Below are 57,671 nucleotides of genomic sequence, written 5' to 3' on the forward strand. Positions count from 1 at the left end.
GTGCTAACGCGATAGTGAGGTAGGCTGTAAGCGGGCACTCGTCAAGACGGACGAGGGCAGGCGAGGAGCTCTGGCCCCCTCCCCGGTGGAACCCAACGCATACGCGCATCCGCGTTGATGGCTGCGAGCCCCACATTTCCATTGAATTCGGCGTCATGACGCCAACTTGCGCGCGCCGCTTCCAAGTCGTCAGTCGTGCTGCCGTCAGCACGAACATAGGGCTGCGCTTCACTTCCCGTCGAAGCCGCGGCAAGCAGCGTCGCCGTCAGCACGCTCCTTTGCAGATGCTTGCCAAAGGTGGACAGTGAGCGCACCTGCGCCGGGCTGTTGGTGCGAACGTAAGACGTCATTGACAACTCCTTTTTGCAAGTCGAGCCCTTCTCCACCTTCGGCCGCCGTCGACGCGAAGAAGTCCGCATCGCGTTGATGACGAGCTGCGAAAAAGAGAAAGATGTGTTTGATGGCTGCGGCCCCAACGGTGCCTTCAGATTTGAGATCACTTCCGCCGCGAGCGGCTGAAGCTCCTCGCAACGTCACAATCGAATCTGCTGCCAAGCCTCCAGGAAAGGAGAGCATTGCTCATCTCGCGCTTGTGCATGCAGTCAACCTTCGATCCGTGTTGCCACATCTCAAGTGCAAATGCCGTGCCAAAGCTCACTGGGTAGTGAACGCATGGCTCTCCCTGAAAACCTCACAAATCCAGCATGGTCAATTGTGCGGAACCCGACATGCGTCTTCTGCCACTGTCAGCTTTCGGACAGGCATGACGCGTTTCGCGCCGACCACCGGTCGATCGGTTTTGGGGCCGGTCTGTTCGCCTCATAAGAGCGCGTCACGTTGCGTAGCGGTTTCCCGAGCGCCGCCACATGACACTGGACCTGCAGGTAGCACCGGCTTCTCATCCAGCCTTGCTTTGGCCCCTTCGCGTATCAAATTCCCGCTGGCGAGCCCTGCTTTCATAGATCGCACCATGCCGGATGTCTGCTCTGGCGCCCGACCCGCTGGCACGATCTCGATCCGGCATAAGGGCGCAGCATCTTTGCAGGCCGTTTCATCCCGGCGTCCTGCTTGGCTGAAAGACCGCACTTGGCGAGCGGTCTCCATGCTCTCTCCAAGGACCATCCCTGCGGCTGGCTTGTCGACCTATGGGCGGGTCCGGCCGCCCGAAACCCTCGCCATCAGCTTTTTTCCCCGCCGCCTGCGGCGGCTTCCTCGCGCCGCTTCGCTCACAAAAAAGCTGCCCGCTCGGATCCTTCGCTGTCGCTGCGGCCCTGTCGGATTCAGGCGGTCCTGACGCGCCCATTACGGTGCGCCATCGCAGGGGATGGTCCCCGGCGAAACCACAAAAGGAGACTTCGAAATGACCGCGATCGGTTACGTCAACAAGCAGGAAAACGGCGCCTACAAGGGCCAGCTCAAGACGCTCAGCGTCCGCGCCGACATCGATATCGTCCCCAACCAGGCCAAGAGCGCCGACAACCATCCCGACTTCCGGGTGCTTACGCAAGGAGTCGAAGTTGGCGCCGGCTGGATCCGCACCGGCGAGACTTCCGGCAAGGATTATGTGAGCCTGTCGATTGCAGCGCCGGAGTTCGGACCGCGCAAGCTCTACGCCAATCTCGGCCGCGCCGCCGGCCAGGACGATCACGACACCTACGCCATCATCTGGAACCCGGCCGACTGACCGGCCGAGATAGAGCCTCGCGCCGCAGCCCCGGCGCGGGGCTCATTCCCAGGAGTTCCACCCAAACCCCGTCCGCCCTAAAGGGCGGCGAAAACTCTCCCCCGACTCTTCGCCCGTCCCCGAGACGATCTCCCTCGCCCATCCTCGCCCTCGCTTGTCCGAAGCGAAACGAGGATCATCATGGACGACGAAAACGAACGCGCGGCCCGCGCGAAAAAGGGCAGCCCGTTTCTCAGCACAGCCCAAGCCGCCTTCTATATCGGGCTCTCCCAGCGCACGCTCGAAAAGATGCGGCTCAAGGGCGGCGGCCCGAAATTCCGCAAGCACGGCCGCTATGTCCGCTATCACATCGACGAACTCGACCATTGGTCGAAAGGACACCCGCAGCACTCCACCGCCGGCGATGGCAAGGCCGGTTCCGGCCAGGGCGGCACGGGAGGCCGTTCATGAGGCGGCGCCCTTCCATCCATCTGATCGGCAGCCGCCTGAGGCGTGTTCGAGCCCGTAAGACGGTCGCCTTGGCCGCGGCCGGTCTCGGTCTTTTGGGCTTCACGGCGCTGGGAAAGCCCACCCCTTGGCTGGTCTGGAACGCCTCGGCCAGCGCGCCGATCGGCCTTTACCGCATCGCTGCGGGAGCGCTGGCGCGTGGCGATCTCGTGCTCGTGCGCCCGCCTGAATACGCGGCGTATCTCGCCGCCGAGCGCAGCTATCTGCCTCGCAATGTGCCGCTGGCAAAACGTCTTGCAGCGCTGCCGGACGATAATGTCTGCGCCTTCAATGACGCCATCATCATCGGCGGCGACATCGTCGCGCGCCGGCTCAAAATCGACGCCGAAGGCCGACCTTTGCCATGGTGGAACGGCTGCCGAGCGCTCGGGGATAACGAGGTTTTCCTGCTCGGCAGCGACAAAAACCGCTCCTTCGACAGCCGCTATTTCGGGCCTGTTCCCACTCAAAATGTCATCGGGAGGCTCGTACCGCTATGGACCGAGTGACCCTCCTCTTGTTGGGCATGATCGCCATTGCGCCATGCGCCTGTTCCGCCTCGACCGGCGCTGAGCCGGTCGCCATCTCCCAAAGTCCGCAGCTGCGAAAGTGGCAGACGTTGGTATCGGAAGCAAGCCGGCGCTTCCATATTCCCCAAGCCTGGATCTATGCCGTCATGGCTGCCGAAAGCGGCGGCAAGACAATGCGCGGCGGCCGCCCCATCACCTCCCCCGCTGGCGCCATGGGCCTCATGCAGGTGATGCCCGGCACCTATGAGGAGATGCGGGTCGAACACGGCCTTGGGCCTAACCCCCACGATCCGCGCGACAATATCCTGGCCGGCACGGCCTATCTCAGCGCCATGTATGACCGCTTCGGATTTCCTGGCCTGTTTGGCGCCTACAATGCCGGTCCCGAGCGCTACGACGAGCATTTGAAGCGTGGCAAACCGCTGCCAGAAGAGACCGTCGAGTACCTCGACCAACTCAAGGCGGCCGGAGTTTCGGCGGCCGACATCGAGGCGTTCGAAAGCCAATCTGTCGCTCCAAAGGCGCAAATCGCTCCTCTCGGACGGTCGCTGTTCTTCATTCATGACGGTGTTCACTCAGGCGTGCGAAACGGCGATCTCTTCGTGCCGCTCGGCAAGGACGGCGCGCAGCCGAAGGAGCCGGTGCGTTAGCCATGGGCGGACGGGGGCGCGTCTGGCGGGGCTGGGCGCGTAAGGCAAGATAAAGGTACCGCCTCCAGGAGGCGGTTAAATCTTTGTCTGCACATCGTTTTTCCAGGAGGCTGCCGCCGGTGCCAAGAGGGTTGGACGTGTAAGTGTCTGATTTTGCTTGATATGTCTGGGAGGCTCGCATGAAGGATGACGAGTTCAGGCCGAAGCTCGGCAAAATCGGGTCGCGCGGCTCGAAGGCAGGCAAACGCTATGCCGGTCAAGTCCGGGCAGCCGTCAACCGAGCCGGCGGCCAGCCCCAGCCCGGCGGTCGCTTCACGGGCAGCCGGACAGGGCGCGGCGGGGCGGCTGCGGCGCTGCTGAAATCGCGCGACCGGTATGCCGCCTTCCGCCAGCGCCGGGTGATCGTCAAGGCGCGGATCGTCAAGCTCGCCGGCAAGGGCGCGGACGGGGCGCGTGCCCATCTACGCTATCTTCAGCGCGACGGCGTCACCCGAGAAGGTGCGCCTGGCGAGCTCTACGGCGCCGACAGCGACCGCGTCGACGGCAAGGCGTTCATCGATCGCGCGGACGGCGACCGCCACCAATTCCGCTTCATCGTCGCTGCCGAAGACGGCATCGAGTATGAAGACCTGAAGGCGCTGACGCGGCGGCTCATGGCGCAGATGCAGGAAGACCTCGGCACGAAGCTCGACTGGGTCGCGGTTGATCATTTCAACACCGGCCACCCGCACAGCCACATCATCGTCCGAGGCAGGGACGACCGTGGCGAGAACCTGGTCATCGCGCGCGAATATATCTCATCTGGCATCCGCGAGCGGGCGGCCGAGCTGGTCAGCCTCGATCTCGGTCCGCGAACCGACCGCGAGATTGAGCTTCGCCTGCGCCGGGAAATGGAGCAGGAACGCTTCACCAGCATCGACCGTCGGCTGCTCAGCATGCGTGATGATGACGGGCTGGTCTCGCCGGGCGGTCCCGACGCCATTCGCCAGACGCTGCACCAGGGACGGCTGCGCAAGCTCGAGCGGATGGGTCTGGCCGCGGAGGTCGGCGCTGGCTCCTGGCGCCTCGACGATGAGCTCGAAGCCACGCTGCGCCGCACCGGCGAACGCGGCGACATCATCAAGACCATCCACCGCGAACTGGCCGGCAAGGGGCTTGCACGCAGTGCCGCCGACTGGGTGATCCACGATCGAGCCGGCGAGCCCGTCCAGTCTCTCGTCGGTCGCGTTGTCGCGCGTGGACTGGCCGACGAGATCAATGACCGCCACTACATGATCGTCGACGCCGTCGACGGTAAGAGCCATTGGATCGACATCGGTAGAGGCGAGGCGATGGAAACGATGCCTAATGGCTGCATCGTGCGTGTCGCGCCAAGGAACACCGAGCCGAGGCGGGTCGATCGTACCATCGCCGAAATCGCCGCCGCGAATGGCGGCCGTTACGACGTCGATATCCACCTGAAGCATGACCCATCCGCCACCGAGAGCTTTGCGCGAACGCATGTGCGGCGGCTGGAGGCGATCCGCCGCGCGACCGGCGGCGTTGAGCGAGAGCCGAACGGCACCTGGCTCATCGCGCCGGACCATCTCGATCGCGTCGCGAATTATGAGGGCCAGCGGGCCAGGGCCGAGCCTTTCGTTGTCGACAAGCTCTCCTCAATGGCGCTGGAGCGACAGGTCAGCTTCAACGGCGCCACCTGGCTCGACCGGGAGCTGGTTGCCGATAGACCCGAGCCTTTGCACGGATCCGGCTTCGGCTGCGACGTGAGAGAGGCGCAAGCTCGCCGGCGGGAGTGGCTGATCGCGCAAGGCCACGCGCATGAAGAACAGGATCGGATCGTCTATCGAGCCAACATGCTTTCGATCCTGCGCCAGCGAGAACTGAACCGTGTTGCTGGCCAACTGTCGGAGGAACTTGGCCTGCCCTATGCCGAAGCGCGATCCGGAGGACGAGTAGAGGGTACGCTCCGCCGCTCCGTCGAGCTTGCCAGCGGAAAATATGCCGTCGTTGAGAAGTCGCGCGAGTTCACGCTGGTGCCATGGCGGCCGGTGCTTGAGCGCCATGTGGGCAAGGAGGTCTCCGGTGTCGTGAGTGGGGAGGGGATTTCATGGACCGTCGGCCGGCAAAGGAGCGGACCTGGTGTTTCGTGAGATGGTGTACAGCTTTTTTAGCCAGCGGCGCGGGCAGCCATGCGAGCCCGCGTAGACCTTATGGCCGCACGCCCGCAATCGGTCGCATGGACCTGCCAGGCGGGGCGGCTTTGGAGCGTTCGGACCCGACACGCTGCGTGAGTGGCCAGACTTCGAGCGCTCGAAGATGCGGACTGTTGTCTGCTGGCCGGCGTTATTCCGGCTGGCCTATGACCGCGGCGCAACAGTTCACCGCTGAAGTTGCCACGGGCGAACATCGACAAGAGAAAAAACACCATTGCGCGATACAAATCGCCGTTGAAAGCGTTTAGGTTGCATGCGCTTCGCCAAGTAAACGGATACCCCAGAAGAGAGCCATGACCACGGCCCGCCATATCGTGACGCTGCTTAAAAGCCACTTTGCCGGCGACGAGGATCGTTTCCTCTCTATCGCGATGCAGCTTGCTGCGCATGAGGCACGTCAAGGCCATGGCAAGCTTGCTCAGGAGCTCAAGGATCTGGTCGACGCAGCCAAGAGCAGGGACGCCCGGATTGCCAAGAGCAGTCGGCCGGTTCCCCTTTTTCAGCCAAAGGGCGAGCTCGCAGGGCTCCTGCATGTGCGCTATCCGGACCTGCGACTGACCGACATGATTTTGCCGGACAGTCTGCGCTCGCGCCTGCACCGCGTGCTGGGAGAGCAGCGCCAACAAGCAAGCTTGCGCGAGCACGGGCTTGTTCCCCGTCGCAAACTGCTTCTGGTCGGCCCGCCAGGATCAGGCAAGACGATGACCGCATCGGCATTGGCCGGGGAGCTTCATCTGCCCCTTTTCACGATCGTCCTCGATGGTTTGATCACCAAGTTCATGGGAGAGACTGCCGGAAAGCTGCGGCTTGTTTTTGATGCAATGCAGGCGACGCGGGGCGTCTACTTCTTTGACGAATTCGATGCCATCGGCGCGCGTCGAGGCGAACGCCAGGATGTTGGCGAGATTCGGCGCGTGCTGAATTCGTTTCTGCAGTTTCTCGAGCAAGACGACAGCCACAGCCTGATTATTGCGGCAACAAATCATCCCGAGCTGCTCGACAGAGCTTTGTTCCGCCGTTTCGACGATGTCATCGAATACGCCGTGCCCGATCGGCCGATTATCGAGGCGCTGCTTCGGGCTCGACTCGACCGCTTCGACACCAGAGGGCTTGCCTGGAACGAGGCGATCTCTCAGGCAGAGAGACTGTCGCAGGCCGAGATCACCCGCGCGGCCGACGACGCTGCAAAAACCATCATATTGCGGGGGGGGGCGGATCACCTCGGAAGCGCTCATCGACGCTCTGAAGGAACGCCGGCAGGCTTCGCTGTCTGAGTAGCGACAGCACAGATCATAATGGCAGACGATTTTCCGCGCGACCGCGCCCATATCCACCTTCGCAACAACGGCATTCGGGAAGCCTATCGGCGGCCCAACCAACTTATACATGCACCGCCGCTGCCGGCGCGTGATCGGGCGTCGCATGCTGCGGCCTTGACGCAATCCATCGAACAAGCGGTCGAAAGTGCACGCCAGCAGATTGCGGCGCGTGACCCCCAGCTGTCGGTCGGCACGCCTGGCTTTTATATCGAGATCGATCTGCCCATGTCCGGACGGGCGGCCCTCGACCAGTTGGCCGATCGTCGCCAGCACATGGAGCTGGTCGCCGTCCATGAGCCAACTCAACCCGGTGCTCCCATCACAGCGTCGGTGTTCCTGCCGCAAAGCGCGCAAGCCTATTATTTGCGGAAAGTCGAGGCGTATCGAGACGTTGACACTGACCGCGGCAGACCGCGCAACGAGCCGCTCGTCTCCCGCATGGAGACAGTCAGGCTGGCGACTGCACGATCGTTGTTTACCGACCACGACGACCTCTTCCCCCAGGCCGCTGACGAGCAGGTGTGGTGGGAAGTCTGGCTGCGCGACGGTCGCCGCGAGAACTTCGAGCACATTGCCGAAGCCCTGAACATCACTTTGCGCACGCATGCGGTCAGGTTTCCGGAGCGGGTGGTCATGCTGGCACTCGCCAGCACGGCAATGCTCGACCGCATGATTGCGCACAGCGATGTCGTCGCCGAGCTGCGGCGCGCGAAGGATACGCCGTCCTTCTTCATGGGCCTTGGCGGCGCGGAGCAAAGGGACTGGAGCGACGAGCTTCTCGGGCGCGTCAGACCGCCTCAACCGATATTGCGGTCTGCATTCTCGACAGCGGCGTGCGTCGCACCCACCCGTTGATCGAACCCGCACTTGCCGTTGAAGACTGGCACACCGTCAAACCGGCATGGGGCAGCGACGACACACCTGCGTGGAGCGGCCACGGGACGCGAATGGCAGGTGTCGGCCTGTACGGTGATCTGGTCCCGCTCCTGGTCGGAGGCGATCCAGTTCCATTGCCCTTTCGGCTGGAGAGTGTTCGTATCCTTCCGCCAGAAGACGAGGCAAACGATCCAGAACTCTATGGCGCGATCACCGCGGAAGCGATCGCCCGCGCCGAGGTGCAGGCGCCGGAGCGCCGCCGCGCGATCGCAATGGCTGTGACAAGCGCCAGTCCGGCGCGTGGAAGGCCCACATCGTGGTCTGCCGCTATCGACCAACTCTGTTTCGAAGAGGAACAGCGACGCTTGATCGTTCTCTCTGCCGGCAACATCGGCGATGACCTCATGCCGGCCGAGCATTTGACGCGCAACGATCTGGAAGCAGTCGATGATCCTTCTCAGGCCTGGAATGCGCTGACGGTCGGCGCTTTCACAGAAAAGGTCGATATCATTGACACCGACTTTGCGGGCTACGCTCCGATCGCGCCGGTCGGCGAGCTCTCGCCGCGCAGTCGCACTTCGGTCGTTTGGGACAGGCAGTGGCCGGTGAAGCCCGAGGTCGTCTTCGAAGGCGGCAATCTCGCCCATGACGGTGTGTTGCCTGGCGAGCCGATCGACGATCTGCAGATATTGACCACTTTCTATCGACCCGAACTGCGCCACTTCACCACCCTCGGAGATACGAGCGCGGCAACGGCCCATGCCGCACGGATGGCGGGACTAATTCTATCAGCGCGCCCCGAGCTGTGGCCTGAAACGGTTCGCGCCCTGATCGTCCACTCGGCCGAATGGACTCCGGCGATGCGCGCACGCATCGATGCGTGCAACGGAGCGAAGGGCGAGATCCAGGCGCTCGTGCGGCGCTATGGTTATGGCGTGCCAGATCTTGGGCGCGCGCTTCTGTCAACGGTGAACGACCTCACGCTTATCGTTGAAGATGAGCTTCAGCCTTTCCAGCGCGAGGGCGGCGCGGCTGCCAAAACGCGTGACATGAAGCTGCATCGCCTGCCTTGGCCGAAGGAGCAGCTCGCGGCGCTCGGCGCTGCCCAGGTCGAGCTCCGCGTCACGCTGTCCTATTTCATCGAACCCAACCCCGGTGAACGCGGATGGACCCGCCGGCATCGTTACGCGTCCCATGGTCTTCGGTTCAGAGTAAAGTCAGCGACCGAGACAGTCGACGAATTCCGAGCCCGCATCAATCAGGCCGCTCGGGACGAGGAGGAAGGGGCGCCTGCTGGAGGCGGAGAAGAGTGGCTGCTCGGCACCTTCCGCGATCGCGGCTCGTTGCACGCCGATTTCTGGTCGGGCAGCGCCGCCGATCTCGCCGAGCGTGACGCGATCGGCGTGTTCCCGGTCGGGGGCTGGTGGAAGGAGAAGCCTTACCTGGAACGCGTCGACGCTCTGGCTCGGTACGCCCTGATTGTGACGATTCGGGCGCCTGGGGTCGATGTTGACATCTTCACACCCGTCGAAGCAGCCCTGACTGTCGAGACGTCGGTCGAGACCTGATGCAGCACTGTCCAAACCGGCCAACAACGGAGGTTTGACCAGCCTCTGGTGCCATGGCGGCTGGTGCTGGATCATCACGTCGGCAAGGAGGTGTCAGGGATCATGCGCGGAGGACGATAGGCGGGCAAAGGAGCGGGCCAAGCGTGTCATAATGGCGCCCATGGTCACGCCCACAAGCCGCGCCCCCTGCGTCCACGGAGAGGTGCGCGTCTGCTTAGGCGGCCGAGACATCGCTTACCTGATCAACGGGCTCGCCGTATTTGCGCCTGTAAGCGGCAATGAAATCGTCGTCGCTACAGATGCAGCGGCCGCTGGAGTCCTTGGCCTTCGGATCGTGCAAGTGAGAGCCAAGGGGGCGCAGAAGATTCACCCGAGTGCTCGTCGTCGGGCTCATGGGAAACCCCGCACTATGTTTGACCAAATCCGCGGCAAGCATAATCCCGGCAAGCACCGACTGAAAGGCCATCGGAACGACAGTTCGAACGCGGCGACTTCCTTCGCTAAGCTGGAACACCAGACCGCCGCAGATAGCCTGCTGATAAAAGGAGCGCAGGGGCTGGCCGACAAACGGGGCTAGCGGTTCAAACGGCACAGCCATCGCTGTAGCCACGCGAACTACAAAGTCGTTGGGAACTCCGGCATTGGTCTGCAGGAGCGTTTTCACCTGCTCGTGTGCTTCCGGTATTCCGAGTTCCTCGGCAATCAGCTGGTGCTCGTCCTTGGATTTTCCGGATGGCAGGTACATGCAACAAAGGCAAGCCTGGCCGTCATCGAAACCATGCCGGGAGATACCGAGATCGTGCTCCTGCGTCCAAGCGTTTGCGATCCATCGCGGCAGTGCACCTTGGACAGCCAGACGGTCGGCGGCGGTGTCAAGCGCCACACCCACTTGGTCGAAGACCCAATTGCCCCGGCGCGCAACATATTCTGCCCACGTCAGAGGGTGCGCCTCGACCTCAAGGGCAGTCGATCTAAGGGCGGTGGCTGCAAGAACCGCCTTGGACATACCAATCTCCGCCTGGCCGGCCAATGCGTAGCGCTGCAGGTTTGAGAGTTCGATCGCTTCGTGATCGATTACATGCAGACGACCCTTGAGATCGGGTTGTCTCGCTAGCGCCCAAAGCGAGCCATGGCCTATCGCACCGAGCCCAACGAGGTGGGTTTCGCCAAGGTCGACTGGAAAGTCGATCGGGCCAGCCTCCCCGGCTTTGGTCTTGTCGTAGCTGCATAGCGAGAGGTCGATGGTTTCGTCCAACTCGGCGCCGGTCAACTGGGCGGCGAAGATAGTTCGAAAGACGTTGGCGGCGCCGAAGCAACTGGCGGCGCCAGCTCCATAAGGCAGCAGACTTGGGCCAGAGCCCACCGGGTCCGTACGCGACAGCTTTGCCGCCCAACCGTCCGATCCCACGAAAAAGATCGGGCACCGGAGTGATGGGCGCGTTACCCCTGCAACGACGCAGACGGTGGCAGACTTGCCGGAACGCCGGATGCCGACTTTTGGATTGATCGACTTTGCCAAGCGCTCCAGCGCTTGGGCTTGAGAGCTCGCCGCGCTGTCCAGCGGGAGTATCGCCAGAACCGGGTAGAGCCTAGCGAGCAATCTCACCGCAAGATCTAATGTCGCCTGGCCTTCGGCGCAGGAAGCGGCCTGATGGTCGAAGGCGACTGCCACGACCTGCTTTTCAAGAGCTGCTTTGAAGTCTCCCAGATGAAAATCGGCCAGGACCTGAGATGCCGCCGTGGCGGCGCGATCGATGAAGTTAGCGAATGCCATTGTTCAACTCGATATCATGATCATTCGCGACAGTGCCGCGGGAGGGAGCGCATTCCATTTGGCCTTTTCGTCAAGCCGATAGGCGGCGACCCGAGCAAAATCGAAAGGCTCGCGGGCGAAATTCGGCACCACCAGCGACAGACACCCAACCGTGGTAGCAACCGCATAAGCGTCGTCCGTCGTCGAATGGTAGGCGCGGCCCGGATGGCTGTGAATCTGGGCCAAGAGTTTCAGGCCGCTTTTGTAGAGCCAGACATTGAGCCGGTGCAGTTCTTCGGCCGCAACGATCACGCAAACGCCATCGTTTGTTCGAATGTGACGCTGCGCCGGGATAACCGTCTCTGTTACGGCAAAGTGCCGGTCTTCCTGAACGCCGACCCAAAGTGCCATCCCCTCATTGCCCTCGCGACCAACTGAGCGCAGATGCCCATGCGTGGTCGAGATGCAGCCGCGCGGGAGAGTCACGATCGTTACATCTCTCAAACCAGTCATTCTTGTATCGCCTGAGGGGATACCACCATTCCTACGATTGTCGGTTGGAGTTGAATCTGCAACTGCTCTATAGGAACGATTCCGTACTTGATGATCTTGTCCAGGATGAAGGCCAAACAGCCTTCGCCAGAACCCCGATGAAGTAGCCATGGATCACCTGAATGGGCTGGATTGTCGTGGTATTCCCGGACGCCCGCCATGCACAGGAATGGTTCGTCCTCGGGACTGTTGGCCTGGATGAAGTCCGTCAGCGGCACGGCGTTCTGCTGGATGAGAGCTCCTATCATCTCCGGCGGCGTTCCGGGCAGCGGCGGACGTCTAAGCATTTTCAGGTATAGATCTTTCCGGGCAATCGGATCACGCGTAAACGGATCGACGAAGACCACGGACGGTGGTCTTAAGTCGTAGTCGGTGAAGTCGACCTCGCTCGCTGCGCTGACCACCCGTGGCTTTAACTTGGGGCTGGCGAAAATGAAGAAAGCGCGCGGAAAAGTCGCCTCGATCAAGAAGCAGCCCTGAGCCCGATAGACATCAGCATATGGCCGGAACCGGCCGATCTCCCGATCAAACTTCGCTCGGGAGACCTCCGGATCCACACTTTGGGGTTTAGGCACCTGCGACGCCCGCCTTCAGGCTGAGGAACAGGGTCACAGTATTCGGGAAACCGAAATCGCCAAGCTTCTTGTCGACGTCGAGCAAGTTGCCGGCCTCATCCTTGAATTCCCAATTCTCGGCTGGTTGGGCGACATTCTGCGTGTTCTCAAGGGCTTTGGTACGAATGACGTGAAGCGGCTGGTTGGGATTGGCTTCGACCTGCGTGGGCTGGCCGTTCACCACCACCGTGATCTCGATCTTGCCCGGTCCGCCGCCGTGATTATCGCCCTTACCCGAATCCTTCGACATTGTCCTACTCCTGTGGCTTGCCAACCGCCCCACGCCCTGGCACCCACCTGCGAGTGAGACCGGCGGTCTTCAATCGTTCACCCGGCGCCACGGCCGCGAGTACGCGAAAGACAGGGGATAAGCTACCGAATCGGTGCTTGCCTTCTTTTATGGGTGACTTGAGCCGCAAGTAAATGGTCTCAAATTGCTCCTCACAACTATAATCGATTAGAGCAATGCGAAAATATTGGCGACACGCCTATTCATCTGCTCTCTCACTCGCCTGCTCCGTGCTCGGCAAGGGGAGCTTTGATCTGCGTCACGCGTCCCCAAGCAGCTGATTGCGCCGGCAGCGCCATAGGAACCGTCGTTCAGAGTCTTCACCACTCAAGCACCCGCATGGATGCATGCCGACGCTCGTCTCCACAAAACAGCGCAAGTGGTGCCTTGTTGGATAAGGTCGCCTCGTACCTGGTGCAGCATCTCTCGGAACGCATGCCGCTGCGAGACCAGGCCTCATCATCGCGTCACATAGGAGCTGAAGCTTTCCGGATCGGGTATCCAATCGGCATCCAGTTGCTCGGCGATATGGTTGAATTCTGCCCTCAGGACAAGAGTGAGTAGAGCAGCCCCGCTACGAAAATCCCATCCTGGTTCGTTTGACGCATCGACTATTCAGATTGATTGGCGTGATACCCGGCGCGGCCGCAACACGCGAGGCCGTCAACCGCTGAGCAGAAAACCAGCCTTCGCCTTCCGCGGCGGCGGACCTCGTCAGCCTCTCGAAAGCTTGCCTGAGTAGGTTGCTCATGTGATCTGTGGAAGTGAGGATAGCGTGCACCCGTACAAACTAGACATTCATCGTGGCAGCTTGGCTGCAGGTGCAGCACGCCGTACCGCACGAGCAAGCGGACAGGCCGGCCAAGCCGGTTTTGAGCAGCACTTGGGCGAACTGCAGGCGGCGGACGAGTTGATGGGTGCGCCAGGCGAGGAGGTCCTCGTCAATGGCTCGCATGGTAAAGGTGAGTTGAGACCAACGAAGAGGCAGAGGATCCAAAGCAATCTGCAGCATGCTGTCACTGAGCGGCAACCAGGTGAGGTTGGCAACTCAGGCGCTCGCGTGATGATGCAACTCCCCACCCATCAGGTGGGTACATCGGAACGGGAGGCGCAACTTGTGATGCAGGGGGACGAGCACGAATACACCCCAGCACCGCATCTCGACGGGTCGATGCCCTCGACAGTGCAGCCGGATCGTCCAATTGTGGTCCCCGACGGTGCCGACAAGCGTCCTGTTTATTCCAACGATGCCACCGCCATCGAAGGGCTGAAGTCAGCACTCCTTGCGGGTAAAGCCAGGCCGGACACGGTCACTCGCAGCACAAATTCTCTTTTCGGCTTTAGTCGTTGGCTCTTTCAAAACAACAAGCCAGGGCTTGCTGCTCGGCTTTACCATCCGTCGCTGAGCCAGGATCTCGAGGAGTACGAGAGTAGGGGTGGTTCCTCCACCGTGGCTGGCGCACTGCGTCAATTGATGAAGTCGATGGGCGGAGCCGGCCCGATTGTGGGTCGCGCTGTCCTGAACCCCCATCCTGACGACGCCGCGCTCACCAGACATTTCAGATCCGCGAGCGGCTACGCAACTGCTCTTAACCATTTCAGTCATTACCTACGTCAAAATGACAAGCTCGGAATTGCGGGTCGCATTTACGATAAATCGCTGGATAAAGATGTTGAGAGCTACAAGGCCGCCTCCTCTAATGGTGGAGCTCCGATCGAATCTGCGCTGGTTTATCTCCGCAAGAACCCGCCGCGCGTTATACTCGGGAATCATCTGGAAAACGCGGTCAGCATGGAGGCTCGTCCCCGTGGCGACGCTGCTCAGCATACCGCACCACAGCAGGGATTCGATTGGCCAGAGGAGCTCCTGCCGGTAGGTTATAAGGAGGGCACCGATCTACCATTGTCTCTCGCCCCAACCGCGCACCAACACCAAGCGCCCGACTTTGGAGAGGCCGTCCCTCACTTGAACTGGCGCCACGGCGACCAGGGCGCCCCGGAGGAGCTGGTAGCTGCACGGGACAGGAGCAGCCCGCTGCCAAGCGAGGCGGTGCCACATAAATCTGGACGGGGACTCGCTACGCAGCCCAGATTGTGGGCGGAGAAATCCGCCTCGCCAGAGCTCTTTCGACGGCGGGCGGAGCAGGCTCTGCCGGCGTCCGCCAGAGGTGTGGAGACATCCTCCGCGGTTGATGAAGCCGCGCAGGCCGCTCGCCAAGCTTTGGCTTGGTTGCAGCAGGAGATGGAGGGGATCGAACCGATGCAGGATCCTCATAAGGTGGCTACACCGGAATGTGAGGCGCAGCTCGTCAGGCAGAGGGATGAGCACGAATCCACCCCAGCACCGCATCCCGGAGGTGGTGGGTCGATGCCCTCGACAGTGCAGCCGGATCGTCCAATTGTAGTCCCCGACGGTGCCGACAAGCGTCCTGTCTATTCCAACGATGCGACCGCTATCGAAGGGCTGAGGGCAGCATTCCACGCGGGTAAGGCCAAAGCGAACACGGTCACTTACAATGTAAATTCTCTTTTCGGCTTTAGTCGGTGGCTCCTTCAAAACAACAAGCCAGGGTTTGCTGCTCGGCTTTACCATTCGTCGCTGGATCAGGATCTCAAGGAGTACGAGAGTACGGGTGGTTCCTCCACCGTGGCTGGCGCACTGCGTTACCTCAAGAAGTCGACAGGCGGAGCCCAGATTATGGCTCGCCCTGTCGTGATCCCCTATCCTGACGATGCCGAGCTCATTAGAAATTACAGAGCCGCTTCGACCAAGGAGTACCTGGCAGCGCCTGCGACCGGACGGAATCCAGATACCGTGGGCGGCTATACAAATTTTCTTAGACATTTTAGTCAGTACCTGCGTCAAAATAACAAGCTTGGGATTGCGGCTCGGATTCACGACAAATCGCTGGATAAAGATGTTGAGAGCTTCAAGGCTGTCTCCTATGGTAATAGGCTAAGTATCAGTTCTGCATTGGCTCACCTCCGGGATATCCTGCCGCGCATTGTGCTCGGGCGCGAAACTGTCCTTTCTGCTCATCCGGCAGACGCAGTCACCAGGCGCGTTGGGGCCGCTGCTGAAGCTGGGCCAGCGGCACCGGCAAGAGCTCCCCAACCCGCCTCGCCAGCAACCGCTAGGCTGCCAGGCACCTACCGCGGCCTTCCACTGGTTGATGTGACCACACTGACTACCAGTTCCTCTGGGGCTCAGATCGGGGCGCTCGATCCGACAGCCCCGTCCAACGTTGCAACGGGGCGGGTGCTCGGCGCCGCCGAATGGCTGAGCGACGCCCATATCCAGAGAGATTACAATTTGCTGGAGGGGCAACTGCAGGGGATCAATCCGGCGCTCGCTGCCCGGACTCGGCTGGTGGATCCTTCCGTATCCCATCTACTGCGACACACGTCGCCGCAAGACGCTCGAGGCATATTGCAGTCCATCTATAATCAAAACAACGCCACAGCCGACTTCCTGTTCTTGCCAGTGAATAATGGCACGGCTACTAGCCCCGGCACCCATTGGTCGCTGCTGCTCGTTGATCGCCGCGACCCGGAAAGGCGGTTCGCCTATCACTACGACTCCCTCCAGCGAGAGGGATATAACGACGTGCCTGCAAAACAGCTCGCAGGACTGCTGAATGCCACCTTGGCGCCAGCCCCCATGGCCAGACAGACGAACCATTATGATTGCGGCGTATTTGTCCTGGAGGGCACGTGGGCGCTGGTTGAACGATTGGTGAAAGGGCAGCGGCCAGACCACGAGCCGCTGCCCCTCGACAACCTCGTTGCCGATCGGCAGGCGCTGCAAGACCGGCTAAGGAGGCGCTTGCCGCACGAGGAAGAGCCGCGGCAGCTGCTGGAGGATGAACCCGCCTCCCCACCGATGATGGCGTTCGAGCCAGGGGAACTGCGGCAACTGTTGGAAGACGAGCCTGCCTCCACTTGGGCACAAATCAATTCGACCCCACATGCGCGAGCGGACGGTGTTCATCAGCCAGCCCAGGCGCCGTGGCTCCCTGAACGCAGAAGATAACTTTGCGGAGGAGCGGTCACGCAACTGTCGGCGGCGCCGGGCCTCAGGGTGAATGGAAAGGATGGAGTGGCGGATGGTGTCGCGTGAAGGCGCAACACGCGTGCTGACCGACCTGATACGTAGGAAGTCGTTCATTGCTCCCAAATCGTATGTGAGGAACATTCCTGTCCCGGCTGCGCCGCGCGATGCTAGGTCGCGTTGTTCAGCGGGCCAAGCCGATGACACCTACGAAGCTACTGATCGGGCAGATCGCCGTTGTGTGCGCAATTGTCATTATCGGCGTATGGACGGCAACCCAATGGTGCGCTCAAATGCTGACCTACCAGACGCCTCTCGGCGCACCATGGTTTCTCTTCGCCGGCTGGCCAATCTACAAGCCGTGGAAGCTGTTTGAATGGTGGTTCCACTTCGATGCTTATGCGCCGGAGGTCTTCGACAAAGCCGGTACGCTTGCAGGCGCCAGCGGATTCCTGGGCTGTGCCGCCGCAATCGCTGGCTCGCTTTTGCGCGCGCGACAGCGCGGGTCGGTTACGACCTATGGGTCTTCACGGTGGGCCACGACTCATGAGGTCGAGACGGCAGGGTTGTTACGGCCGGCGGGCGTTTTCCTCGGTAGGCTGAACGATCGCTATCTGCGCCATGACGGCCCGGAGCACGTCATGGCATTTGCGCCGACGCGTTCGGGCAAGGGCGTGGGGCTGGTTGTTCCAACGCTACTTTCCTGGACCGGGTCTGCCATCATTCATGATATAAAAGGCGAAAATTGGCAGTTGACCTCCGGCTGGCGGTCGAAATTCTCGTACTGCCTTCTGTTCAATCCGACCGACCAGAGATCGGCACGCTACAACCCGCTGCTGGAGGTACGCAAAGGCCCAGATGAGATCCGAGACGTTCAAAACATCGCCGACATCCTCGTCGATCCCGAGGGCGCGCTGGAGCGACGGAACCACTGGGAGAAGACCAGCCATTCACTCCTAGTTGGCGCCATTTTGCACGTGCTCTACGCTGAAGAGGAAAAGACGCTGGCCCGCGTCGCCACCTTCCTGTCGGACCCGCAACGCTCGTTTGCCGCAACGCTACAGCGGATGATGACGACAAACCATCTCGGGACGGGGCATAACCCTCAGGTCCATCCCGTAGTGGCCTCGGCGGCTCGCGAACTCCTGAACAAGTCGGAGAACGAGCGCTCAGGCGTCCTCTCGACCGCCATGTCCTTTCTCGGGCTTTATCGTGATCCAACGGTCGCGACGGCCACTTCGTCCTGCGACTGGCGCATCGCTGACCTAGTGGATGGAGAGCGACCGCTGTCGCTCTATCTGGTCGTGCCGCCTTCGGATATCTCGCGCACCAAGCCTTTGGTGCGACTGATCTTGAACCAGATCGGCAGGCGGTTGACGGAGCGCCTGGAGGGGGACCCGAAGAAGAGCCGTAAGCATCAACTGCTCATGATGCTGGACGAGTTTCCGGCGCTCGGTCGCCTCGACTTCTTCGAGACGGCGCTCGCCTTCATGGCAGGTTATGGCATTCGCTCCTATCTGATCGCACAATCTTTGAACCAGGTTTCAAAGGCCTATGGCGAGAACAATGCTATTCTCGACAATTGCCACGTGCGAATTGCCTTTTCCTCCAATGACGAACGCACGGCCAAGCGCATCTCGGATGCCCTCGGCACCGCAACCGAACTTAGGTCGATGCGCAACTATGCGGGCCATCGGCTTGCGCCCTGGCTTTCGCATGTCATGGTGAGCCGCCAGGAAACCGCGCGCCCGCTCCTGACGCCAGGCGAGGTGATGCAATTGCCGCCGTCAGACGAATTGGTCCTGGTTTCTGGGTTGCCGCCGATCCGCGCCAAGAAGCTGCGCTATTATCAGGATCAGAATTTCACAGACCGGGTGCTGCCTGCGCCGGTGCTGCGCGACGGTCCCTATGCGGACTGCCCTGCATCACGCCCGGACGGCTGGACTGGACAAGTGTGCAGCGTCGATAGCCGACTTGCTGCGGACGACGAAAGCGCCGACGCGCCAGTTGAAGACGAGGGAGGCGTTCAGCAGCAACGCCATCCAAGCCTGCCCGTAGAAGACGTTGTTGTCTCTCAAGAGCCCGATCAGGCCGATCTGTTGAAGCCCGCAGACGATGACAGCGAAGCGCTCGCGGACAAGCGTGTCATGGATCGGATTTCCACTGCGGCCCGCGCCTACGGTATCAACGAGGGCAGGGGCGACGACAAGGATGTCATTCCCGGCTTCTGAAGTCCGCTGAGTTGCAGAGCGCATCTCAGCGTAGATAACGGCCATAAGCAATTTTGAGCGTCTGGCCGATCCTTCTCCCGTCGCCGGCGCAACGCCGGGCCGTCGGAACGAGCCGCATGAAGCCCCACCGCATTCGCCATCAGTTTCTGCTTGAGCCGGAGCTCAGCGAGAAACTGGACAACCTCAGTCGCGATCCGTCAACGACCAAATCAGCGATCGTGGCGAAGGCGGTCGAGGCGTTCATCGAGCGGCGTGGCGAGAACGAGTTCGATCGGCGCTACGGCGTAAGGCTTGACCGGCTCTCCCGCGACCTTGCCCACGTCAGGCGCGATGCCGAGGTGATCCTGGAGAGTCTGGCGCTCTTCATCCGCTTTTCGATCACGCTTCATGCCCACACGCCTGTGCCGGACAGGGCGACCCAGGCGATTGCCCAGGAGCGTTTTGACAAATTCGTTGAGCAGGTCGGCGGCCAGATCGCTTCCGGCAAAAGGTCGCTTAGCAAAGACAATGGTGGGGGAGGGGAAGGATGAGCTCTCATCCCGAGGCCGACCACCGGCGGCGTGTCATGCTGCGCACCGCCCTGGGTCCGGCAATCACCGAAGCCCTTGCCGATCCGTCCGTCATCGAGGTGATGGTCAATCCCGACGGTGCGCTGCGGCTCGACCGGCTGGGCGAGGGCCGAGTCAATACGGGCGTGCATCTGCACCCGTCCGAGGCGGAACGCATCATCCGCCTGGTCGCCTCCCATGTGCGGGTCGAGGCGCACGCGGACAATCCGATTGTCAGTGCCGAACTGCCGTCGGGCGAGCGCTTCGAGGGTCTGCTGCCGCCGGTCGTGCTCGCGCCATGCTTTGCCATCCGTAAACCAGCGGCAAAGCTCTACACGCTGGCCGACTATGTCGCGGACCGGATCATGCTGCCGCTGCAGGTCGATGTGCTCAAGAGGGCAGTCCGCGAGCGGCGCAACATCCTGGTCGCCGGCGGCACGTCTTCGGGCAAGACAACCCTTGCCAATGCGCTGCTGGCGGAGGTCGCAGAATGCGACGAGCGGGTGATCCTCATCGAGGACACGCGCGAACTGCAGTGCGCGGCCAGGGACTGCGTTGCCCTGAGAACGAGGCGGGGCTCGGTCACCCTTGCCGATCTCGTGCGCTCAACGCTGCGGCTCAGGCCCGACCGCATCATCGTCGGCGAAGTAAGAGGTGCGGAAGCACTCGACATGCTGAAGGCATGGAACACCGGGCACCCCGGCGGCATCGCCACGGTTCACGCCAATTCGGCGCGCTCCGCACTCTACCGTATCGAGCAGCTCGCACAGGAAGCAGTCGTCACCGTTCCCCGCCGCCTCATCGCCGATGCCGTCGACCTGCTCGTCTTCATCGCCGGCCGCGGCTCGTCGCGCCACATCGACGCAATCGCCGAGGTCACCGGTCTCGACGGCAGCGGCGATTACGCCGTTGCCCCGCTCACGCTTTCGCAACTCCAGCAGCTTTGAAAGGCCTTCCTCATGCGCAAGAAGCTTCGCTTTCTTTCGTCCACAGCGCTCGCGTTTCTTATCACGGCCCCCGTTTATGCGGCCGGCTCCGGCATGCCGTGGGAGCAGCCGCTGCAGCAGATCCTGGAGTCGGTGCAGGGACCGGTCGCCAAGATCGTTGCGGTGATCATCATTATCACCACCGGCCTGACGCTTGCCTTCGGCGACACCGCCGGTGGTTTTCGGCGCCTGATTCAGATCGTCTTCGGTCTGTCGATCGCCTTCGCGGCATCGAGCTTCTTCCTCTCCTTCTTCTCCTTCGGTGGTGGGGCGCTCGTCTGATGGCCGCCGGGGAGCAGCATATCGAGGGCTTCGCAGTACCGGTCCACCGGGCGCTGACCGAGCCGATCCTGCTCGGCGGGGCTCCGCGCGCGGTGGCGATCCTCAACGGTACAGTGGCCGCGGCCATTGGCTTCGGCTTGCAGCAATGGATTGCTGGTCTGGTGCTTTGGATCGCGGGCCACTCGTTAGCGGTCTTTGCCGCAAGACGCGATCCGGACTTCGCCAGCGTGCTTGTGCGCCACCTTCGTCTGAAGGGGTGGCTTGCATGCTGAACCTTTCGGAATATCGAAGCAAAGCCGACCGGCTTGCCGACCATCTACCCTGGGCTGCCTTGGTGGCGCCCGGCATCGTGCTCAACAAGGACGGCAGCTTTCAGCGGACGTTGCGGTTCCGCGGCCCGGATCTCGAAAGTGCGACGGAGGCTGAACTCGTCGGCATTTGCGGCCGGGCGAACAATGCTCTCAGACGCCTTGGCTCTGGCTGGGCATTGTTCTTTGAGGCCGAGCGCATAGAAGCGCTGGGCTATCCGAACTCGCATTTTCCTGACGCCGCGTCGTGGCTGGTCGACGAAGAACGCCGCGCTGCTTTCGAGGGGAAGGTAGCGCACTACGAGAGCCGCTATCATGTGACCTTAGTGTTTATGCCACCGCCCGACGCCCAGGCGCGCGCGGAAAGCGCGCTCGTCGACTCTCATTATTCCCAAGGAGAAAGAGACTGGCGCCAGGATCTGGCGAGGTTCCGTGACGAGACCAACCGCGTGCTCGATCTCTTCTCGGGCTTCATGCCCGAAGTACGCGTCCTCGATGATGCTCAGACGTTGACCTATCTCCACGGCACGATTTCGCCTCGACGCCATCCTATCATGGTCCCGGAAACGCCGATATATCTGGATGCCATCCTGGTCGATGCGCCGCTTGCCGGTGGCCTGGAGCCGATGCTGGGTGAGCAGCATCTTCGCACACTGACCATCCTCGGCTTTCCGAACCTCACCCGGCCCGGGATTCTCGATGCCCTCAATCATCAGGATTTCGCCTATCGCTGGATGACGCGCTTCATTCCGCTCGAGAAAACGGAAGCCACGAAGACGCTGACGCGGTTGCGCCGGCAGTGGTTTGCCAAGCGCAAATCGATCGTGGCAATCCTACGCGAGGTCATTACCAACGAGCCGGTCCCGCTTGTCGACAGCGATGCCGACAACAAGGCGCTCGATGCCGACGAAGCCCTTCAGGCATTGGGCGGCGATCATGTGAGCTTCGGCTATCTCACCACGACCGTGACGGTGTGGGGCGAGGATCGCCAAGCCGCTGCAGAGAAGCTTCGCGCGGTCGAGCGCATCATCAATGGGATCGGTTTCACCACGATCCGAGAAGGCGTCAATGCGGTCGAGGCTTGGCTCGGCTCATTGCCTGGCCATGTCTACGCTAACGTTCGCCAACCGCTCGTTCATACTTTGAACCTTGCCCATCTCATGCCGCTGTCGTCGGTTTGGGCCGGTCCTGCGACAAACGAGTATCTCGCGAAAGTCACCCAAACCGAAGCGCCACCGCTTCTCGTTGCCGAGACCAGCGGGTCGACACCGTTTCGGCTTTCCACCCACGTCGAAGATGTCGGCCACATGCTGGCTGTTGGTCCGACCGGCGCCGGCAAGTCGGTTCTGCTTGCTCTGATTGCTCTGCAGTTCAGGCGCTATGCCGGCGCCCAGGTTTATGTCTTCGACAAAGGCAATTCGGCCCGTGCTGCAACACTTGCCATGGGTGGAGAACACCACGCGCTAGGAGCGGACGGTTCCCTTGCCTTTCAGCCACTGCGCAGCATCAACGACCAGGCTAGCCGAAGCTGGGCGGCCGAATGGATCGCCAGCCTTATTGCCCACGAGAACGTCACCGTCACGCCGGAGGTGAAGGAGGCTATCTGGTCAGCGCTGGCCAGCCTTGCCACCGCGCCGGCGCAGGAACGCACACTGACCGGCCTTTCGGTCCTGCTTCAATCCAATGCGCTGAAGTCCGCATTGATGCCCTACACGCTCGACGGTCCCTTCGGCCGCCTGCTCGATGCCGATCATGATGGGCTGGCCTTGTCGGATGTGCAGTGTTTCGAGACCGAGGAGCTGATGCACAGCCAAGGCGCTTTGCTGCCGGTGCTTACCTATCTGTTCCAGCGACTTGAGGAACGGTTCGACGGACGGCCCACGCTGATCATGCTCGACGAGGCGTGGGTCTATCTCGACAATCCGCTGTTCGCCGCCCGCATCCGCGAATGGCTGAAGGTGCTGCGAAAGAAGAACGTGTCGGTTGTCTTCGCTACGCAGTCGCTGGCTGATATCGCGGGCTCTGCCATAGCGCCGGCAATCATCGAAAGCTGCCCGCAGCGCATTTTCCTTCCCAATGATCGTGCCGTGGAACCCCAGGCGCGCACAGCCTACGAACGCTTCGGTTTAAGCGAGCGGCAGATCGAATTGATCGCCCGCGCCACGCCGAAGCGTCAGTATTATCTGCAATCGCGCCGCGGCAACCGTCTGTTCGAGCTCGGGCTTGGCCCCATCGCTCTTGCGCTTTGCGGTGCTTCCGATCCGGCCACGCAGACTCTGATCGACAGGATCCTGTCCGAAGACGGGCAAGGCAGCTTTGCCTCGCAGTTCCTGATCGCGCGCGGCCTCGATTGGGCCGGCGAACTTCTCAAGCAATTCCCTCAACCAGACAAGGAGCAATTAGCATGATGCGGCGACGCCTTCTCTCCGGCCTGATCACCGTTTCCCTGATCGCCAAGCCTATGGCCGACTATGTGCAGCCCGCCTACGCCCTTATCGTGTTCGATCCGTCCAATTATGCGCAGAACGTGCTGACGGCCGCGCGCGCCCTGGAGCAGATCAACAACCAGATCCAGTCGCTGCAGAATCAGGCGACCATGCTGCAGAACATGGCGCGCAATCTTCAGCGTCTGGATTTCTCTTCCGTTGGCCAACTCACCGGTTCGCTCCATCGCATCGACGGCTTGATGGACCAGGCGAGTGGCCTCAGCTTTGATCTGGGCAAGCTTCAAGACCAGTGGCGCAGCCAATATCCGGAAAGCTACGACGCCACGATCAAGGTCAGCGATGTGGCGAGTGCTGCGCGCGAGCGTTGGCAAAGCGCCATGCAGGCGTTCCGCCAGACCATGGGGGTCCAGTCGCAAATCGTCGAGAACGTCCGCGCCGACGGCGATCTGCTCGCCGATCTCGTCAACCGCAGCCAAGGGGCGGCCGGTGCGCTTCAGGCAAGCCAGGCCACCAACCAGCTGATAGCGCTTTCGACAAAGCAGCAGATGCAGATCCAGACGCTGCTCGCAACGCAGTTTCGAGCTGAGGCCGAGGATGCCGCCCGCAAGGCCCAGTCAGAGGAAGCCGCCCGCGAGATGACGAAGCGATTCTTGGGTACCGGCTCGGCTTATCCCGGCAATTAATCACGAGTTCATCACGACGAGGAAGGCAGCGGCATGAACGACCTTGGCGTCATCGATCGCTTCATGGAGACCTTCATCCGCTACATCGACAGCGGGTTCGGTCTGCTCTCGGGCGACGTCGCCTTCCTCACTACCATTCTGATCGGCATTGACATCACACTTGCCGGCCTGGCGTGGGCGCTCGGCGAGGAGACCAGCGTTCTCGGCCGGCTTGTCCGCAAGGTGCTCTATGTTGGCGTCTTCGCCTTCATCCTGAACAATTTCAAGAACCTCGCCGATATCATTTATCGTTCTTTTGCCGGTCTCGGGATTAATGCGTCGGCCGGCAATCTGTCGGCAGACAATCTCCTGCGCCCGGGCCGCATTGCCGCGACCGGTTTCGAAGGTGCTTGGCCAATGCTTGACCAAGCCAGTCAGCTCCTGGGCTTCCCGGAAATCTTCGGCAACGCACTGACCATCTTCGTGCTGCTGATGGCCTGGTTCCTGGTCATCATCGCCTTCTTCATCCTTTCCATCCAGCTTTTCATCACCATCCTTGAGTTCAAGCTCACCACGCTGGCAGGTTTTGTTTTAATTCCATTCGCACTTTGGAACCGTTCAGCGTTCCTGGCCGAACGCGTGCTCGGCCATGTTATCTCGTCAGGCATCAAGGTGATGGTGCTCGCCGTCATTGTCGGCATCGGCTCCACGCTCTTCGGGGAGTTCGCTTCCGCATTGCAAGGCAAGGAGCCGGATCTGGCCGCTGCCATGTCCCAGGTACTGGGCGCACTGGCACTGCTTGGCCTTGGCATTTTTGGGCCGGGGATCGCGTCGGGTCTTGTCTCAGGCGCACCGCAGCTTGGCGCGGGCGCCGCCCTCGGCACGACCGCGGCGGCAGCGGGTGTATCACTCGTTGCTGGAGGCACGGCATTTTCTGGCGCGCGTATGGCAACCAGCGGCGGTCTCGCCGCCATCCGCGCCGGCACAACAATGGGATCGGCTGCTTCCACGTCCTGGCAGATCGGGCGCGCAACCTCGCCCGACGTTGGCCTCTCCGGTGTGGCTGCTGGAATGCATGGTGTAACCAGTGCCGCTGGCGGCGCCGCTATACGCGTAGCGCGATCCGCCACTGCAAGTGTTGGGCGCAACGCCGATGCCGGGCGCGATGCCGCGTGGACCGCGACCGGCGGCACGCCGACCGCGTCAATGACCGAGCGCTCTGCCGGTTCGGCCACTGTTTCGGCGCCGACGTGGGCAAGGCGCCTACGTTCTGAACAGACCGCCCGTGCACATCGCCACGCTGCCATGCAAGCTGTCCGAGACGGAGACCGGCCGGGAGGCAGCGCCAACCCCTCTCTCAACGACAAGGATGACTAGATGCTCTTCAAGCGACCCGTGCACCGTTACGGCAAAACACCCGAACCGGTCACGCCGTATCAAAAAGCCGCCCAGCTGTGGGACGAGCGCATCGGCTCATCTCGACTGCAGGCCAGGAACTGGCGGCTCATGGCCCTTGGGTGCCTGGCCTTGGCGACCGGACTTTCCGGCGGACTCGTATGGCAGTCGATGCAAAGCCGTGTCGTGCCTTACGTCGTCGAGGTCGATGGCTTCGGCGAGACGCGCGCCGTCGCGCCGGCAATCCGGAATTATGAGCCCTCGGATGCTCAGATCGCCTGGCATCTCGGCCGCTTCATCCAGAATGTCCGTTCCGTTTCCACCGATCCGGTTTTGGTACGGCAGAACTGGTTCGCAGCTTACGACTTTGCTAGCGATCGCGCAGCGCTCTTCCTCAACGAATACGCCAAGGCGAACGACCCCTTCGGTCAGATCGGAACGCGCAGTGTCTCGGTACAGGTCACCAGCGTGGTCAGGGCCTCCGAAAGTTCATTCCAGGTCAAATGGACCGAGCAGGTGTTTGAGCGCGGAAGCCTTGCCAGCACGATGCGCTGGACTGCGATCCTCACGATCGTGATCCGCTCGCCAAGCAATACGGATCAGCTGCGCAAGAATCCGCTCGGCGTCTTCATCAACGCCATTGACTGGTCACGCGAGCTCGACAGCGCCGTCCCACCCCCCCTTTCTCCGACGGAGTCCACCAATGAAAGATAAAATGTCACCGATTCGTGCCGTGCTGATCCTATCGGTGTCGGCAGCGGTCGTTTCCGCTTGTGCATCGAAGAAGGTGCCGCCGCCTGAGATTTCCTATGACGCTGCTGACTTCAAACCGGCCGCGATCGAGAAGGCGCCGGAGAGGCCGATTAGAATTGTCGAGGTGCCAAAACCACTGCCGCTGCCTGGCCAATTGCAGCCCGAGTCCGGCAAGGCCGAGGACAAGCGCCCCCCTGAAGAACGCGTCGCTGATGCCAACAAAGCCGCGACCCAGCAACCCACCAAGTACGGGTATGTTAATGCCGTGCAAGTCTACCCCTTCACCGATGGCGCGCTTTATCAGCTCTATGCCGCGCCGGAGCGCGTGACCGACATCGCTCTGCAGCCGGGCGAGAAACTAACCGCCGTGTCGGCTGGCGACACCGTGCGCTGGGTCATAGGCGATACCGCAAGCGGCACCGGTGACAATCAGCGCACCCATGTTCTGGTGAAACCCTTCGCGCCGGGTCTTGCCACCAATGTCGTCATTACGACGGACCGGCGGACCTATCATTTGCAGCTTCAAAGCACCGAGAAGACAGCAATGGCGGCAATCTCCTGGACCTACAGCCAAGACCAGATCATCGCGCTTCGCCAGCGCAATGCTCAAGCCGAGGCAGTTACACCGGTCGCGTCGAATATCGCGCTCGAAAACCTTCGCTTTCGCTACTCGATCAGTGGCGACACACCGCCCTGGAGACCGACGCGAGCCTTCGACGACGGCAGCAAGGTCTATATTGAGTTCCCTCGTCGCATAGATCAGGGCGAGGCGCCACCACTCTTCATCGTCGGCGCAGATGGGAGCAGCGAGCTCGTCAACTATCGCGTGCGCGGCAACTATTACATCGTCGATCGGCTCTTCGCCGCGGCCGAACTTCGCCTCGGCACCAAGCAGCAGCAGGTGATCCGCATCAGCAGGATTGACGACAGGCAACCGCTACGGCGGATCTCGCTCTTTTCGCGTTCCAGCCGGTGAGGTGAGGGCTCATGATCGAAAATTCCCGCTCTGGCATCCCGCCGAAACTGGATCCCGAGGAACTGCAGCTTCGGGCCTCTCCCCGCCGCGTGGTGCGGTTCAGGCGCGGTGTGATCATCGCGATCGCAGCGCTCGGATCCGGCGCTGTGTTCGGCGTTGCCATGATGGCGCTCCAGGGGCCGGCCCTTCGCATCAGGGATCAGGCGGAAGATCCCTACAGCACTGAGCGCAAACCAACCGTCGAGGGACTCGATACGCTTCCCCATGACTATTCCGGCATGAAGCCGAAGCCTCCCGTCCTTGGGCCACCTTTGCCGGGCGACCTCGGTCGCCCCATCCTCGAGCGGCAGCGCCAGCTCGGCATCGTGCCGGGTCAAGACATCTCGGCCGAGGAGCAGCGTCTAGCGCAGCAGGCGATCGAAGCGCGTGAATCGCAGGTGCTTTTCCGCGTCGAAAATCGAGCTCAACAGACAGATGTCGGTGAGAGCGTGCAAACTGCTCAGCATCCATTTGAGGCACTTCCCCAATCCGAAGCAGCACGCGCGTCAGCCTCGGTGGCGCCGGCGGAAGGCGACCAGAACAATCAGCAGCGAAAGCTTGATTTCCTCAGCCAGCGGAGCACTGGCGGGATCTACAATCCGCATGCGCTGCAGACGCCGATCTCGCCGTATCAACTGATGGCTGGCAGCGTGATTGCCGCCAGCCTGATCACCGGCATCAATTCCGATTTGCCGGGCCTTGTCGTCGCGCAAGTCACCGAGAATGTGCACGACACGGTCACGGGCAACATATTGCTGATTCCGCAGGGCTCACGTCTTATCGGCGTCTACGACAGCGTCGTCGCGTTCGGGCAAAAGCGAGCGCTGCTGGTCTGGCAGCGCATTCTGCTGCCCGACGGCTCGTCGGTCGAAATCGACAATCTGCCCGCGAGCGACACCGCCGGCTACGCAGGGCTGGAAGACAAAGTCGATTTCCACACCTGGCAGCTGATCAAGGGGGTGGCGCTTGCCACATTGCTCGGTGTCGGCACGGAATTCAGCCTCGGCGAAAACGAGAGCGATCTGGTCAAGGCGATCCGGGAATCAGCCCAGCAGAACGCCAGTCGAGCCGGCCAGCGCATCACCGAAAAAAACCTCAATATCCAGCCCACCATCATCGTCCGCCCAGGTTGGCCACTGCGCGTCATCGTGCACAAGGACATCGTGCTGCGGCCATACGCGAGTTGAGCAGGAGTTACCATGGCTGACCTGAAACTTGGAAAGCTTCCAGACCGAACAGCTTCGAAGATCACCATTACCGTCAGCGCGGAGCTGGGCCAAACACTCAAGGAGTATGCTGCACTTTACCGTCAGACCTATCGTCAGTCTGAAACCGTGGCAGAACTCATCCCTTTCATGCTGGCGGCGTTTCTGGAAGGCGACCGAGCCTTTGCCAAGGCCCGAAAAGAAGGTCTGCCGACGGAGCTTGCCGAAAAATCGTGACTCCTCCGCTAGAGGCAGCTGGAACATTGCCTAGCTGTCGCGGCCTACCTGCTCCTCGCGAAGCATAGGATCAAACACCTTGGAATGCAGGTATGCGTAAGAGAGGATGTGGAAGGAAATACCGCGCAACAGCCTAAGTTTGCATTTTCGATTGGATGCGGTAGTCGCCTATGAGCGGTCAAAATGAAACGCAGCTGGTTCGCGATCGACCAAACGGCGAGCGCACTGTGCTTTGCTCAGACCGCCACCGAGTGCCTCGCCGTTCCCCCTTTGAAATATGTATCGAACTTGGCCGCGATGGTTCGAACGAAGGGGCGACTTTCAGCCCGTACGACGAAACTGTCGCCATCGAATTCAAGCGCTCGGGCAGGATCGTGGAGGGCGATGGACCTCGAGCGATGAAGGAGCTTCTCGCCGGCTTTGCCGAACCGCTCCACCAGATCGACTGCCGAGAAGGCAAAATCACACATCAGCCGCTCGATTATCCAGCCACGGACGCGATCGTCGTCGGAAAGGGCAACGCCCCGGACGGCAGCCAACCCGCCATCCGCAACCATGCGCCCGTACCCGGCAGTCGAAGCCATGTTCTGCACGTAGCCTTGGCGAAAACGACCGATGGACGAAGGGCCAAGTCCGATCAGTGTCGGGCAGCGATCCTCGGTGTAGCCCTGAAAATTGCGATGCAAAACCCCTGCGCGGGCCGCTATGGCCAGCGCATCGTCGGGCTTCGCGAAATGATCGAGTCCTATTGCCTCATATCCCTTGGCGACAATTGCCCGCGCCGCGAGTTGAGATTGGGCGAAACGCTCGGTGGGACTCGGCAGCCATGCCTCGTCGATCATCGTCTGATGCTTCTTGAACCAGGGCACATGTGCGTAGCCGAACAGAGCCATCCGGTCTGGTTCCAAGGTCAGTGCCTGCGCCACCGTGGAACAGATCGTCTCGCGTGTCTGATTCGGGAGCCCGTAGAGCAGGTCCAGATTGACCGATTCAACGCCCCGCGAACGAACCCCGTCGACGACTGCCTTGGTCTGCAAAAAACTTTGCTCACGATTAATTGCTTTTTGCACTTGCGGATCGAAATCCTGCACGCCGAGGCTCGCCCGCGTTACGCCGATTTGAGCAAGCGCATCAAGGCGCGCCTTGTCCATGTCGTTGGTTCCGATTTCGATGCTGACCGTAGCATCCGGGAGAAGGTCGAAGCTGTCCCGCAAGGCCGCTCCAAGAGCAACCATGTCATCGGGCCTCAGCATCGTTGGCGAACCGCCACCGAAGTGGATTGCACGGACATGTGCCTTGCCACTCACCAGACCGGCAATCGTGACGATTTCGGCATTCAGCGAGCGCAGATAAGCGGCCACCGGCTCATATTGGTGCGTCTGCTTGGTGTGACAGGCGCAGAACCAGCAGAGCTTGTCGCAGTAAGGAATGTGCAAATACAGCGAGATTTCGTCGCCACTTTCCAGCGCCTCCAACCAGCCACGGTAAATGGCAGCATCGACCCCGGAATGGAAATGCGGCGCCGTCGGATAGCTTGTGTAGCGTGGGACGTTCTCGCTGAGTTTGACAGCTATTTCCGATTGCATCTCGCGTTCACCGTGTTGCCCGCCGAACACTGCACGCATCGCTGAAGCAGACCCTGATCTCGATCAGCCGCGCGCATGGACAAACCGCCGCAGGACTTCTCTACCCTGGATGGGTATCCTGCCGGCAGTTAGGATCGGGTAAAGCGAACGCATGACCTTTCGGCAAGACATTCATACTTCCGGCATTCCTGTTCTTTGCCTCCCTTGCGAGGCACGGCGTCGCGGTGTCTGCGGTGCGCTCGATCCAGACAATTTGGTTGGGCTCGCCAAGACTTGCTCGCGTCGCCGGATCGAGTCAGGAATGGAGTTGACCGGCGAGGCACAGAACGTCGACAGCTACTCGAACGTGCTTTCAGGCGTGGTAAAGCTATCAAAGAGCCTGTCGGATGGGCGCCAGCAGATCGTCGGTCTCCAGTTTGCACCGAATTTTCTGGGACGTCCTTTCAAGGTGGAAAGCTCGATCAATGCGGAAGCGGCAACAGCAGTCACGCTGTGCTCGTTTCCGCGAGCGGCCGTCGAACGGATGATGAAGGCGTCACGGGAATTCGAGCATCGCCTGCTCAAACAGACGCTGAATGAACTCGATGAGGCGCGCGAGTGGATGGTGACGCTGGGGCGCAAGACAGCTCCGGAAAAGGTGGCGAGTTTTCTCCTCATGATGGCCCGGAATATCGATTCCAGTCTCGACGCGGCTTCCAGGTCAGCGTCCTTCGATCTGCCGCTGACGCGTGCCGAAATCTCTGATTTCCTTGGAATTACCAACGAAACCGTGAGCCGCCAACTGACGCGATTGCGGGCTGACGGGGTGATTCGGATTGAGAACGCACGCCATGTGACGGTGGACAGCATAAGCCGTCTGGAGAAGCGCTGTGGCGGCGGACGCGAGCGGCCCTAAGCGGCGAGGCCCATGTCGCATGGCTCCGGGGCGGGCCGTGCTTGCCTTCTAATGCGATGTCGCCGCGCCTTCGAAGAAGCGGCGTCACGGTCGAGACAGACAGCTTTCGGGCTTTGATAGGGACGACGACCAATCGCCAGGTGTGTTTCGGCACATACCGGCGAAGCACGGTCCTTAAGCTGCCACGGCTCGGCCGAACGATCGCGTTCGTTTCCAATGGGATCCGAACAACGTTTGGCAGGGCATCGGCAATAGCATCCAACGCGTCGCAGAGCCTCAGCTTTCGCCTCAATCGATCGCGTCTGCGCCCGCCCAACCCAGGGAACGCCTTCCATGAGGGGGTGAGCCCGCGCTGCGTTCCTCGTTCATTCGCCACCTGCTGATTGCGCCGCCGACACAAAATCGTGCGGCCTGACATAGATCAGGGCGAGGGGGCGGCGGCTGCGCAATTAGTGCGCTGCGGATTTGGCATCCACCAGATTCGAGATCGGGATCTGCAATGAAATTCGGCACAGAGATCGTCCTTCTAAGCGTGTTCGCTTTTGCGGCCCTGGTGGCCGCCGGCTTCGGCGTGGATGAACCTTTCCGCCGACATATGTGGGTGTTGTTCTTCGCAGTGGCTGGTTTCACTGCGATCCTGTTGCGCAACACGGAGTTCAAGCCAGCAGCTCCGATTGACCCATCCGCTTACATGGATGGTCCGATCCGCTACGGCGCGATCGCCACCGTGTTCTGGGGTGTCGTCGGGATGCTGGTCGGCGTGGTGATCGCGCTTCAGCTCGCCTATCCCGATCTCAACATCCAGCCCTGGTTCAATTTCGGCCGTTTGCGGCCGCTGCATACATCCGGTGTCGTCTTCGCCTTCGGTGGCAACGCGCTGCTTTGCACGTCTCTGTATGTCGTGCAGCGCACCTGCCGCGCCCGCCTCTTCGGCGGTGATCTCGCCTGGTTCGTCTTCTGGGGCTACCAGCTGTTCATCGTCATGGCCGCGACCGGCTATCTGCTCGGCATCACCGAGGGCCGCGAGTACGCCGAACCCGAATGGTATGTGGATGTCTGGCTGACCATCGTCTGGGTCGCCTACCTCATTCTGTTCCTTGGCACGATCCTGAAGCGCAAGGAACCGCATATCTACGTCGCCAACTGGTTCTACCTGTCGTTCATCGTGACCATCGCGATGCTGCATGTGGTCAACAACCTGTCGATGCCAGTCTCGTTCCTGGGCTCCAAGAGCTACTCCGCCTTTTCCGGGGTCCAGGACGCGCTGACCCAATGGTGGTACGGCCACAACGCGGTCGGCTTCTTTCTCACCGCCGGCTTCCTTGGCATGATGTATTATTTCGTGCCCAAGCAGGCGAACCGGCCAGTCTATTCGTACCGGCTGTCGATCGTCCATTTCTGGGCGATCATCTTTCTCTACATCTGGGCTGGCCCGCATCACCTGCACTACACCGCCTTGCCAGATTGGGCGCAGACGCTCGGCATGGCGTTCTCGATCATGCTGTGGATGCCGTCCTGGGGCGGCATGATCAACGGCCTGATGACGCTGTCCGGCGCCTGGGACAAGCTGCGCACCGATCCGATCATCCGCATGATGGTGATGGCCGTCGCCTTCTATGGCATGTCGACCTTCGAAGGCCCGATCATGGCGATCAGGGCGGTCAATTCGCTGTCGCATTATACCGACTGGACCATCGGCCACGTCCATTCGGGCGCGCTCGGCTGGGTTGGCATGATCTCGTTCGGCGCAATCTACTACATGGTGCCGAAGCTCTGGAACCGTCACCGGCTCTACTCGCTGCGGCTCGTCACTTGGCACTTCTGGCTGGCGACACTCGGGATCGTCGTCTACGCCTCGGTCATGTGGGTGTCAGGCATCATGCAGGGCCTGATGTGGCGTGAATACGACCAGCAGGGCTTCCTGGTCTATTCCTTCGCCGAAACCGTCGCTGCCATGCACCCATACTACGTCATGCGCGCCATCGGTGGGGCCATGTACCTCTCCGGCGCCCTTATCATGGCCTGGAACATCACCATGACCATCCTCGGCCACCAGCGCGAGGAGGAGCCGATGCCGAGCCCCGTCGCCATCCGACCTGCGCGATCAGGAGCCAGGTAATGGGCTTGATGGACAAACACGCAATCATCGAGAAGAACGCCACGCTTCTTCTCGTTGGCTCGCTGCTCGTGGTGACGGTCGGCGGTATCGTCGAGATAGCGCCTCTCTTCTATCTCGACAATACGATCGAGAAGGTGGAAGGCATGCGCCCCTATTCGCCGCTCGAACTTGTCGGGCGCAACATCTATATGCGCGAGGGCTGCTTTCTCTGCCATAGCCAGATGATCAGGCCGTTCCGCGACGAAGTTGAGCGCTATGGCCACTACAGCCTGGCTGCCGAGTCCATGTACGATCACCCCTTCCAGTGGGGATCGAAGCGCACCGGGCCGGATCTCGCCAGAGTTGGCGACCGCTACTCGAATGCATGGCATGTCGCGCATCTTACCGACCCGCGCTCGGTGGTGCCGGAATCGATCATGCCGAGCTATGGGTTCCTGAAAGACACGCCGATCGACGTGAAGGATTTCTCGACGCATCTGGTCGCCAACAGGCGTGTAGCCGTCCCTTACACCGATGACATGATCGCGCACGCCAATGCGGATCTGGCGGCGCAGGCCGATCCCAATGCCGACACATCAGGCCTTGAGGCGCGTTACCCCAAAGTCAAGATCGGCGACTTCGACGGCAACCCGCAACAGGTCACCGAAATGGATGCCCTGCTCGCCTACCTGCAGATGCTTGGCACACTGGTCGACTTCAAAAATTACGACGAAGCCGCCGGCTACCGCTGAGGAGAACGCTGATGACCTACAATTTGATGCGGGCGTTTGCCGACAGCTGGGGCCTGGTTGCGATGGCGCTGTTCTTCGTCGGGTGCATCGCCTTTGCCCTACGCCCCGGCAGCCGAAGGCTGGCCGACGAAGCTGCCCGCATTCCGCTCGAGGACGAGTGATCATGAGCGACGAGCACATCGATGAGGTCTCCGGCGTCTCAACCACCGGCCATGAATGGGACGGCATCAGGGAGCTCAACAATCCTCTGCCGCGATGGTGGGTGATTACCTTCTACGTCACCATAGCGTGGGCGCTCGTCTATACGACCGCATACCCGGCATGGCCGATGCTGACCTCGGCAACCAAGGGCATGCTCGGCTATTCAAGCCGTAAGGACGTCAAGAACGACCTTGCCGCGGCCGAGGCCGCCAAGGGCAAGTATGTTGCAGCCATCCAGGCAAAGAGCGTCTCGGAGATCTTGACCGACGATGCCTTGCGCGAATTCGCGGTCGCTGCCGGGGCTGCCGCGTTCAAGGTCAACTGTACGCAATGCCACGGCTCCGGCGCTCAGGGGTCGAAGGGCTTTCCCAACCTGAATGACGATGACTGGCTCTGGGGCGGCAGCCCCGACCAGATCAAGCAGACGATCACGCACGGCCTCCGCTTTGCTTCCGATCCGGACACGCGACTGTCAGAAATGCCGGCCTTCGGCGACATCATCACCGCCGACCAGATCGCACAAGTCAGCGCCTACGTGGCCAGCCTTTCCGGCAAGGTCCGCGATGCAAGTCTGATCCAACCCGGCGCCAAGGTCTTTGCCGAGAACTGCGTCGCTTGTCACGGCGACAATGCAAAAGGCAACAGGGAATTCGGCGCCCCCGACCTGACTGACGCGATCTGGCTTTACGGGTCCGGCGAGACGGCCATCGCCGCCCAGGTTCGTGCGCCAAAGCAGGGCGTCATGCCGGCCTGGGTTGGCCGTCTCGGCGAGATCAAGGTCAAGGAACTTGCAGTTTATGTCCATTCGCTTGGCGGCGGAGAATAGGAATGGAAGCCCTATTCTTCGGTCACCCCTGCCAAGCGGACGAGGCCCGGCGCGAGCCGGGCCTCGACACCATTCCTAATGCGATCTGCACAACCCGGCAAGGCTGTCCTACCGCGAGGCTTTTCGACAGGTGCCCCTGACATTGGCTGGGAAAGTGGAGTTGCACGTGCGTGACAAGACGCAGTTGACACGGCTCGAAACAGAAACTGTCAATGCCGCCAAAACCCGCAAGCCCCTTTATGCCGCGCGTCAAAAGATCTTTCCGAAGCGCGCCTCGGGCAACTTTCGCCGCTTCAAATGGCTGGTGATGACGATCACACTTGGCATCTATTACCTGACTGCGTGGCTGCATTGGGATCGTGGCCCATTTGCCCCGGACCAGGCCGTGCTGCTCGATCTCACCAATCGGCGCTTCTACTTTTTCTTCATCGAGATCTGGCCGCAGGAATTCTTCTATGTGGCCGGCCTCCTGGTCATGGCCGGTGTTGGACTTTTCCTGATTACCTCTGCTGTCGGCCGTGCCTGGTGCGGCTATGCATGTCCGCAGACCGTGTGGGTCGATCTGTTCCTTGTCGTCGAGCGTGCGATTGAGGGGGACCGCAACGCCCGCATGAAACTCGATGCCGGCCCCTGGACCGCCCGCAAGCTGATGCTGCGGGTCTCGAAACACGCCATCTGGCTTGTCATAGGGGCGGCGACCGGTGGCGCCTGGATTTTCTATTTCGCTGATGCACCAACACTTGTGGGCGAGCTTTTCACCGGTACCGCCGCACCTGTCGCCTACATCACCATCGCCGTGCTGACGGCGACGACCTACACCTTCGGCGGCCTGATGCGCGAACAGGTCTGCACCTATATGTGCCCATGGCCGCGCATCCAGGCAGCCATGCTCGATGAGAATTCGCTCACCGTCACCTACAATGACTGGCGCGGCGAGCCGCGATCGCGCCACGCCAAGAAGGTGCAAGCCTCGGGGCAGTCCGTCGGCGACTGCGTCGACTGCAATGCCTGCGTCGCGGTCTGCCCAATGGGAATCGACATTCGCGACGGCCAGCAGCTCGAATGCATTACCTGCGCGCTGTGTATCGACGCCTGCGACGGCGTCATGGACAAGCTCGGCAAGGAGCGCGGGCTGATCTCCTACGCGACGCTCTCCGACTACAACGCCAACATGATGCTGGCGACCGCAGGCGGCTCCAGTTCAATCAATCCGTCGCTGGTCAGGACTGCTGTCGGCACCTTCTCCGATCAGGTGGCGCATTTTCACATTCGCAAGATCTTCCGGCCGCGCACCTACGTCTACATGGGCTTGTGGTCGCTGATCGGGCTGGGCCTGCTCTATTCGCTGCTGACGCGCGATCGGCTCGAACTGAACGTGCTGCATGACCGCAATCCGCAATTCGTCACACTATCCGATGGCTCCATCCGCAATGGCTATAGCGTCAAGCTGCTCAACATGATCCCTGAGCCAAGGACAATCGTCGTCACCATGCAGGGTCTGGAGGGTGCCGACATGGTCGTCGTCGGCGACGACATCCCGGCCGGCCGGTCTTTCGCCATCCCGGTCGAACCCGACCGCCTGAAAACGTTGAAGGTCTTCGTTCGCCAACCGGCGGACCAGATCCACGCCCCGGCACAGACCTTCAAGTTCCGTGTCGAGGATAAGGCGAGCTTCGAGTCGAACGAGTACGCCGCCACATTCAACGCGCCAGAGGCCGCCAAATGACCGCCAATGCCCAAAAGCCTCGCGAATTCACCGGCAGGCACATGCTGGCCATCATTCTCACCTTCTTCGGGGTGGTCATCGCGGTCAACCTGACCATGGCCACGCTCGCCAATACGAGTTGGACCGGCCTCGTCGTCGAGAACACCTATGTGGCCAGCCAGCAATTCAACAAGGAGGCCGAGGCCGGCCGCGCTCAAGCAGCGCTCGGTTGGACCGGCAAGCTGACCATCGCATGGGGCGAAGTCCGCTACAGCCTCTCCGACGCTGCAGGCAAGCCGGTTCCTCTGCACGGCGTCAAGGTGCTGTTTCGTCATCCCGCCTACGAGAAAGAGGACAAGTCCGTCACGCTCGCCCTCGCCTCCGGCCAGGAGTTCGCCGCCCAGCATATGCCGAAGGACGGCGTCTGGATCGTCGAAGTCGACACCGATGCCGGCCTGACACGACCCTATCGCGACGTCCGCAGGATTATGATTTCTCATGGAGCGCTGCAATGAGCTGTTGTGCACCGGGCGCTGAAATGGCGCTGGATCTGAACGGCGCCACGTCGGTCCTGCCATCCAGCCAGGAGATCAGGTTGGCGAGCCGATCGCTTGGCGATGATCTTCGGCAGACCGATCTTTCAGTGCCGACGGTTCATTGCGCCGCCTGTATCCAGACGATCGAGGCGGCACTTGGAAAGCTCGATCACGTCGAAAGCGCGCGCGTCAACCTGTCGACGAAGCGGGTCGCGGTCCGGTGGCGAGGAGACGAGGTGCCACCCTTCGTCGCCGCGCTTGGCAGGCTGGGCTACGAGGCGCATCTGTTCACACCCGAGGTCGATGACAAGGACAAGACGCTTGCCGAACTGATCCGCGCTGTCGCTGTTGCCGGCTTTGCGGCGGGGAACATCATGCTGCTTTCGGTCTCTGTCTGGTCCGGCGCCGAAGGTGCTACCCGCGACCTGTTTCACTGGGTCTCGGCGCTGATCGCCATTCCTGCCCTCGCCTTCGCCGGCGGAATCTTCTTCCGTTCGGCCTGGAATGCTTTGCGCCATGGTCGCATGAATATGGACGTGCCCATCGCGGTCGGTGTTTCGCTCGCCTATGCCATGAGCCTCTATGAGACGATCAATCATGGCGACCACGCCTATTTCGACGCGTCGGTATCGCTGCTGTTCTTCCTTTTGATCGGGCGCACGCTGGATCATGTGATGCGGGAGCGTGCCCGGACTGCCGTGAAGGGCCTGTCTCAGATGGCCGCGCGTGGCGCAATGGTGATGCGCGGCGACGGCGCGCGCGACTATCTGCCGGTCGGCGAGATCGAACCAGGCATGCGGTTGTTGATCGCGGCCGGTGAGAGGATCCCCGTCGACGGCAAGATCATCCAGGGAACGTCGGATCTCGACTGCTCGCTGGCCTCAGGCGAAAGCACGCCGAAAAACGTGGCGCCGGGCGAAGCAGTACAGGCCGGCGTGCTCAATCTTACCGGCCCGCTGACGATCCAGGCGACAGCCGCCGCAAAGGATTCGTTCCTGGCGGAGATGGTTCGGCTGATGGAATCCGCCGAGGGCGGTCGCGCGCACTATCGCCGCATCGCTGATCGCGTGTCGGCACTCTACGCGCCCCTGGTTCATCTCACCGCCTTCGTGACATTCCTGGGCTGGATGGCGGCGACCGGCGACTGGCACCGGGCGATGACGATCGCCATCGCTGTTCTCATCATCACATGCCCCTGCGCGCTCGGCCTCGCCGTGCCGATCGTCCAAGTGGTCGCGGCGCGGCGGCTTTTCGAGAGCGGTATCATGGTCAAGGACGGTTCGGCCATGGAGCGCCTCGCGGCGATCGATACTGCCGTGTTCGACAAGACCGGCACGCTCACGCTCGGCCAGCCCCGGCTGGTCAATGCGGACTCGATTGATCCGGGCATGCTGGCAATCGCCGCCGACATGGCCGCGCATTCGCGTCACCCGTTTTCAAAGGCCATGACCGGCTTTGCCGCTCCTGGCGGGCAACACAAATTCGATGCCGTCACAGAGCATCCGGGGTTCGGGATCGAAGCCACTGTCGCCGGAAGCACCTGGCGGCTGGGTCGACGCGGATGGGCTGGATGGAAGGCCCGGACCGGAGGTGAAGGCAAACATGGCTATGGTGGAACGGCCCTGACAAAAGACGGGTTCATTGTCGCGACCTTCGATTTCGAGAATGCGCTGCGCGCCGACGCGGCGGCGGCGATCAAGCGATTGAACGATGCCGGGGTGTCGATGCAAATGCTGTCGGGCGATACCGCCGCAGCCTGCGCCGAAGTGGCAAAGCTGCTGGATATCGACGACTTCGTTCCGTGCCTGCTGCCATCGGGCAAGCTCGAACGCATCGAAACCCTCGCGAAAGTTGGGCACAAGGTTCTGATGGTTGGCGACGGCCTCAACGATACGCCGGCCCTGAGCGCGGCGCATGTCTCGATCGCACCGGCCACCGCCGTCGACATTGGCCGCAACGCGGCAGACTTCGTCTTCCTGCGCGAAAGCCTCCTGGCGGTGCCGCTCGCCCTGGGCGTCTCGCGCAAGGCAGGAAACCTGATCCGGCAGAACATCGCAATCGCAATCGTCTACAATGCGGTGGCAGTACCAATCGCCATCCTCGGGCACGTCACGCCTTTGATAGCGGCGATTGCCATGTCTGCCTCATCGCTGCTTGTTATTGGAAACGCATTGCGCTTGCACGGCTTCATGGCGAATGCGACGGTGCAAGTTATTCAAAAAGTCAGACGCTCCGCAGTCGGCTATTCGGCACAATCCTCGTGACGACCTTGCTCTATCTCATACCAGTGGCCCTTTTTCTGGGTGCACTGGGCCTGTCCGGCTTCGTCTGGGCATTGCGAAGCGGTCAATACGAAGATCTCGACGGAGCCGCCGAGCGGATACTAATTGATCGGGACGACAAACCGGGACGCTGATTTCAATCCGCTGTGCATAAGATGCGCGGATCCCGCTCGTCAGTCGAGCCGGCTCGGTCGGGAACAAGCTGTCCATGCTCCATGACCAGCTTGACCTAAGCTGGGCACTACATTGATTTGTGAAAATCCACTGTCGTGCGAAGGACTGCCTTCCCATGCACCCAGTATGAGGCGGCTGATGCCGCGAGAGTACCTCGCGCGGCCGGACGAGCTTCGCACTGTGCGCACGGGTAACAAGTTGAGCGTCGCGATCGATCACCCGAGCGTGAACTACCAGTGCCGGTTGATCGTGCCCTGGCTGATCCAGATCAGGGTCATATTCGCATCAGTGGTGCTTTATAGGCCAGTCTTCGAAGGAGAATGCATGACTTATGTATCGCGGCCAGACGCGTCCACCTCTGATGGGGTTGCATGCTTCATTGCCGATCCATGCCAATTTCCGGCCCTGCGCCTTGCAGCAATGCGGTCACCGAAACTCAGCGCAGATCACGGTGTTCCGCACGTGGTATCCACTCGTCACGACGATAATAATAGGCAGAATCCCATGAGCGCCGTTCACATCATCGACTGCCACAACGCGAATGACTACTTCGCCGACAGGGCGGACGGACCGATCACACAGAAGATGCTAAAGACTGTCAACATCCGCGCGGAGCTCCACATTGCTTTGGACCGAAAGCATTTTCGTGAGGCTGTAGTCCAAGCGAACAAGGCGAAGTGCGACGTGCTTCACATCGCTGGGCACGGCAATGGAGACGGGATCGCTTCGTCCAGTGGGCGAGGTAGCCTTCTTTGGGCTGACTTCGTAGAAATGTTCCAAGGCTCGGATCCAGCGCCGAAGATCCTCGTGATGTCAATGTGCTGCGGAGCATCATACGCGTTGGCGGCGGGCACGGAGCTCAGCGGATGTCAGTCGGCTCAGTTCCACCGTTACACGAGGATAGCCGACGGGATGGCGGCACGCTGATGGGCTCTGACGACAATTTTGACATCGTTGTCGTTGGAGCCGGGCCGGTCGGCCTTTCGTTCGCTGCGTCGCTTGCCCAAAGCGAACTCAAGGTGGCAGTTGTTGAACAGAACACATTCGATAGTCTGGCGAATCCGGCTTTCGATGGTCGCGAAATCGCGCTGACCAACGCTTCGATCAGAACCCTTCGCGAGCTCGGCGCCTGGGATGTCATCCCGGCTTCGGACAAATCAGCAATTCAAGGCGCGCGCGTGCTCAACGGCTCGAGCGCATTCGCTCTTCGTTTCGATCCTCCCAGCAACTCTGGAGAACCGCTGGGGGTTTTGGTTCCAAATTGCCGGATCCGCGAGGCGCTGTTCAAAATCGTCCGCTTGCAGGATCGCGCCCGGCTGTTGTGCGGCCACTCGGTCGTCGATGCAACAAACAGCCAAGAAGGAGCAGTCGTAACGCTCTCTAATGGCGCGCGTTTAACTGCTCGGCTTGTTGTTGCCGCGGATTCGCGTTTGTCCGCCACGCGTGATCTGCTGGGCATCGGCGCCGATATCAACCGGCTTGGCCACTCGATGCTGATTTGCCGAGTGAGGCACGAGCGCGCCCACCACCAGATCGCCATCGAATGGTTCGATCACCATCAGACGATAGCGATATTGCCCCTCGCGGAGGGCGTGTCGTCGCTGCTGCTCACATTGCGCTCAAACGAGGCCTATAGACTGCTTGCCTTCGATGACGATTTGTTCCTGTCGGAGTTGACGAAACTGTGTCGAGGGCGCCTTGGAAAAATGACCTTGGCAAGCAAGCGCCATACCTATCCGCTGGTCACGACCTGGGCGCACAAATTCCGGGCCCCGAGCGCCGCACTCATCGGCGACGCTGCCATCGGCATGCACCCGGTGACCGCTCACGGATTCAACATCGGTCTCAGCAGCCAGAAGCAACTCGCCCGTGGAATCATGACTGCGTGCCGCGACGGCCGCAATGTTGGCGACCCCGACATGCTGCACATATACGAAAGGCGGCTGCGCCTGTCGGCGGCGCCGCTCTACCATGCAACGAACATACTGGTTGGACTCTACTCCAGAGACCACCTGGCGGCACGGCTTGCAAGGCATCTGGGGCTTCGCTTTGCCCAACATGTTCCCCTTGTCCGGCATGGGATTTCGGCGGAGCTCCAGCGGTGATACTGCACCAGCAGTTGCATTTTGCGCGATGTGCTGGGCGAGCGATGGGAGAGAGTGCATCATGCGCCGGAGTAATCCTGCTCCCGACGCTGATCTCCGATTGAAGAATTAACCCGTCCTTCAGGGGGGCTGCATAGGCTGCGGACAAGCAGGAGTAAGCAAGCTGACCCGTCCAGCCCTGGAAAAAGAAGATCCGCTGGAGGCGAGAATCCTTCAGGACCAGCTCGCTGATCTGAGGGCAGGCCTTTTCGTCTCAATGCCGATAAGCATTGTGCTGTCCGGGCTGATTTTGACCGTGCAGGCCCTTTCCGGGAACGGTCTTGCTGGCGCGGCCTGGTTTTCGGTCGTTAATGCGATAAATGCCGCCCGCCTTGCACTCGCCCGTCATCAGCTGAAGGAACCCGGAGTCCAGGATGATCTGACACGGGTTTGGCTGCGGCTTCGCTGGTTTGGCAGGCTTGCTCTTCTGGCGGGATTCACCTGGTCATTCCTTGCCGTCCTAACGGCTGGGTACACGACGTCTCAAGCATCGCTGCATCTAATAATTCTGGCGGGCATTTCAGCTGGCGCGGTCACGTACGGCAGCTCATATGCTGCGGCAGCGATATACTTCATCACACCGCCACTCCTCATTGCCGCCGCATGCTTGCTGACGAAGGGAACCCTGGAAAACTACATTCTGGCTTTTGCCGTCCTGCTTTTCGAGGGCGGCCTGGCTCGAGCCTCGTTCGTTGGACAAGCGCGCTTCCGTGACGCGAGCCGCCTGAGACATCAAGCCGAGCGGCTTGCCGCGGAAATGGAGCGCAATTCCAGGGAGGACCATCTTACCGCGCTCCTCAACAGGCGCGGCCTCGAACATGCAATCGATCAGTTTGAGAACACTGATGGGCCCTTTGTGGCCATGCTGATTGATCTGGATGGGTTCAAATCTGTCAACGATACCTACGGTCACAGAACGGGTGACGAGCTGCTTGCCAGGATCGCCCGCCGAATAGAGGAAGAAGCACCGGAGGGCTCAACGCTCGCCCGCATCGGTGGCGATGAATTCGTGCTGGTTTTTTCCTCGCTTAGAAATTCGCCTTCTCCCAGCAATCTCGCATCCAATCTCATATCCAAGCTTGCTCGCCCCTATCCTGGCGTCGCCTCCGTCCGGATCGGGGCATCCATAGGAATATACTCGGCTAAAAACCCGGGGCTGACGGAAATGTTGTTGCGGGCGGACATCGCCCTTTACACAGCTAAGCGCCGTGGCAGGAACGAATTTTGCCTGTTCGATGCCGAGCTCGACCGGGAACTGCAACGCCGCCAGTCAATCGAACGCGATCTTCATTCGGCGATAAAGACGAGAAGCTTGGGCCCTTGGTTCCAGCCAATCGTAAGACTCGACACCGAAGCTGTGATCGGTTTTGAAGGGTTGCTAAGGTGGTCCCATCCGATTCACGGTTCCATCTCTCCGCCCGAAATCATGACAGCGGCACGCGAAACCGGAATGCTCCAGCTGCTAACTCAAGCTGTATTTTCCGAATGTTGCGCTTTTATCGACGCCTTGGTGAAAGCTGACTGTCGTGATGTTCGTGTGACGATGAACGTTTCACCGCGCGAATTGGAGGCCGGCGATATCGACGAAATGGTTCTGAATGGTCTGGCGGCAAAGGACCTCCCTGCAACGATGTTCGAAATTGAGATAACAGAAGAATCGCCCGTGGACCCGGACAGGGTCGATGAAAAGCTCGGACGGCTTTCACATGCCGGCATTTCCATCGCGCTCGATGTCTTCGGCACCGGCTTTTCCACGTTGGCATCGCTCAAGGACAGTCGGATAAGGAAGGTGAAAATAGACCAGGGCTTCATTCGCGGTTTAGCCAAATCGCGGGAGGATCGGCTGCTTGTCAAAACCGTGATCGATCTTGGTCGGACGCTCGGGATCGAGGTCATGGCCGAGGGCGTCGAGACAGAGGCGGATCGGCAAACTCTGCACAAGCTTGGCTGCAAAACCGCTCAGGGCTTCCTGTTCTCCAAGGCGGTGCCACTCAGCCAAGCGCTTGGTTTGGCAGTTAAAGAGCGCCAGGAGTTGTGACCGGCATCCGCCATTCGCTCACGCGCGCCACCTCGCCGGGTTCAGCGGTATCCTGCAAGTGGATGGCTACTCGGCCTATACCAACCTGGTCAAGGCACGGGACAAAGCCGGCAGCAATGAAACAATCCGGCTCGCCGGGTGCTGGGCTCACCTGCGGCGCAAATTCTACGACCTGCACATCAGCGGGATCTCGCAGGGCCGCGACGGGTTCGATCACCGCCATGACCGAATTGTGGAAGGTCGAGACAAGGTTCGTGGCAAGGATGCTGGAAGCCGCGCCGCGCTGCGTCAGGAAAAGTCCGTGGCCATTGTCGCGAGCCCCTTCGATCTATGGGAAGCGGAACTGGGCAAGGTCTCGGGGAAATCCAAAACCGCCTTGCGGGGCTGACCTTCCATCTGGTCCGTGGTTAGCTGATAGGCGGTTTATTTGTCGTGCAACGTGCTCTTTCAGCCTAAGCTGCTCCACGCGTGGGGTACCAAATGTCAGACTTTCACCACTAGGAAATCGCGAACGGGCGCGGCGCTTACTGGCCGCATTGCCGCAAAATAGCGTCGGAAGGTGGGATCGGCGTGACGTTGTTACTCAGAGTGAGTGGTCCCGAGAGTTGAGGGCAGAATCGAAATTCGCGTGTTCCTATAGCGCATCTCCGATCGGGGGCCATCGCCACGAGCAGCAGATGAGGCAATGCGAAGCTTGGTCGATCGACAGAGTGATGCGGCACGACATCCATTTCCTACCAGCCCATTCCCCCCGATACAGCCGCGCGTCTACTCGAACCTAGAGCTGTCGAGCATGAGCAAACACCGTCCTTGTTGTGTTCTGAGAACTCCAGCTTTACCTCGCCGAATGGCAGCTCGCAAATGATGCAATCAAAAGTGTGCATACCGCGGCAGCGACCACATTGTTTCAGTCTTTTCAACAGCGTAAGAATCTGACGGTATTTTTGACGGTACTCACTGGTTGTGTGACTTAAATTAAGTAATTGAAACAATCAGGTACGGCCTTAATTGATGATTGAATGGGATGATTCAGGCCCATCCGAACACCGCTGAAATTGCGCCAGAGTTCGATCTAAGTCGCTGAGATAAAAAGTAGTTTTGGCCGGCAAGCTTCGCCGGTTATCGGTGTGCGTCGTTTGGAGCTGCCGCACCGGTTGCCGGACCTCACCCACATTGCCACGATGATTTTTGACAGTACCGTCACGTCATAGAGGGCTTCTGACGGTCCCTTTTCCACGCCAAGCAGCTGAAAACTAAAGGTAAATTCTGCAAATCAGCCCTCAAAACCTGATGACGGTACTTTAAGCTTCCGCGAAGTTCGGCCATCAGGCGATTACGTTCAATGGCTCGCCATAGCTACCATTTGCAAGGTCCACGAGCCCTGGCGGGAGCAAGGCGGAACAATCCGATTGCCGGCGAGTTTTTAAGATGAAGGGCGCATCTGTTTCGGAGGAAGACTGGGATGAAACGCGTCCTTGCCCAAAATGCGGTACGGCTGATGCTGGGCGGCGTAACCGCCTGTCTGCTTACGGTCGTTGATATCCCCAACCCGATTGCACCATTCTCGCTAGTGTCGCAGGCAAGGGCCGCCACCGAGGTTTCGATCAGCACATTCTACGAAGACCTGTCGTCCCATGGCGATTGGGTCTCGTATCATGGAGCGACCGTTTTCGTGCCAGTTGATGTACCTGACGATTGGCGCCCGTATACCTTGGGCCATTGGGTCTATACAGAGGAGTATGGCTGGCTCTGGGTATCCGACGAGCCATTCGGCTGGGCGACGTACCATTACGGCCGGTGGGGCTATGCCGACGATATCGGCTGGTACTGGGTTCCGGGCACTCGCTGGGCGCCAGCATGGGTAACTTGGCGTCGTGACAGGGAGCACATCATTTGGGCTCCGCTGCCGCCGCGCCGTGATCCGGACTTGATTTCAATCGAGGTGACCTTCGACACGACGCCGGATTATTACTGGGTGGTAGTCCCTAGCCGCGAATTCCTTGCTGCCGACGTTTCTGTCGCCGTTATCCGTGATAGGTCCGAGTTTGTGCGGATTGTCGAGGCGGCCCAGCCGGCCGGCGACGTGACCATCCAGAACAACGTGGTGATCAACAAAGTCATTGATGTTGATGTGATCGAAAAGGAGACGGACCAGAATGTGACTGCCGTCAAGGTCAGCAAGACCGACGCGCCCGAGCAGTCCGGCAAATTGGAAAATGACACGGTCGCGGTCTTCGAAGGTGAGGTGAAAGCCGACCCCAAGGCAAAACCAGCTAAGCTAAAGGACATCGAGCAGGTGAAGCAGGTTCAGGCTGGCCGTAAATCGAAGCCGACCGAAGGCGCAAGGGCCGATGGGGCGGAGCCGGAAGAGACCGCCAAGCCTGAGCAACCCGCCGCCGAGCAGCAGCAGGCCGAGCCGGAACAGGCCGCCAAGCCTGAGAAGCCGAAGGGCAAGAAGCAGCCCGCCGCCGAACAGGAGGCCGAGCCGGAACAGGCGGCCAAGCCCGAGAAGCCGAAGGCCAAGACGCAGCCCGCCGCCGAGCAGCAGCAGACCGAGCCGGAACAGGCTACCAAGCCTGAGAAACCGAAGGCCGAGAAGCAGCCCGCCGCCGAGCAGCAGGCCGAGCCGGAACAGGCTGCCAAGCCTGAGAAACGGAAGGCCAAGAAGCAGCCCGCCGCCGAGCAGCAGGCCGAGCCGGAACAGACGGCCAAGCCTGAGAAACGGAAGGCGAAGGAGCAGCCCGCCGCCGAGCAGCAGCAGGCCGAGCCCGAGCAGGCGGCCAAGCCTCAGAAGCCGAAGGCGAAGGAGCAGCCCGCCGAGCAGCAGCAGGCCGAGCCCGAGCAGGCGGCCAAGCCCAAGCCACGGGGCCAGAAAAACAAGGCGTGCGATCCGCAGACTGACGCGAACTGCTAGGCGGCCGCGAAGGAAAGTCGATTGCACAGCCGCCGGAGTTACCCGGGGCGAGTCAGCGACACTCGTCTTTGCAGTCCGAGTCCCTGCGATTCTCCCCGACGTTCCTCGGCTCCGATAGCGTCGGATCCTTGGCGGCGGATGGGCCCAGTGCCGGGACGTTGTTCTGAACCGTCATGACCAATGTTCGGCGGCCGGCGCGCGCATGTCGGTGGGCACTGAACGAAGCAAGGACGAAGCAGTCGTGGCGCTCGAGGAGAAATTCACGCGCTATCGCCAGAGACGCTGACGGCTGGTCTGCGCTATGCCGAAGCGAAGGGCATGTGAAATCGGGGCAGGGCGATGTTGGAACCATTGCCATTTGCCACAGAAGCCGGCTAGGCCGCGCGTGAGCCTTAGTGGGGTGCAGAAAACGCGTCAGGGGGCCCTATTTCGTTCACCAGTCGCGCGCCTGTCGAGCGGCGGCACTCGACAAAGCCGCCGGTGAACAACTCCTGGGACCTTCGCCCCTTGTCGAAGTTCGGTAGCTGGGCGGCGCTGTTGCGTCGGGATGGCATATCGGGCCCGATTGGAACGGGCTGATCAGAGGAGACCCGACAAAGAGCCGTCCCTCACACCGTCGGGCTCTTTCAATGCATTGGCGGCGCTTTATTGCCCAGCTACACCGTTAAAACGATGTCGGGGACGGATGCAGTATTGCCTACGCGAGGACCACCTCACCTAAAGAAGCCGCTGAATGGGTGACCGGCCGCCACGTACAGGACCGGCGAGACGAGACCCAATGGGTTCGCGTCACCGACGACACCAATCGAGCGGTCTACAATTTGCTCCAGATAGGAAAAGCCCGCCGCCGAGAGGGACCGGGTCCCTCACTTGTTAGCCGCCCGCGGCGCAAAGATTTCAATTCCCAACATCTCTCGCCGTGCGACTACGGGGGTCGGCAGAAGGCAAACGGCGATTTAAAAAACACGCAATAGAAAATTGCGATGAAAATAGAGGCAGAAGCCCAAAATTTGACAACGCGTTGAAGCGGAAGCGGCCTTGAAAACTTGAGTTGAAATTATAACCAACTGTAACTGATCGATTTTTTTGCCGGCACTTTGGACTGTCAGGTTTGGCACGTCGCTTGCACCGCAATGTTGCAATGCAAAACAACCAGCTTGGGAGTGTGCAATATGAGGGGCAATTTCTCGACAATAACAAAATTGTTTTCGGCCGGCGTGATCGCTGCCGGCCTGTCGATATCGGCTCCCGCCAGAGCGGCCGACGACACGATCAAGGTCGGCATCCTCCATTCGCTCTCGGGGACCATGGCGATTTCGGAGACGACGCTGAAGGACGTCATGCTGATGCTGATCGAGGAGCAGAACGCTAAGGGCGGCCTGCTCGGCAAGAAGCTCGAGGCGGTTGTCGTCGATCCGGCCTCCAACTGGCCGCTCTTCGCCGAAAAGGCGCGCGAGCTGATCTCCAAGGACAAGGTCGCGGCGGTCTTCGGCTGCTGGACCTCGGTGTCGCGCAAATCGGTGTTGCCGGTGTTCTCGGAGCTCGACAACATCCTGTTCTACCCCGTCCAGTATGAGGGCGAGGAAAGCGAGCGCAACGTCTTTTACACGGGTGCTGCCCCCAACCAGCAGGCCATTCCGGCCGTCGACTACCTGATGAGCGCCGATGGCGGCTCGGTGAAGCGCTGGGTGCTCGAAGGCACCGACTATGTCTACCCGCGCACCACCAACAAGATCCTCGAAGCCTATCTGAAGTCGAAGGGCGTGCCGGCCGAGGACATCATGGTCAACTACACGCCGTTCGGCTTCTCCGACTGGCAGACCGAAGTCTCGGCGATCAAGAAGTTCGGCTCGGCCGGCAAGAAGACGGCCGTGATCTCGACCGTCAACGGCGACGCCAACGTGCCGTTCTACAAGGAACTGGGCAACCAGGGCATCAAGGCCGAGGACATTCCAGTCATGGCCTTCTCAGTCGGCGAGGAAGAACTGGCCGGTCTCGACACCGGACCGCTGGTCGGCCACCTCGCCGCCTGGAACTATTTCGAGAGCGTCGACACGCCCGAGAACAAGAAGTTCATCGACGACTGGCACAAGTTCATAAAGAACGACAAGCGCACGACCAACGACCCTATGGAAGCCCACTATATCGGCTTCAACATGTGGGTGAAGGCAGTCGAGAAGGCCGGTACTACCGATCCGGACAAGGTCATCGACGCCATGGTCGGCGTCTCGGTGCCGAACCTGACCGGTGGCTATTCGACGATGATGCCGAACCATCATATCACGAAGCCGGTGCTCATCGGCGAGATCCAGGCCGACGGCCAGTTCGAGACCGTCTCGCAAACGCCCGGCCTTGTGATGGGCGACGAATGGTCCGACTACCTGCCCGATTCCAAGAACCTGATCTCCGATTGGCGCGCGCCCCTCAGTTGCGGCAACTTCAACGTCGCCACCGGCAAGTGCGGCGGCAAGGGCACCAACTGATCTCCCAGGTCTGTCGGGTCGCCGCGTGGCCCCGCGATCCGAGACCGCGGCCCGGGCGGGCCTTCGCGTCCCGCCCGGGCAGAAACCTCAAACGTTCGAGATCCGCTGAAGCTGATGATCCTGTTGCGCGCGATTGGCTTGACGCTGCTGCTGACGATGGCAAGCCTGCTGCCGTCGAAGGCAGGCGAGGCCGATCTTCGCGCGGCAATAGCCAAGTTCGCTACAGCGACTAATTTCTCGGCCACGGAAGCCATCGTGCGCGAGCTCGCGGCCAGCGGCGATCCGGCCGTCGAAAGGCCGCTGTCGGCGCTCGCCGACGGCAACCTCTATATTCGCAAAGCCGATTCGCAGGTCTTCATCGGCAAGGACGCGGCGAGCGGTGTCGAACTGCTCGATCCTTTCAGCGGCGACAAGTCCGCCGATGCCGCCAAGGCCGATCTCACCAAGATCAAGGTCAACAACGGTCTTCGCCGCGCCATACGCGACGCGCTGGGGACGCTGACGCTGCGCGCCAAGGACGCGAGCGTGCGCCTTGCCGCCGCCGCGACCATGTTCAAGACGCCCGACGCGGCGAATATCGAACCGCTCGATGCCGCGATCGCTGCTGAGACCGACCCAGCCGTCAAGACGATGTTCGTGCAGGCGCGCGCGGCGTCGGTTCTGGTTTCCGACAAGCCGGAAGCCGACAAGCTCGCCGCCATCTCGGCCATCGCGGCGCGCGGCGACCGCGATGCGCTTTCCCTGCTGACCTCCGTTGAGGCTGGCGCGCAGGGAGCGGTCAAGAACTTGGCAACCGCCGCGATCGGCCATATCAATTCGACGCTGGCATTGTGGGATGCCGGCCAGAACATCTGGTACGGCATATCACTCGGATCGGTGCTGCTGCTCGGCGCTATCGGTCTCGCCATCACCTTTGGCGTCATGGGCGTCATCAACATGGCGCATGGCGAGATGGTGATGCTCGGCGCCTACACCACCTTCGTCGTCCAGCAGGTGATCCGCACGTCGTTTCCGAGCCTCTTCGACTGGTCGCTGGTCATCGCGCTGCCGCTCGCCTTCCTGGTCTCGGCGCTGGTCGGCCTCGTCATCGAGCGCGGCGTCATCCGCTTCCTCTACGGCCGGCCGCTGGAGACGCTTCTTGCCACATGGGGCGCCTCGCTGATCCTGCAGCAGGCGGTGCGCACCGTCTTCGGCCCGACGAACCAGGAGGTCGGCAATCCGTCCTGGATGTCGGGATCGTTCGACATCGGTCAATTGGCCATCACCTGGAACCGGCTGTGGATACTGGTGTTCGCGCTGCTGGTGTTCGGTGTGCTGCTCTACGTCATGAAGCGAACGCCCTGGGGCCTGCAGATGCGTGCCGTCACCGCCAATCGGCGCATGGCCGCATCCATGGGCATCAGGACGCCTTGGGTCGACGCGCTGACTTTCGCGCTCGGCTCCGGTATCGCCGGGATCGCCGGCGTGGCGCTCAGCCAGATCGACAACGTCTCGCCCAATCTCGGCCGCGGCTACATTATCGACAGTTTCATGGTCGTGGTCTTCGGTGGCGTCGGCAATCTCTGGGGCACGCTGGTCGGCGCCTTCTCGCTCGGCATCGTCAACAAGTTCCTCGAGCCGTACGCCGGCGCGGTGCTTGGCAAGATCGTCGTGCTGGTACTGATCATCCTGTTCATCCAGAAGCGGCCGCGCGGCCTGTTCGCGCTGAAGGGCAGGGCGGTGGAAGCATGATCACGCAGCGCTTCTTCGGCGCCGACCGGCGCATCGCGATCGCCATCCTCGTCCTGCTGGCGGCGGCCGCCATCGTGCCGCTGCTAAACCTCGCGGTGTCGCCTCAAAGCGCTTTCTACATTCCGCCTTACATCGTCTCTTTGGTCGGGAAATATCTCTGCTACGCGCTGCTGGCGCTCGCGCTCGATCTGGTCTGGGGCTATTGCGGCATCCTTTCGCTCGGCCACGGCGCCTTCTTCGGGCTCGGCGGCTATGCGATGGGCATGTATCTGATGCGTCAGATCGGCTCGCGCGGCGTCTATGGCAATCCCATCCTGCCGGACTTCATGGTGTTCCTGAACTACAAGGAACTGCCCTGGTTCTGGCACGGCTTCGACCATTTCTGGTTCGCGGTGCTGATGGTGCTGGCCGTGCCGGGCCTGCTTGCCTTCGTATTCGGCTGGTTCGCCTTCCGCAGCCGCGTCACCGGCGTTTATCTCTCGATCATCACCCAGGCGATGACCTATGCGCTGCTGCTTGCCTTCTTCCGCAACGACATGGGTTTCGGAGGCAATAACGGCCTGACCGATTTCAAGGACATCCTCGGCTTCAACATCCAGGCCGACGCGACGCGCGCGGCGCTGTTTTCAGCAAGCGCCGTGACGCTGGCGTTCGCCGTCTTTGTCACCGCGGCGATCGTGCGCTCCAAATACGGCAAGCTGCTGATGGCGGTGCGCGACGCCGAAAGCCGCACCCGCTTCCTCGGCTGGCGGGCCGAGAATGTAAAACTCTTCGCCTTCAGCGTCTCGGCCGTCATGGCCGGCATCGCCGGCGCGCTCTACGTGCCGCAGGTCGGCATCATTAATCCCGGCGAGTTCGAGCCCGCCAATTCGATCGAAGTGGTGATCTGGACCGCCGTCGGGGGGCGCGGCACCATCGTCGGCCCGATTATCGGCGCGCTCCTGGTCAATGCCGGCAAATCCTGGTTCACCGGCGTGCTGCCTGAATTCTGGCTATTCGCGCTTGGCGGGTTGTTCGTCGCCGTAACGCTGTTCCTGCCCAAGGGCGTGGTCGGCACGTGGGATAGCTGGCGAGGCAAGGCCAGGGCGCTGCGCGCGGCCTCGCTCGCCGCGGAAGCCGGCATCGACCCGCCGGAAGCGCAGCCGAAGATCGAGCGCTCGGCGGCGAGAACGCCGGGCGCGTGGTCGGCCAACGGCCCCGAACCGCAGCCGGCGGAGTAAGCGACCATGAGCAAGTCGAACACCATCCTCTATCTGGACGGCGTCTCGGTCTCCTTCGACGGCTTTCGCGCCATCAACAACCTGTCGCTGGTGCTCGACAAGGGCGAGATGCGCGCCATCATCGGACCCAACGGCGCCGGCAAGACGACGATGATGGATATTGTCACCGGCAAGACGCGGCCGGACGAGGGCGAGGTATTCTTCGACGGTCGGGTCGATCTCACCCGGCATGACGAAGCCGAGATCGCCATGATGGGCATCGGCCGCAAGTTCCAAAAGCCGACCGTCTTCGAGAGCCACAGCGTCGAGGACAATCTGATGCTGGCGCTGAAGGGGCCGCGCTCGATCTTTCCAGCGCTCTTCCATCGCGGCTCGCCGACCGGGGCCAGGCGCATCGACGACATCCTCGGCATCATCCGCCTCGGCGACAAGCGCGGGGAGGTCGCCGCCAATCTCAGCCATGGCCAGAAGCAGTGGCTGGAGATCGGCATGCTGCTGGCACAAGACCCGAAGCTGCTCCTCGTGGACGAGCCGGTCGCCGGCATGACCGATGCGGAGACCGAGGAGACGGGGCGCCTGCTCAAGGACATCGCCCGCGACCATTCGGTGGTCGTCGTCGAGCACGACATGCATTTCGTGCGCGAGCTCGGCGTCAAGGTCACCTGCCTGCACGAGGGCTCGGTGCTGTCGGAAGGCACGCTCGATTTCGTTTCGGCCGACGAACGCGTCGTCGAAGTCTATCTGGGGCGCTGAGCATGATCTGGCGGGTCTCGTTGCATCGTTTCGACCTTTCCTTCCTCAGGTGCTGGAGAAGGGGCTGACCATGCTCGAAGTCTCCAACGCCACCCTCCATTACGGTGCCGCCCAGGCGCTGCGCGGCGTTTCGCTAAAAGCGGGCGCGGGCAAGATCACCTGCGTACTCGGCCGCAACGGCGTCGGCAAGACCAGTCTGATGAGATCCATCGTCGGCCACCATAGGCTGACGAGCGGAAGTGTTGCCTTCGAGGGGAAAGCGCTCGAGCGGAGCGCGGCGTATGACCGCGCCCGGTCGGGCATCGCATTCGTGCCGCAGGGCAGGGAAATCTTTCCCCTGCTCACGGTGCGCGAAAATCTGGAATCGGGGTTCGCACCGCTGAAGCGCGCCGACCGCAACGTTCCAGCTCATGTCTTCGAGCTGTTTCCAGGGTTGAAGCAGACGCTCGGCCGCCGCGCCGGCGACTTGTCCGGCGGCCAGCAGCAGCAGCTCGCCATAGGCCGCGCGCTGGTGATGCGGCCGAAGCTGCTCGTGCTCGACGAGCCGACCGAAGGCATCCAGCCATCAATCATCAAAGACATCGGGCGCGCCATCCGCTATCTGCGCGACCAGGCGGGGATCGCGGTGCTTCTGGTCGAGCAGTATCTGGATTTCTGCCGCGAGCTTGCCGACGAGGTCAACATCATGGATCGCGGCCAGATCGTGCATACCGGCCCCGCCGAGGATCTGGACAGGCCCGATGTACGCAAGCTCCTTACTGTCTAGGTTCAGTCGTCATCCTTTGGCCGAAGCGCCGCAAAACAATGTCGTTTCGATGGAAAGTCCGTAGAAGCGTGCCATGTTCTGCGCGGCATCCTGCGTTCGATATTAAGCCGATAGGGCTGAGCAAAGCATGGGATAAGAATCGCCGATCGGGGAATGCTCGTACAACGACACTTATGAATCGCTTGTCGCGCAGCGCCCACGCGCTCCAATCCGCGGCCGCGGTTTGCTGGGGGCGAACTCCAGTCTGAGCCATCCGAAAGCGACCTTTCTGCTCACCCAACAAGCCGTCGTTCGGACAGATGGAAAGCTCCCTTCTTCCGCGTCAAAGGACGCCTGAGCCCAGGGGATCGACTCGCCTCGTCAGGCTCCGCGATTGAAGCGATCTATCCTAAAATCGTCGAGGGCCGTTTCGCAGTCGCCAGTCGTGATGAGCTCGGCCATGGCGTCGCCGACACCCGGACCGAGCTGGAAGCCGTGCCCGCTGAAGCCGAAGGCGTGGAACAGGCCCGGCGTCGTCGACGAGCGTCCCATGATCGGCAGCATGTCGCGGACATAGCCTTCGCAGCCCGACCAGGTGCGGATGACCGCGACTTGCGCGATCGCCGGCAGCAGCCGCGCGACGGCCCGCAATTGCGTCGGCAGGCGCATGGGGTCGGCGGCCGCATGGCCTGGATCGAGGTCCACCGACACTCTTTCGGCCGCGCCGCCGAAGACGATGTTGCCGCGCTCGACCTGGCGCAGATAGGCGCCATAGTCCTTGTCGCGCGTCCAGATTCCGACCACCGGCAGGATCCGGTGCGGCAGTGGCTCGGTCACACCCATTTGTGGACCGCGGGCATCGAGCGGGACCTCTTCGCCGAACAGCGCGGCGACGCGCGCGCCCCAGGCGCCGGCGGTGTTGACCAGGCATTCGCCGGCGAAAGCGCCTTTTGAACTGGCGGCAAGGAAACCGGAGTCGGTCCGCTCGATCCTTTCGACCCGAGCTTCGTCGATGATTTTCGCGCCCAGCTTGCGGGCGGCCTCGGCGAAGGCCAGCGCGATCAGCCGCGGATTGCCGCTGCCGTCATGCGGAGAGAACGACGCCGCGATCGCGTCGGGACCGAGGCCGGGAAAACGCGCGCGGATCTCGCGCGGGCTGAGCTGCTCCAGCTCGAGTCCCCAGGGACGCGCCGCCTCGGCATAGCTGCGCATGTCGGCGAGACCGCCTTCGTCGAAGATCAGCCGCACGTGACCGGTGGCGCGGAATTCGACATCGCGCCCCAGCATTTTTTCGGCCTCGCCCCACAGCCGGAGCGAGCGGTGGGCCAGCGGAAGCTGCGGCAGATGACGCCCCGTGCGCCGGATGTTGCCGAAGGAGGCGACGGTTGCTCCACCGCCGATCCGGTTGCGCTCGACCAGCGTCACGCGGGCGCCGCGCCTGGCCAGGAAATAGGCGGAAGCTGTCCCCATCAGGCCGCCGCCCAGCACGATCACATCCATTGTCGTTCCTTAGCGCAGAGGGCTGATCCTGGATCCATCTTGTCGGCGCCGCGGCAATGCGTCAAAGATGGCTTTGGATAAAACCCATAAGTTTGACCTATGGAGTAGGAATGCGGGCCCGGCAGCTCGAAGTGTTCATCGCCGTCATGCGCGCGGGCACCGTGACCGCCGCGGCGCGAATGCTGAACATCTCCCAGCCCGCGCTCAGCCAAATACTGCTCCACACTGAGGACGAGCTCGGCTTCACGCTGTTCGAGCGGGTCAAGGGCAGGCTGCGGCCGACCCCTGAGGCACTCGAGATCTTTCCCGATGCCGAGAGGCTGTCGGCGGGGCTCGACGGCCTGCGCCGCAAGACCACCGATCTGCGTCTCGGTCGGACCGGGCTGGTGCGGGTCGCCGCCTCGCCGCCGCCGGCCATGGCGATATTGCCGCGCGCCTTCACCGCATTTCGGGCGCAGCATCCCGACATGCTGCTGCGTTCCCATAGCGCGCCGATCGCCGCGATTGTAGACATGCTGCGCGCCGGCGATGCGAGCCTCGGCGTGGCCATGGATGACCGCCTGCCTCCCGACATCGAGGCCGAGGTGATCGGCAGTGTCGGCTTCGCCTGCCTGCTGCCGCGCGGACACGCGCTGCAGAAGAAAACCGAGCTGACGCTCGCTGATCTCGTGGGGCAGGAACTGATATCCTATCGCGGCAACACGCGTCCCGCCGACGAACTGGCCCACGCGGCCCGCGCGCAAGGCGTGGCGCTTTCGCCGTCGCTGGAGATCGACATTTCGATTTCCGCGGTCGGCTTCGTCCAGGCCGGCCTGGGCGTCGCTCTCGTCGACGCGCTGCTGCCGTGGCGCCAGTTTTCCGGCCTCGCTGTCAGGCCGCTGGCGGGCGGCCCGGAATTCCCGATTGCGCTGCTCGCGTCGCGCGCACGAGCCCTTTCGAGGGCCGACGAAACGATGCGCGATGACATCCGTGCGGCCTGCTCCGCCGTTCTCGGCGAGCATAGCGTCAAGGTATAAGTACGACTTATATTCTTGCCCATCATCCATCTTGGACCGTGACTGTCCGCTCGTGCGAGTTTCCGAGCAGACCGAAAGGGATGCATCATGGATGGAGCCACTGCGACGGATGAGGCGCTGAAGAAGGCCGACTGGAAGGTCGGCGTCGATATCGGCGGGACATTCATCGATTTCTGCGCGCTCGAAGCAAACTCCGGACGCGTCGCTTCGCTGAAGGTGCTGACGACGCCGGAAGATCCGGGTGCCGAGCTGATGACGGGGCTCACCTTGCTAGCCGAACGCGAAGGCTTCGACCCGACCCATATGACGCGCTTCGTGCACGGCACGACGGTCGGCATCAACACCATCATCCAGCGCAAGGGCGCGCCGCTGGCGCTATTCACCAATGCCGGCTTCGAGGACGTGATCGAACTCGCGCGGCTTCGCATGCCGGACATGTATTCGCTGTTCTGCGCGCGGCCGGATCCGCTGATCTCGCGCGACATGGTGTTCGGCATTCCGGCCCGCATGCGCGTCGATGGCAATGAATCCCAGGCGCCCGACACGGCGGCGGTGGAGAGCGCGGTCGCGGCCGCGAAAGCGAACGGGGCGCAGGGGATCGTCGTGTCCTTCCTTCATTCCTGGCGCAACGCTGCGCAGGAGGCTTCGGTCAAGGCGGCGATCGCGCGCTTGGCGCCCGACCTCTTCGTCTTCACCTCCGCCGAGGTGTGGCCGGTCATCCGCGAATACGAGCGCAGCTCGACCGCCATTCTCAATGCCTATGTCCATCCGCGCGTCTCTGGCTATCTGACCGCGCTGGAAGAGCGGCTGAAGCATCGCGGCGTGCCGGCCCGGCCGATGCTGACGAAGTCGAACGGTGGGCTGATGAACGCCGCCGAAGGCAAGCGCGCCTGCGTGAATATGCTGCTGTCGGGAACGGCCTCCGGCGTCATCGGCGCCTCGTGGCTGGCGCGTCAGGCCGGCGAGGATAAGGTTCTCACCCTCGACATCGGCGGGACCTCGGCCGATTTCGCGCTCATCATAAACGGCGAGCCGCAGTTCGGCACCGGCGAGCTGATCGGCGAATTTCCGCTCCATATCCCTTCCGTATCGGTGAGCTCGATCGGCGTCGGCGGCGGCTCGATCGCCAGCGTCGACGCGCAAGGAGTGCTGCGGGTCGGGCCGGAATCGGCGGGTTCGACGCCGGGACCTGCATGCTACGGCCGTGGCGGCGAGCGGGCGACGGTAACTGACGCCATGGTGGTGTGCGGATGGCTCGGCCATAGGGAGATGGCCTATGGCCAGCTCAGGATCGAGACCCAACTGGCGCATCGCGTGGTCGGCGAGCTTGCCGCCCGGCTCGGCCGTCCGGTCGAGCAGACCGCGCAGGCGATCCTCGACATCGCGGTGTCGGAAATGTTCGTCGAGGTTGAGAAGCT

Annotated in this window: 46 protein-coding genes and 2 pseudogenes (1 of these 48 running past the window's edge); 41 read left to right on the forward strand and 7 right to left on the reverse strand. The window is 61.5% G+C overall.

Going from position 1 to position 57,671, the window contains the following annotated elements:
* Nucleotides 1-228 precede the first annotated feature (228 nt).
* The gene (locus EOA79_RS32580; protein ID WP_126038541.1) at nucleotides 229-576 is read right to left on the reverse strand and encodes a hypothetical protein; all 348 of its coding nucleotides are present in this window, start codon (nucleotides 574-576) and stop codon (nucleotides 229-231) included.
* A 784-nt stretch (nucleotides 577-1,360) separates the two neighbouring features.
* On the opposite strand from EOA79_RS32580, the gene EOA79_RS01705 reads away from it, so the two are divergent.
* The 7 genes and pseudogenes from EOA79_RS01705 (at nucleotide 1,361) to EOA79_RS01735 (ending at nucleotide 9,326) form a co-directional block, all read left to right on the forward strand.
* A complete protein-coding gene (locus tag EOA79_RS01705) occupies nucleotides 1,361-1,684 on the forward strand; it encodes a DUF736 domain-containing protein (RefSeq protein WP_029354915.1) in 324 nt (107 codons plus the stop codon).
* A gap of 180 nt (nucleotides 1,685-1,864) precedes the next feature.
* Entirely contained in the window at nucleotides 1,865-2,134 is a 270-nt protein-coding gene (locus tag EOA79_RS01710; protein ID WP_029354917.1) for a helix-turn-helix domain-containing protein, read from the forward strand.
* The gene (locus EOA79_RS01715; RefSeq protein WP_029354919.1) at nucleotides 2,131-2,679 is read left to right on the forward strand and encodes a S26 family signal peptidase; all 549 of its coding nucleotides are present in this window, start codon (nucleotides 2,131-2,133) and stop codon (nucleotides 2,677-2,679) included. Before EOA79_RS01710 ends, EOA79_RS01715 begins: the two co-directional genes overlap by 4 nt.
* Nucleotides 2,667-3,350, forward strand: a complete 684-nt coding sequence (locus EOA79_RS01720; protein WP_024505647.1) for a lytic transglycosylase domain-containing protein — start codon at nucleotides 2,667-2,669, stop codon at nucleotides 3,348-3,350. Before EOA79_RS01715 ends, EOA79_RS01720 begins: the two co-directional genes overlap by 13 nt.
* Before the next feature lie 179 nt (nucleotides 3,351-3,529).
* Nucleotides 3,530-5,500 carry a relaxase/mobilization nuclease RlxS gene (rlxS, locus tag EOA79_RS01725; RefSeq protein ID WP_126038545.1) on the forward strand — a complete coding sequence of 657 codons (1,971 nt, stop codon included), beginning with the start codon at nucleotides 3,530-3,532 and terminating at the stop codon, nucleotides 5,498-5,500.
* Nucleotides 5,501-5,856: 356 nt separating this feature from the next.
* A pseudogene (locus EOA79_RS01730) lies at nucleotides 5,857-6,841 on the forward strand (ATP-binding protein).
* A gap of 17 nt (nucleotides 6,842-6,858) precedes the next feature.
* Nucleotides 6,859-9,326 (forward strand): annotated as a pseudogene (locus tag EOA79_RS01735) (S8 family peptidase).
* Nucleotides 9,327-9,540: 214 nt separating this feature from the next.
* Here EOA79_RS01735 and EOA79_RS01740 read toward each other — a convergent pair.
* Genes EOA79_RS01740 through EOA79_RS01755 form a run of 4 tightly spaced genes read right to left on the reverse strand, consistent with a single transcriptional unit; the run spans nucleotide 9,541 to nucleotide 12,495 of the window.
* A complete protein-coding gene (locus tag EOA79_RS01740; protein ID WP_091595803.1) occupies nucleotides 9,541-11,100 on the reverse strand; it encodes an E2 ligase fold family C protein in 1,560 nt (519 codons plus the stop codon).
* A 3-nt stretch (nucleotides 11,101-11,103) separates the two neighbouring features.
* Entirely contained in the window at nucleotides 11,104-11,592 is a 489-nt protein-coding gene (locus tag EOA79_RS01745; protein WP_091595801.1) for a Mov34/MPN/PAD-1 family protein, read from the reverse strand.
* Complete coding sequence (locus EOA79_RS01750) at nucleotides 11,589-12,206, reverse strand: putative metal-binding protein (protein ID WP_091595799.1); 618 nt, start codon at nucleotides 12,204-12,206, stop codon at nucleotides 11,589-11,591. The genes EOA79_RS01745 and EOA79_RS01750 overlap by 4 nt, the downstream gene beginning before the upstream one ends.
* Nucleotides 12,199-12,495, reverse strand: coding sequence for a DUF2604 domain-containing protein (locus EOA79_RS01755; protein WP_024505654.1), 297 nt, complete (start codon nucleotides 12,493-12,495; stop codon nucleotides 12,199-12,201). The genes EOA79_RS01750 and EOA79_RS01755 overlap by 8 nt, the downstream gene beginning before the upstream one ends.
* Nucleotides 12,496-13,417: 922 nt before the next feature.
* Between EOA79_RS01755 and EOA79_RS01760 the strand changes: the two genes are divergently transcribed.
* From EOA79_RS01760 to EOA79_RS01820, 13 genes are all read left to right on the forward strand, one after another.
* On the forward strand, nucleotides 13,418-16,567 hold the full coding sequence (locus tag EOA79_RS01760; protein WP_245489832.1) for a Ulp1 family isopeptidase: 3,150 nt from the start codon (nucleotides 13,418-13,420) through the stop codon (nucleotides 16,565-16,567).
* A 218-nt stretch (nucleotides 16,568-16,785) separates the two neighbouring features.
* Nucleotides 16,786-18,816 (forward strand): conjugal transfer protein TraG, encoded by a 2,031-nt coding sequence (locus EOA79_RS01765; RefSeq protein ID WP_127334878.1) that lies wholly within the window; start codon nucleotides 16,786-16,788, stop codon nucleotides 18,814-18,816.
* 116 nt (nucleotides 18,817-18,932) lie between these two features.
* Nucleotides 18,933-19,346 carry a CopG family transcriptional regulator gene (locus EOA79_RS01770; protein WP_127334879.1) on the forward strand — a complete coding sequence of 138 codons (414 nt, stop codon included), beginning with the start codon at nucleotides 18,933-18,935 and terminating at the stop codon, nucleotides 19,344-19,346.
* Nucleotides 19,343-20,311, forward strand: coding sequence for a P-type conjugative transfer ATPase TrbB (trbB, locus tag EOA79_RS01775; RefSeq protein ID WP_091595797.1), 969 nt, complete (start codon nucleotides 19,343-19,345; stop codon nucleotides 20,309-20,311). Before EOA79_RS01770 ends, trbB begins: the two co-directional genes overlap by 4 nt.
* A gap of 12 nt (nucleotides 20,312-20,323) precedes the next feature.
* The gene (locus EOA79_RS01780) at nucleotides 20,324-20,632 is read left to right on the forward strand and encodes a TrbC/VirB2 family protein (RefSeq protein ID WP_024502851.1); all 309 of its coding nucleotides are present in this window, start codon (nucleotides 20,324-20,326) and stop codon (nucleotides 20,630-20,632) included.
* Nucleotides 20,632-20,904 carry a VirB3 family type IV secretion system protein gene (locus EOA79_RS01785; RefSeq protein WP_024502852.1) on the forward strand — a complete coding sequence of 91 codons (273 nt, stop codon included), beginning with the start codon at nucleotides 20,632-20,634 and terminating at the stop codon, nucleotides 20,902-20,904. Before EOA79_RS01780 ends, EOA79_RS01785 begins: the two co-directional genes overlap by 1 nt.
* Nucleotides 20,898-23,348: a conjugal transfer protein TrbE gene (gene trbE, locus EOA79_RS01790; protein ID WP_029354937.1), complete on the forward strand. Its 2,451-nt coding sequence runs from the start codon at nucleotides 20,898-20,900 to the stop codon at nucleotides 23,346-23,348. Before EOA79_RS01785 ends, trbE begins: the two co-directional genes overlap by 7 nt.
* A complete protein-coding gene (trbJ, locus tag EOA79_RS01795) occupies nucleotides 23,345-24,070 on the forward strand; it encodes a P-type conjugative transfer protein TrbJ (RefSeq protein WP_091595793.1) in 726 nt (241 codons plus the stop codon). Before trbE ends, trbJ begins: the two co-directional genes overlap by 4 nt.
* A gap of 33 nt (nucleotides 24,071-24,103) precedes the next feature.
* Nucleotides 24,104-25,426 carry a P-type conjugative transfer protein TrbL gene (gene trbL / locus EOA79_RS01800; protein ID WP_127334880.1) on the forward strand — a complete coding sequence of 441 codons (1,323 nt, stop codon included), beginning with the start codon at nucleotides 24,104-24,106 and terminating at the stop codon, nucleotides 25,424-25,426.
* Nucleotides 25,427-26,158, forward strand: a complete 732-nt coding sequence (gene trbF / locus EOA79_RS01805; protein WP_095520370.1) for a conjugal transfer protein TrbF — start codon at nucleotides 25,427-25,429, stop codon at nucleotides 26,156-26,158.
* The gene (trbG, locus tag EOA79_RS01810; RefSeq protein ID WP_029354945.1) at nucleotides 26,148-27,173 is read left to right on the forward strand and encodes a P-type conjugative transfer protein TrbG; all 1,026 of its coding nucleotides are present in this window, start codon (nucleotides 26,148-26,150) and stop codon (nucleotides 27,171-27,173) included. Before trbF ends, trbG begins: the two co-directional genes overlap by 11 nt.
* A gap of 11 nt (nucleotides 27,174-27,184) precedes the next feature.
* Complete coding sequence (locus tag EOA79_RS01815; RefSeq protein ID WP_091595787.1) at nucleotides 27,185-28,399, forward strand: TrbI/VirB10 family protein; 1,215 nt, start codon at nucleotides 27,185-27,187, stop codon at nucleotides 28,397-28,399.
* A gap of 12 nt (nucleotides 28,400-28,411) precedes the next feature.
* Entirely contained in the window at nucleotides 28,412-28,654 is a 243-nt protein-coding gene (locus EOA79_RS01820) for a DUF2274 domain-containing protein (protein ID WP_029354949.1), read from the forward strand.
* A 236-nt stretch (nucleotides 28,655-28,890) separates the two neighbouring features.
* Here EOA79_RS01820 and hemN read toward each other — a convergent pair whose 3' ends face one another.
* Nucleotides 28,891-30,240 carry an oxygen-independent coproporphyrinogen III oxidase gene (gene hemN / locus EOA79_RS01825; RefSeq protein ID WP_091595897.1) on the reverse strand — a complete coding sequence of 450 codons (1,350 nt, stop codon included), beginning with the start codon at nucleotides 30,238-30,240 and terminating at the stop codon, nucleotides 28,891-28,893.
* A 151-nt stretch (nucleotides 30,241-30,391) separates the two neighbouring features.
* On the opposite strand from hemN, the gene EOA79_RS01830 reads away from it, so the two are divergent.
* The 19 genes from EOA79_RS01830 (at nucleotide 30,392) to urtE (ending at nucleotide 53,758) form a co-directional block, all read left to right on the forward strand.
* Nucleotides 30,392-31,135: a Crp/Fnr family transcriptional regulator gene (locus tag EOA79_RS01830; protein WP_091595785.1), complete on the forward strand. Its 744-nt coding sequence runs from the start codon at nucleotides 30,392-30,394 to the stop codon at nucleotides 31,133-31,135.
* 499 nt (nucleotides 31,136-31,634) lie between these two features.
* Nucleotides 31,635-33,254, forward strand: coding sequence for a cytochrome-c oxidase, cbb3-type subunit I (gene ccoN / locus EOA79_RS01835; RefSeq protein WP_091595783.1), 1,620 nt, complete (start codon nucleotides 31,635-31,637; stop codon nucleotides 33,252-33,254).
* A complete protein-coding gene (gene ccoO, locus EOA79_RS01840) occupies nucleotides 33,254-33,985 on the forward strand; it encodes a cytochrome-c oxidase, cbb3-type subunit II (RefSeq protein WP_091595781.1) in 732 nt (243 codons plus the stop codon). Before ccoN ends, ccoO begins: the two co-directional genes overlap by 1 nt.
* A gap of 11 nt (nucleotides 33,986-33,996) precedes the next feature.
* Nucleotides 33,997-34,146: a cbb3-type cytochrome c oxidase subunit 3 gene (locus EOA79_RS01845; RefSeq protein WP_024502864.1), complete on the forward strand. Its 150-nt coding sequence runs from the start codon at nucleotides 33,997-33,999 to the stop codon at nucleotides 34,144-34,146.
* Between the two features lie 2 nt (nucleotides 34,147-34,148).
* The gene (gene ccoP, locus EOA79_RS01850; protein ID WP_029354960.1) at nucleotides 34,149-35,012 is read left to right on the forward strand and encodes a cytochrome-c oxidase, cbb3-type subunit III; all 864 of its coding nucleotides are present in this window, start codon (nucleotides 34,149-34,151) and stop codon (nucleotides 35,010-35,012) included.
* Nucleotides 35,013-35,178: 166 nt separating this feature from the next.
* Nucleotides 35,179-36,738 carry a cytochrome c oxidase accessory protein CcoG gene (gene ccoG, locus EOA79_RS01855; protein WP_029354962.1) on the forward strand — a complete coding sequence of 520 codons (1,560 nt, stop codon included), beginning with the start codon at nucleotides 35,179-35,181 and terminating at the stop codon, nucleotides 36,736-36,738.
* The gene (locus EOA79_RS01860) at nucleotides 36,735-37,232 is read left to right on the forward strand and encodes a FixH family protein (RefSeq protein ID WP_091595779.1); all 498 of its coding nucleotides are present in this window, start codon (nucleotides 36,735-36,737) and stop codon (nucleotides 37,230-37,232) included. Before ccoG ends, EOA79_RS01860 begins: the two co-directional genes overlap by 4 nt.
* Entirely contained in the window at nucleotides 37,229-39,517 is a 2,289-nt protein-coding gene (locus tag EOA79_RS01865) for a cation-translocating P-type ATPase (protein WP_091595777.1), read from the forward strand. Before EOA79_RS01860 ends, EOA79_RS01865 begins: the two co-directional genes overlap by 4 nt.
* The gene (gene ccoS / locus EOA79_RS01870; protein ID WP_084831491.1) at nucleotides 39,514-39,669 is read left to right on the forward strand and encodes a cbb3-type cytochrome oxidase assembly protein CcoS; all 156 of its coding nucleotides are present in this window, start codon (nucleotides 39,514-39,516) and stop codon (nucleotides 39,667-39,669) included. Before EOA79_RS01865 ends, ccoS begins: the two co-directional genes overlap by 4 nt.
* A 238-nt stretch (nucleotides 39,670-39,907) precedes the next feature.
* A complete protein-coding gene (locus EOA79_RS32585; protein ID WP_128344425.1) occupies nucleotides 39,908-40,636 on the forward strand; it encodes a hypothetical protein in 729 nt (242 codons plus the stop codon).
* Nucleotides 40,633-41,814, forward strand: a complete 1,182-nt coding sequence (ubiM, locus tag EOA79_RS01875; RefSeq protein WP_189350574.1) for a 5-demethoxyubiquinol-8 5-hydroxylase UbiM — start codon at nucleotides 40,633-40,635, stop codon at nucleotides 41,812-41,814. Before EOA79_RS32585 ends, ubiM begins: the two co-directional genes overlap by 4 nt.
* 271 nt (nucleotides 41,815-42,085) lie before the next feature.
* On the forward strand, nucleotides 42,086-43,891 hold the full coding sequence (locus EOA79_RS01880) for an EAL domain-containing protein (RefSeq protein WP_245459151.1): 1,806 nt from the start codon (nucleotides 42,086-42,088) through the stop codon (nucleotides 43,889-43,891).
* The gene (locus tag EOA79_RS32590; RefSeq protein ID WP_259979747.1) at nucleotides 43,857-44,279 is read left to right on the forward strand and encodes a transposase; all 423 of its coding nucleotides are present in this window, start codon (nucleotides 43,857-43,859) and stop codon (nucleotides 44,277-44,279) included. Before EOA79_RS01880 ends, EOA79_RS32590 begins: the two co-directional genes overlap by 35 nt.
* Before the next feature lie 1,074 nt (nucleotides 44,280-45,353).
* On the forward strand, nucleotides 45,354-46,805 hold the full coding sequence (locus EOA79_RS01890) for a DUF6600 domain-containing protein (protein WP_128292728.1): 1,452 nt from the start codon (nucleotides 45,354-45,356) through the stop codon (nucleotides 46,803-46,805).
* Between the two features lie 1,172 nt (nucleotides 46,806-47,977).
* Nucleotides 47,978-49,288, forward strand: coding sequence for an urea ABC transporter substrate-binding protein (urtA, locus tag EOA79_RS01895; protein ID WP_067327408.1), 1,311 nt, complete (start codon nucleotides 47,978-47,980; stop codon nucleotides 49,286-49,288).
* Nucleotides 49,289-49,402: 114 nt separating this feature from the next.
* A complete protein-coding gene (urtB, locus tag EOA79_RS01900; protein WP_095825770.1) occupies nucleotides 49,403-51,019 on the forward strand; it encodes an urea ABC transporter permease subunit UrtB in 1,617 nt (538 codons plus the stop codon).
* The gene (urtC, locus tag EOA79_RS01905) at nucleotides 51,016-52,239 is read left to right on the forward strand and encodes an urea ABC transporter permease subunit UrtC (protein ID WP_095825769.1); all 1,224 of its coding nucleotides are present in this window, start codon (nucleotides 51,016-51,018) and stop codon (nucleotides 52,237-52,239) included. The genes urtB and urtC overlap by 4 nt, the downstream gene beginning before the upstream one ends.
* A gap of 6 nt (nucleotides 52,240-52,245) precedes the next feature.
* The gene (gene urtD, locus EOA79_RS01910; protein WP_095825768.1) at nucleotides 52,246-52,992 is read left to right on the forward strand and encodes an urea ABC transporter ATP-binding protein UrtD; all 747 of its coding nucleotides are present in this window, start codon (nucleotides 52,246-52,248) and stop codon (nucleotides 52,990-52,992) included.
* Between the two features lie 70 nt (nucleotides 52,993-53,062).
* On the forward strand, nucleotides 53,063-53,758 hold the full coding sequence (gene urtE / locus EOA79_RS01915; protein WP_067327999.1) for an urea ABC transporter ATP-binding subunit UrtE: 696 nt from the start codon (nucleotides 53,063-53,065) through the stop codon (nucleotides 53,756-53,758).
* Between the two features lie 360 nt (nucleotides 53,759-54,118).
* Here the strand turns inward: urtE and EOA79_RS01920 are convergent, their stop codons facing one another.
* Nucleotides 54,119-55,237 (reverse strand): FAD-binding oxidoreductase, encoded by a 1,119-nt coding sequence (locus EOA79_RS01920; RefSeq protein ID WP_128292730.1) that lies wholly within the window; start codon nucleotides 55,235-55,237, stop codon nucleotides 54,119-54,121.
* A 110-nt stretch (nucleotides 55,238-55,347) separates the two neighbouring features.
* On the opposite strand from EOA79_RS01920, the gene EOA79_RS01925 reads away from it, so the two are divergent.
* Nucleotides 55,348-56,253 carry a LysR family transcriptional regulator gene (locus EOA79_RS01925; protein WP_095825766.1) on the forward strand — a complete coding sequence of 302 codons (906 nt, stop codon included), beginning with the start codon at nucleotides 55,348-55,350 and terminating at the stop codon, nucleotides 56,251-56,253.
* Between the two features lie 87 nt (nucleotides 56,254-56,340).
* Nucleotides 56,341-57,671: the 5' portion of a hydantoinase/oxoprolinase family protein gene (locus tag EOA79_RS01930; protein WP_095825765.1), read on the forward strand. 748 nt of this gene lie beyond the right edge of the window; 1,331 of the gene's 2,079 nt are visible here — the first part of the coding sequence; it begins with the start codon at nucleotides 56,341-56,343; its stop codon lies off the right edge, out of view.

The sequence above is a fragment of the Mesorhizobium sp. M1A.F.Ca.IN.020.03.2.1 genome (assembly GCF_004023205.1).
Taxonomy (GTDB): domain Bacteria; phylum Pseudomonadota; class Alphaproteobacteria; order Rhizobiales; family Rhizobiaceae; genus Mesorhizobium.

Excerpts from the sequence above, each read along its gene's own strand:
- EOA79_RS01715 (WP_029354919.1), top strand. The coding sequence starts at position 2,131 with ATGAGGCGGCGCCCTTCCATCCATCTGATCGGCAGCCGCCTGAGGCGT.
- ccoO (WP_091595781.1), top strand. The coding sequence starts at position 33,254 with ATGGGCTTGATGGACAAACACGCAATCATCGAGAAGAACGCCACGCTT.
- EOA79_RS01920 (WP_128292730.1), bottom strand. The coding sequence starts at position 55,237 with ATGGATGTGATCGTGCTGGGCGGCGGCCTGATGGGGACAGCTTCCGCC.
- trbF (WP_095520370.1), top strand. The coding sequence starts at position 25,427 with ATGCTCTTCAAGCGACCCGTGCACCGTTACGGCAAAACACCCGAACCG.
- EOA79_RS01755 (WP_024505654.1), bottom strand. The coding sequence starts at position 12,495 with ATGTCGAAGGATTCGGGTAAGGGCGATAATCACGGCGGCGGACCGGGC.
- EOA79_RS01820 (WP_029354949.1), top strand. The coding sequence starts at position 28,412 with ATGGCTGACCTGAAACTTGGAAAGCTTCCAGACCGAACAGCTTCGAAG.
- ccoN (WP_091595783.1), top strand. The coding sequence starts at position 31,635 with ATGAAATTCGGCACAGAGATCGTCCTTCTAAGCGTGTTCGCTTTTGCG.
- EOA79_RS01710 (WP_029354917.1), top strand. The coding sequence starts at position 1,865 with ATGGACGACGAAAACGAACGCGCGGCCCGCGCGAAAAAGGGCAGCCCG.
- EOA79_RS01830 (WP_091595785.1), top strand. The coding sequence starts at position 30,392 with ATGACCTTTCGGCAAGACATTCATACTTCCGGCATTCCTGTTCTTTGC.
- EOA79_RS01740 (WP_091595803.1), bottom strand. The coding sequence starts at position 11,100 with ATGGCATTCGCTAACTTCATCGATCGCGCCGCCACGGCGGCATCTCAG.
- EOA79_RS01815 (WP_091595787.1), top strand. The coding sequence starts at position 27,185 with ATGATCGAAAATTCCCGCTCTGGCATCCCGCCGAAACTGGATCCCGAG.
- hemN (WP_091595897.1), bottom strand. The coding sequence starts at position 30,240 with ATGCAATCGGAAATAGCTGTCAAACTCAGCGAGAACGTCCCACGCTAC.
- EOA79_RS32580 (WP_126038541.1), bottom strand. The coding sequence starts at position 576 with ATGCTCTCCTTTCCTGGAGGCTTGGCAGCAGATTCGATTGTGACGTTG.
- urtA (WP_067327408.1), top strand. The coding sequence starts at position 47,978 with ATGAGGGGCAATTTCTCGACAATAACAAAATTGTTTTCGGCCGGCGTG.
- EOA79_RS01765 (WP_127334878.1), top strand. The coding sequence starts at position 16,786 with ATGACACCTACGAAGCTACTGATCGGGCAGATCGCCGTTGTGTGCGCA.
- trbB (WP_091595797.1), top strand. The coding sequence starts at position 19,343 with ATGAGCTCTCATCCCGAGGCCGACCACCGGCGGCGTGTCATGCTGCGC.
- EOA79_RS01770 (WP_127334879.1), top strand. The coding sequence starts at position 18,933 with ATGAAGCCCCACCGCATTCGCCATCAGTTTCTGCTTGAGCCGGAGCTC.
- EOA79_RS01745 (WP_091595801.1), bottom strand. The coding sequence starts at position 11,592 with ATGACTGGTTTGAGAGATGTAACGATCGTGACTCTCCCGCGCGGCTGC.
- EOA79_RS01720 (WP_024505647.1), top strand. The coding sequence starts at position 2,667 with ATGGACCGAGTGACCCTCCTCTTGTTGGGCATGATCGCCATTGCGCCA.
- urtD (WP_095825768.1), top strand. The coding sequence starts at position 52,246 with ATGAGCAAGTCGAACACCATCCTCTATCTGGACGGCGTCTCGGTCTCC.
- trbE (WP_029354937.1), top strand. The coding sequence starts at position 20,898 with ATGCTGAACCTTTCGGAATATCGAAGCAAAGCCGACCGGCTTGCCGAC.
- trbG (WP_029354945.1), top strand. The coding sequence starts at position 26,148 with ATGAAAGATAAAATGTCACCGATTCGTGCCGTGCTGATCCTATCGGTG.
- trbJ (WP_091595793.1), top strand. The coding sequence starts at position 23,345 with ATGATGCGGCGACGCCTTCTCTCCGGCCTGATCACCGTTTCCCTGATC.
- urtC (WP_095825769.1), top strand. The coding sequence starts at position 51,016 with ATGATCACGCAGCGCTTCTTCGGCGCCGACCGGCGCATCGCGATCGCC.
- EOA79_RS01845 (WP_024502864.1), top strand. The coding sequence starts at position 33,997 with ATGACCTACAATTTGATGCGGGCGTTTGCCGACAGCTGGGGCCTGGTT.
- EOA79_RS01925 (WP_095825766.1), top strand. The coding sequence starts at position 55,348 with ATGCGGGCCCGGCAGCTCGAAGTGTTCATCGCCGTCATGCGCGCGGGC.
- rlxS (WP_126038545.1), top strand. The coding sequence starts at position 3,530 with ATGAAGGATGACGAGTTCAGGCCGAAGCTCGGCAAAATCGGGTCGCGC.
- EOA79_RS01860 (WP_091595779.1), top strand. The coding sequence starts at position 36,735 with ATGACCGCCAATGCCCAAAAGCCTCGCGAATTCACCGGCAGGCACATG.
- ccoP (WP_029354960.1), top strand. The coding sequence starts at position 34,149 with ATGAGCGACGAGCACATCGATGAGGTCTCCGGCGTCTCAACCACCGGC.
- EOA79_RS01865 (WP_091595777.1), top strand. The coding sequence starts at position 37,229 with ATGAGCTGTTGTGCACCGGGCGCTGAAATGGCGCTGGATCTGAACGGC.
- EOA79_RS01785 (WP_024502852.1), top strand. The coding sequence starts at position 20,632 with ATGGCCGCCGGGGAGCAGCATATCGAGGGCTTCGCAGTACCGGTCCAC.
- trbL (WP_127334880.1), top strand. The coding sequence starts at position 24,104 with ATGAACGACCTTGGCGTCATCGATCGCTTCATGGAGACCTTCATCCGC.
- urtB (WP_095825770.1), top strand. The coding sequence starts at position 49,403 with ATGATCCTGTTGCGCGCGATTGGCTTGACGCTGCTGCTGACGATGGCA.
- EOA79_RS01705 (WP_029354915.1), top strand. The coding sequence starts at position 1,361 with ATGACCGCGATCGGTTACGTCAACAAGCAGGAAAACGGCGCCTACAAG.
- EOA79_RS01780 (WP_024502851.1), top strand. The coding sequence starts at position 20,324 with ATGCGCAAGAAGCTTCGCTTTCTTTCGTCCACAGCGCTCGCGTTTCTT.
- EOA79_RS01890 (WP_128292728.1), top strand. The coding sequence starts at position 45,354 with ATGAAACGCGTCCTTGCCCAAAATGCGGTACGGCTGATGCTGGGCGGC.
- urtE (WP_067327999.1), top strand. The coding sequence starts at position 53,063 with ATGCTCGAAGTCTCCAACGCCACCCTCCATTACGGTGCCGCCCAGGCG.